A 55,274-nucleotide genomic window follows, 5' to 3' on the forward strand; every position below is an offset into this window, starting at 1 on the left:
CTGAGCAAAGGTCAGCGTCACGGCGGTTGCCAGCGGCAGCACCGCGACCGCCCAGATCCCGGCGGTCAGGGCCACAAAGGCGCCTGCGATGCGGATTGCATGAATGCCGGGGCGACGGGTGCGCAAGCTGTTCGGGAAATTGCGGATCACCTGAGGGGTGGCCGACATAAACACTACGATCTGCCGTATGAACAGGATTTGCAACACGTGGTATTCCGTGACCGCCACCTTGGCCATCGCCGCCGTGGTGGAAAAGAGCGCCACCGACACCATCGACCACAGGACACCCTGCAGGTTCTTTGACATGCGCTACTCTCTCCCCCTTCGCGTTGCCTTTTCCTAAGTATCCGTTAGTAACCGATCAATGAAAAGAACAACCGTTTGCCGCTTGCACAAGTGGTGCGGATTCGTCATGGCTTGCGCAGTACACGACCTTTTTGTGTGGGACCCCTGACAATGGAAAATCTGCGCGGCGCCGGATTGATGACGCTGGCCATGCTTGGCTTTGCGTTCGAAGACATGTTCATCAAGCTGATGGCAGACGCCATGGCGACCTGGCAGATCATCTTTGTGCTGGGGACAGGCGGGGCGTTTGTGTTTGCGGTTCTGACCTTGATGAAGCGCCAGCCGCTCTTTACCCGCGCCTACCTGAGCGCGCCGGTAATGCTGCGCAATCTGGGCGAACTGATCGGCACGCTGGGGTTTGTCACCGCCATCGCGCTGACGCCGATCTCGCAGGCGTCGGCGATCTTGCAGGCGACACCATTGGCCGTGACCCTGGGTGCGGCTCTGTTTCTGCATGAGCCTGTTGGCTGGCGGCGTTGGTCAGCGATCCTGGTGGGCTTTGCCGGGGTCATGCTGGTTATCCGTCCGGGGACCGAAGGGTTCGACATCCGTTCGCTTTTTGCGGTGCAGGGTGTTGTTGGGCTGGCGATCCGCGATCTGGCCACTCGCAAGGTTCCTAAAGAGACGTCGTCGTTCCAGCTGAGCTTTCTGGCGTTCCTGATGCTGATCCCGGCGGCTTTCATTCTGTCGCAGTTCAGTGATCAGGCATGGGTTGCACCTACACCCAAGATCTGGGGCCTGTTTGTGGGCGTCGTGGGGCTGGGTGTGGCCGCTTACTATGCCATCGTGGCTGCCATGCGGATCGGTGAAGTGTCCTTTGTGACCCCGTTTCGCTACTCGCGCATGATCTTTGCACTGGTCGTGGGTTTTGTGGTCTTCGACGAACGCCCCGACGCGCTGATGCTGGCAGGGGCGGCGGTGATCGTGGGTTCGGGCATCTATACGATCTGGCGTGAGCGCAAACATCGCCCTGCGGCTTAAGAGCCCCTTTTATCATGGGCTTTTGCCCGGTATGAGGCGCGCAAAGCATCTCTACTGGGACGATATCATGAGCACCATTATCGACATTCACGCGCGCGAAATTCTGGATAGCCGGGGCAATCCGACGGTTGAGGTGGACGTGATCCTGGAAGACGGCACCCTGGGCCGCGCAGCCGTGCCCTCGGGCGCGTCGACCGGCGCACATGAGGCAGTGGAAAAGCGCGATGGCGACAAGGATCGTTATCTGGGCAAGGGCGTGCTGGACGCGGTGGCGTCGGTGAATGGCGAAATCGCCGAGGCGCTGGTTGGCTTTGACGCGACCGAGCAGGTGGCAATTGACGCCACCATGATCGAACTGGACGGCACCCCAAACAAAGCCCGCCTGGGCGCCAACGCGATCCTGGGCGTGTCAATGGCCGTGGCCAAAGCCGCAGCCGAGTTTACCGGTCAGCCGCTGTTCCGTTACGTGGGCGGCACCTCGGCCCGCGTTCTGCCGGTGCCGATGATGAACATCATCAACGGCGGCGAGCATGCCGACAACCCGATCGACATCCAGGAATTCATGATCATGCCCGTTTCGGCCGCGAACATCCGCGAAGCCGTACGCATGGGCGCCGAAGTGTTCCACACCCTGAAAAAAGAGCTTTCCGCCGCGGGCCTGTCGACCGGCATCGGTGACGAGGGTGGCTTTGCCCCCAACATCGCCTCGACCCGCGATGCGTTGGATTTCATCAAAACTTCGGTTGAAAAAGCGGGCTACAAGCTGGGCGAAGACATTTACCTGGCACTCGATTGCGCGTCCTCCGAGTACTACAAGGATGGCAAGTACGAGCTGAAGGGCGAAGGCAAATCGCTGACCTCGGAAGAGAACGCGCAATATCTGGCGGACCTCTGCGCCGACTACCCGATCATTTCGATCGAGGACGGCATGGACGAGGATGACTGGGCAGGCTGGAAGCTGCTGACCGACAAGATCGGCGACAAGGTACAACTGGTGGGCGACGACCTGTTCGTAACCAACCCCACGCGTCTGGCGGATGGCATCGCGCAGGGCGTTGCCAACTCGATGCTGGTCAAGGTGAACCAGATCGGTTCGCTGACCGAAACGCTCAAGGCCGTCGAAATGGCCCACCGCGCGCGCTACACCAACGTGATGTCGCACCGCTCGGGCGAAACCGAGGATGCCACCATCGCCGACCTCGCCGTGGCCACCAACTGCGGCCAGATCAAAACCGGCTCGCTGGCGCGCTCGGACCGGTTGGCGAAATACAACCAGCTGATCCGCATCGAGGAACTGCTGGGTGAAACCGCAGAATACGCGGGTCGGTCGATTTTGAAATAAGCCCACCTTGGTGGTTTGAAGTCCATACGCCCCGGCCAATGGTTCGGGGCGTTTCTTTTGAGAAGAGCGGCAGGACAACAATTCCATGGTTAAGAAACAGTTGGCCGAACCAGCGCTGGGCAATAACTACCAGCCCGATCATGCTCAATTTCTTGTCGGGACCTTTGCCAGGATCACTGGGCGACCGCTACTTGCCGTCGAAGATGCACGGGTGCTTTATCACGCGCCGTTTCCGATCCTGTCGCACGATACGGACGAAGATCCGGTTCTTACCTATGGCAATCTGGCGGCGCAAAAGCTGTGGGAGATGGATTGGGATGCGCTCACGGCGTTACCCTCGCGCCTGACGGCGGAACCGGCAGAGCGGGGGCAGCGGGACGCGATGTTTGCCGAAATGCGCGCCAAGGGGTTCATTGAAAACTACGCTGGCATACGCGTTTCGGCGACCGGCAAACGGTTCGAGATCCGCAACGCCATCATCTGGCCGTTGCTGGCAGAGGACGGCACCAAGCTGGGCGAGGCGGCCACGTTCAAGGACTACACATTCCTCTGAGGTCAGACGCCGTCGACCAGCATCAGGTCCGTTTCAGCCGCCATTTCGCGCACCAATCGGGCGGCCGTGTATTCCTGTGATTCATAAAACTGGCGGGCCCCATCCATGTCGTCGAACTCGATCACGATGCTCAACCCGCGCAGATCGCCTTCGCGGTGATCGGGGGCAGGGTTACGGACCAGAACGCGGCCGCCGTATTGCTGGATGGCGGGGCCGGACATGGCTTTGAACTCTTCGAATTTCTCGGGATCGTGTACCCGGATGTGGGCGATCAGATAGGCTTTGGGCATGGCAATGACCTTTCGAATACAAGGTCGATCATAGCCCGGATTTCCAAGATTTTGAATACGCGCGGTGTTCGCGGGATTTTCAGCAGCCCGGCACGAGGTAATTCGCCGGGCTGCTGATATGCGGGGGACGGGTAACCCGTCAGCCGCGCATTTTCTTGACGATCATGCCGACGACAACCTGCACCACCAGGCCCGCGACACCGCCACCCACCAGATTGGCGGCCATGGCGCCCAGATCGACACCACCAGCGGCCGCCGCTCCGCCTGCGCCCATGAGGCCGCTGATCAGCTGGCCGCCGCCGACGCCACCTACGGCGCCTGCAAGCATGTTGCCCAACCCCCCCATGTCCGAGCCGGGCATCGCCTTGGCCCCGCCCACGCCGCCAAGGCCGCCGCCCACGATCTGTGCCAGAAGCTGTTCCATCTCTCCACTCCCTGTTCTTACTCGTTACCAAACGTGACGGGGACCTAGCCGGGACGCCGGCAGGGCGTCACGGGGAAAGCGCGGGAAAAATTGTCCGAATTGAACGCGTCAGAGCGTCTTGCTCATCAGCATGTAACGCTCGCGCGGTCGAAACCCGGTGCGGGTATAGAGCCGCTGCGCGGTCTCGTTCTCGCGTTCGACCTCCAGATGCAGCGCGGTCAGGCCAGCAGTGGCAAGCGCCTTGGGGAGTTGGATCAGGACTTCGGTCGCAATTCCGCGTCCGCGCACGGCGGGGCGGATGTAGATCTCGTCGACGAACCCGTCCATGCCGCCAAACTCGACCGACCAGCCAAAGGTGACGATGACATAACCCAAAGGCGCGCGGGCCGGGCCGATCAGATAGATACAGCCATGCGGTATGCCTTCGAGCAGGGGGATCAGCGCGGCGTAACGGGCCTCGTCGGTGCTCTCCAACCCTTCCTCTTTGTGAAATGCGGCCACCAAACCCAGCAGACGTTCGATGTCTTCAGGGCGGGCGAGGTGCAGGGCTGCGCTCATGAATAGTGCTCCAGGGCCTTGGTTTCCGCCTTGTCGATCCAGTCTGCCTTGCAGGCGCCATAGGCCTGGTGATCGCCGGGGTGCAAAGCTGCACATCGGGCTTTGACAGAGGTATAGGCCGCACGCAAGGGCGCATTGTCCCTGAGCACATCGCGCAAGGCCAGATGCCGGGTGATTTCGGCAGAGCCTTGCGCATAGCAATGAGCGTGAAACAGACGTTTGCCCGTGTCCGGGTCGATCAGGCGGACATAGCGCCGACCGGGCAGGCCAAACTCGCCAAGCCATTCATAGCCAATGCTCTCGATCCGGGTCTGAACAGCGTCGCAGGCGTCTGTCGTTTCGAAAACGGGCAGCAGGTCGATGATCGGTTTGGCAGGCAGGCCGGGAACCGAGGTCGAACCAATATGATGGATTGTCACCAGCCCCGGCAATTCCAGCGCCCGCCAACGATCAGCCTCGGCCTGGGCTTGAACCGGCCATTTGGGGTCAGGGGCGACAATCAAGCTCACAATCGGGCCAGACGTTCGGTCAGCAGGTTGAAAAAGCCATCAGCATCCAGATCGCCCATGAACATGGCATTGGGCGCGCGATCCGTGACGCGCCACCAATCGGCCACTGTCATGCCGAGGGTCAGCCCAGACCCGGTTTCAACCTCGACGTTGATATGTCGACCTGTGAACAGCTCTGGTTTGATAAGGTAGGCGGTGACACAGGGGTCATGCAGCGGGGCGCCTACGGAGCCATATTTTTCCTTGTCGAAGCGCTCGAAGAAATCGGTCATTTCGGCCACGGCGATGCCCGGTTCGGTGCCAAGAGCACGGAAGGCGTCGTTGCGGGGTTTGGTGACCAGCGCCTTGTGCGTTACATCAAGCGGCATGACCACAATCGGCGCGCCAGATTTGAACACGATATCAGCGGCTTCGGGGTCGACGTATATGTTGAATTCAGCTGCGGGGGTGATGTTTCCGACCTCGAAATAAGCCCCCCCCATCAGCACGATTTCCTGCACCTTTTCGACGATGTCGGGGGCTTTTTGAAAGGCCGTCGCGATGTTGGTGAGTGGCCCCAAGGGGCACAGCGTGACGGTGCCTGCATCATGGCCGCGCAATGTGTCGATTATGAAATCCACCGCGTGCCCCTCGGTCAGAGGCATCTGCGGGTCTGGCAGAGTGGGACCGTCCAGACCGGTTTTGCCATGAACATGTTCGGCAGTGACCAGTTTGCGGTTAAGCGGCGCGTCACAGCCTGCATAGACGGGCACGTCGGTTTTCCCGGCCAGTTCACAGACGATGCGCGCGTTTTTCTGGGTCAGTGGCAGGGGTACGTTGCCGGCCACGGCAGTGATGCCCAGAACGTCAATCTCTTCGGGGCTGGCCAGTGCCAGAAGGATGGCCACCGCGTCGTCCTGGCCGGGGTCGGTGTCGATGATGATTTTGCGGGCGGTCATGGGTGGCTCCGATGTTGGTCAGGGTGGGGGCTCTGCCCCCGTCGCTTTGCGACTCCCCGGGAGTATTTGAAAAAGGGTGAAGGGATCATCGAGCGTTGTTTTCGCGGGCCTTGGCCAGATCCCAAAGGGCGTCCATCTCTTCGAGTGTTGAGGTTTGCGGGGTTTTACCGCGATTGGTCAATTCGGCCTCGACCGTTTCGAACCGCCGGGTGAACTTGGCATTGGTGCGGCGCAGGGCGGTCTCCGGCTCAACCCCCAGATGGCGGCCGAGGTTGACCATGACAAACAAGAGATCGCCAAACTCATCTTCCATCGCGTCTGCGTCCAGGTTGTCGCGCGCCTCGACCAGTTCGGCGGCCTCTTCGGTGATCTTGGCCAGCACGTTACTGGCATCGGGCCAATCGAACCCAACGCGGGCGGCGCGTTTTTGCAGTTTCAGCGCGCGCAGCAGGGCGGGCAGATTGGGAGCCACGCCATCAAGTGCGCCTTTCTGTTCTTTGCCGGCACGTTCGGCTGCTTTGATCTGTTCCCAATCGGCGGTTTGCTGGTCGGCGGATTTGGCGTTGGATTCGTCGCCGAAGACATGAGGGTGGCGGCTGACCATCTTGTCGGACATGGTGCGCACCACGTCTTGAAAGGTGAAATGCCCTGCCTCTTGCGCCATCTGCGCGTGAAACACCGATTGGAACAGCAAATCGCCCAACTCACCCTTGAGCTCATCCCAGGCCTCTCGTTCGATGGCGTCGGCGACCTCATAGGCCTCTTCGATTGTATAGGGTGCGATGGTTGCAAAATTCTGCTCGACGTCCCACGGACAGCCCGTTTCCGGGTCGCGCAGACGGCGCATGATTTCCAACAGGCGCTCTATCCCTGCGTCAGAGTCGTGGATCAGAGGGGTTTCGGGCATTGCGGCGGCTTTCATTCCGGTGTCAGATGCATCCATTCCGCACCTTTCCACAGGAGTCCAGACCATATGCCCATCGTGAACCGCATCGCCGACTTTGCCGCTGACATGGCAACCTGGCGTCAGCATCTGCATACCATCCCCGAATTGGAGCTGGAATGCCACCAGACCGCGGGTTTTGTCGCCGAGCGTCTGCGGGAGTTCGGAGTGGACGAGTTACACGAAGGAATTGCCCAAACAGGGATCGTGGCGATCATCAATGGACGCGAGCCGGGGGCGACGATTGGGTTGCGCGCGGACATGGATGCCTTGCCGATCACAGAAGAAACGGGATTGGACTATGCCTCGACCCACCCGGGCAAGATGCACGCCTGTGGTCATGACGGGCACACCACGATGCTGCTGGGTGCGGCGCGGTACCTGGCTGAGACGCGAAATTTTGCGGGTCGCGTGGCGCTGATCTTTCAGCCGGGCGAAGAAGCAGGCGGTGGTGCCGACGTGATGGTGCAAGAGGGCATCATGGAACGGTTTTCGATCACTCAGGTCTATGCGCTGCACAACGCGCCCGGCACCGATGAGGGGACGTTCTTTACCACGCCTGGGCCGATCATGGCGGCCGTTGACACGTTTGACATTCACATCCAGGGCAAGGGCGGGCATGGGGCGATGCCGCATGAAACCCGCGATCCGGTGATGGCGGCCTGTGGCATTGCCCAGGCGATCCAGACCATCGTGAGCCGGAACCACTATGCGCTCGATGATCTGGTGGTGTCGGTGACGCAGATACACACCGGGACGGTCGACAACGTCATTCCCGATACCGCCTATATCAATGGCACCGTGCGGACATTCGATCCTGCGGTGCAGAAGATGGTCATGGAGCGGATGGAGCAGATCGTGGCCGGGCAGGCGGTGAGTTACGGTGTCGAGGCCGAGTTGGTCTATGACGTGGGTTACCCCGCGACGATCAACGATGCCTCCAAGGCGGGGTTTGCCGCAGGGGTTGCTCGTGAAGTCGTTGGTGAAGGCAAGGTTGTGGCCGATGCCGGCCGCGAGATGGGGGCCGAGGATTTTTCCTATATGCTGAATGCGCGTCCTGGGGCCTATCTGTTCCTGGGGCAGGGCGAGAGCGCCGGGCTGCATCATCCCAAATACAACTTCAACGACGAGGTAGCGCCCATCGGGGCGTCGTTTTTTGCTCGGATCGTGGAAACGGCACAGCCGGTTTCCCAGTAAGAGATGTGGGAAGACGCCCTTTTGAGCGTCGCCCACCCACCCACCCCGACACTCAAAAGGGCGTCAGATCATGGCTTTGGAAGATGCAAAAACCCAAGTGGACGAGGCGTTCACCAACCCGGACCTCAAGGGCCTGTCCTTTGAGAACACGTTTGGAGGGGCGACCTCTTTCCTGCGACGGCTGTATACCAAGGATCTGACCGGGGTGGACATTGCCGTCACCGGCGTGCCGTTTGATCAGGCCGTGACCAACCGCCCCGGCACCCGTTTGGGTCCGCGCGCGATCCGCGAGGCGAGTGCGCTGCAATCCCCCGACGCGCCTTATGGCTGGCCCTTTGATGCGCTCAGCGAGCTGGCCATCGTGGATTATGGCGACATGGCTTATGACTATGCCAATGTGCCTGCCTTTCCCGCTACGCTGACAGATCATATTCGGGAGATCCTGAAGGAAGACGTCGCCTCGGTCACCTTGGGCGGCGATCACTACATCAGCTTTCCGATACTGAAAGCCTATGCCGAGAAATACGGGCCGATGTCGCTGTTGCAATTTGATGCCCACACCGACACCTGGGCCGATGACGACATGGACCGCGTCGATCATGGCACCATGTTCTACAAGGCGGTGAAGTCGGGGATCGTGGACCCCGAACGCTCGGTCCAGGTGGGCATTCGCACCCACAATGAGGACACGCTTGGCGTCAACATCATCGACGCGCGCGAGGTCTATGAGAGCGGCCCGGCCGCCGTGGCACAAAAGATCAAGGGCATTCTGGGCAACAATCCGGTTTACCTGAGCTTTGACATCGACGGGCTGGACCCGGCCTTTGCCCCGGGCACTGGCACGCCGGTTTGGGGTGGGATCACGTCCATTCAGGCGGCGATCATTCTGCGCGATATTGCCGGGATCAATATCAAGGGTGGTGATGTGGTCGAAGTCTCGCCGCCCTATGACACATCCGGGGCGACGGCGATCGCCGGGGCTCATGTGGCGACCCAGATCATCTGTCTGCTGGGTTGGAACAAATTGACCAAATAGGCGCGCATAAACCGCTGGTACAGCACGCATAGGTTGCGCTACTGAAAAGGCAAAGCACAGGTGAAACGATGAGCAATTTCAACCAACCCATCAGCGGCAACGATCTGGCGCGGTTTTCCGGGCCGAACACTTTCATGCGCTTGCCGCAGGCAGACAGCCTGGACGGGTTGGATGTGGCGGTTCTGGGCATTCCGCAGGATGTGGGCACCTCGTGGCGGTCTGGCACCCGGTTCGGACCCAAACAGATACGCGCTGAGAGTGCGATGATCCGGCCCTATAACATGGCCACGGGTGCCGCGCCGTTCGACAGTTTGCAGATTGCGGACATCGGCGATCTGGCGATCAACACCTTTTCGCTGGCGGAAAGCCTGAAGATCATCAAGGACAGCTATGACGGTATCCTGACCCACGATCTGATCCCGGTGGCGATGGGGGGCGATCATTCGATTACCTTGCCGATCCTGCGCGCGATTGCGGGCAAACATGGCCCCGTGGCCCTGGTCCATGTGGACGCCCATGCCGATGTGAACGACGAGATGTTTGGCGAGCGCGAAACCCATGGCACCGTGTTCCGCCGCGCTTATGAAGAAGGGCTCATTCAGGCCGACAAGACCTATCAGATCGGTATCCGCGGCTCGGGCTATGCCGCCAGCGATTTCACCGAGGCGCAGGGGTGGGGGTTCCAGCATTTCCCGGCGCATGAGCTTTGGCATCGCTCTTTGGCACCCCTTGGGGCGGAAATTCGCCGCGACATCGGTGACCGCCCGGTTTATGTGACCTATGACATCGACAGTCTGGACCCGGCCTATGCCCCTGGTACGGGAACGCCCGAAATTGGTGGGCTGACAACGCCGCAGGCGTTGGAATTGATCCATGCTCTGAAAGGTCTCAACATCGTCGGCTGCGACCTTGTCGAGGTTTCGCCGCCTTATGACACATCGGGAAATACGGCACTGACGGCAGCCAATCTGTTGTACGAATTGCTCTGTATGCTGCCGGGGGTGACGTCACGATAGGCGTGTTTTGACGTCGATTGTGCCCTAGTGTCCTGGGAACCTGTTGATCTGGACCATAGATGAGACGCGCGATGACTGTTGTTTGGGTACTGCTGGCACTGATGATCCTTGGCATGGCGTTCATTCGTCTTGCCCCCAGCGATCCGGCTCGTTGGCATGTCGCGCCCAAGGGTGACGCCGACAAGGACCTGAAAGGCGGCGTCGTGCGTGTTGTTCAGGCAGGCCAGCTTGGATTGAAAAAGTTCAACGCGATTGTTCAGGCAGATGCGACAACCCGCGTTCTGGCAGGGTCGGTTGACGAGGGGATGGTCACCTATATCTCGCGCAGCAAAGTCATGGGCTTTCCCGACTACACCACTGCGCAACAGGATGGTGACACCCTGCGCATCTATGGTCGCCTGCGCTTTGGTCGCTCGGACATGGGGGTAAATCGCAAGCGGGTTGACGGCTGGTTGCAGCTGTTGCCAAGCACCGCGAACTAGGTCAGTTTTCAGCCGTAGACTCAAGAAGGTGGCACTGGTTGAAAACGCCTTATCAGCAGAAACTGGATAGGTCCCAACAGGAATTGCGTGTCAGAGGGGCTGAAAGACACGCTAGATTGCCCTGGCTGTTTCGGCTGTTTCAAAAGCTTGGGTTTGAACCCATTCCGCCTCTTTATCGTTCGTTTCTGCGGAATTTCGTGGGCACTGCTGCCTATTTCAGCCCGGTTTGGGGTGGTTTGATGTATTTCGCGGCCTGGCGCTACACTGGCCTGCATCCGCACATCATGATCGCAACCAGTCTTTTTGCTGGTGTTCTGTTTGGCCTTATGATGGCCGGGTATTTCTACATGAAACAGAGAAAGCTCAACCTGACGGCCTGGGATCGCCTTTGATCAACCGGCTTTGGCCCAGGGGGCGGGTGACATCTGTGGTGGCTTGGCCTGCGACGAAAGACAGCCCTCTTGCACTTCGCGCCACATCGGTACGTTTAGCGACATCTGGCATTGGGCCATGAACATGCGACCATCGACCTGCAGGCAGATGGTTTCCCCCAGTTCGATGCGCGTGCCGGATGTGTCGGTGCAATAGCAGTCCTGCACCTTGCCGCCTGGCCCGACAACATCGGCGGCGACAGGTGAGCTTAGGGCGAAGAACAACATCAAAATTCGGGTCATGGCCCAAGTCTAGCACAGGCTTGCCTCTTGACCAACGCGCTGTGATATCGGACACCCGCCAAATGGTTCCTGAAGATCGCCTAGAACAAATCACGCAACGGTTTCAATTTCTTGAGGCCGCGATGGCCGATGGCGCTGCAGGTGGTGATATCGCCGCGCTGGCCAAGGAGTATTCCGACCTTAAGCCCGTGGTTGAACAGATCGCCGCCTGGCGTCAGTTGAACGCCGATCTGGCCGAGGCCGAGGCGATGCTGGATGACCCTGACATGCGTGAACTGGCCGAGGAAGAGATCCCGGCGCTGAAAGAGCAACTGCCCGTCGCGGAACACGCCTTGCAGTTGACGCTCTTGCCCAAGGATGCCGCTGATGCACGCCCAGCCATGCTGGAAATCCGCCCTGGCACGGGTGGGGATGAGGCAGCCTTGTTCGCCGGGGATCTGCTGCGAATGTATCAGCGTCACGCCGAGGCGCGCGGATGGAAGTTCGAGATCATCGAAGAGCAGGCCACCGAATTGGGTGGCATCAAAGAAGTGGTGGCCCACATCAAGGGTGAGGGCGTCTTTGCCCGGATGAAATACGAATCCGGTGTGCACCGTGTGCAGCGGGTGCCCACAACCGAAAGCGGCGGGCGCATTCACACCTCAGCGGCAACGGTGGCGGTCCTGCCCGAGGCCGAAGATGTGGATATTCAGATCGACGCAAATGACATCCGGATCGACACCATGCGCAGCTCGGGCGCAGGGGGGCAGCACGTCAACACCACCGATTCGGCGGTGCGGATCACCCATATCCCGTCGGGTATCGTCGTCACCAGTTCCGAGAAGTCCCAACATCGCAACCGCGAGATTGCGATGCAGGTGCTGAAAACACGGCTCTATGATCAGGAGCGTCAGCGGATCGACAGCGAACGCTCGGCGGATCGCGCCAGCCAGGTTGGCTCGGGCGATCGCTCGGAACGCATCCGTACATACAACTTCCCGCAGGGTCGCATGACCGATCACCGGATCAACCTGACGCTCTACAAGCTGGATCAGGTGATGCAGGGGGATCTGGACGAGGTGATCGACGCGCTGACCGCCGACGATCAGGCCCGCATGCTGGCCGAGATGGGACAGTGACCGAAGCGCCGACAGCTGCCCAGGCCATGGTCGCCGCAACTGCCCGCCTTAGGGCGGCAGGGGTTCCGGACCCGGCCCGCGACGCGCGTGTCTTGTTGGCACACGCGGCCCGCATAGAGGCGAGCCGCGTGACCCTGATCGCGCCCGAGGAATTGGACCCGGACATCGGCGAACGCTATGACCAGCTGATTGCCTTGCGCGCCATCCGGGTGCCGGTTTCACATCTGTTGGGCGAGCGCGAATTTTATGGCCGCCGCTTCAAGGTTAGCGGTGATGTGCTTGATCCCAGACCGGAAACCGAAACTCTGATCGAAGCCGCTCTGTCGCAGCCCTTTGACCAGGTACTGGATTTGGGCGTGGGGTCGGGCTGTATCCTGGTGACCTTGCTGGCGGAAATGCCCAATGCCTGCGGGGTTGGGGCAGATCTGAGCGAGGCGGCCTGTTTGCAAGCCAGCGCCAATGCGGTGCTGCACCGGGTCGAGGCGCGGGCGCAGATCGTCCGCTCCAACTGGTTCGAAGCTATCACCGGCCACTATGACCTGATCGTGTCCAACCCGCCTTATATCGCGATGGACGAAATGCCGGGTCTGGCGGTTGAGGTGCGTGAGCATGAGCCGGAAATGGCATTGACGGATTATGGCGACGGGCTCGAAGCGTATCGCAGGATCTCGGCCCGGGTGTGCGATTTTCTGACGCCTGGGGGCCGTGTCCTGGTTGAAATCGGACCGACGCAAGGTCGAGCCGTGGCCGATATGTTCCGCCAGGTCGGCCTGATCGATGTCACAGTGATGCAGGATCTGGACGGTCGTGACAGGGTCGTTGGTGGACGATCAATCGCTTGAAGTCGGAACATGCGGCTGAAATGTGCCAATCGACGTGAAAAACCCGCAAAAAATGCCAGCAACCCCTTGTGTGAACCGGCAGGACATGTTTACTCAGAGGTGTCTTGGCGGTTGATGCTTTGCAGCTCACGCCGGACACCAAGCCCAAAAAAGTCGATCACCCGGCGGTAAATGAACGCAAGAGGCGTCAAACGGGACAATCGACAGGTAATGACAAGGCTGACGTAAAGTAAGATGAGATCTTCCAAATCCCGTTCGCGGTCCAAGAACAACCGCAACCGGCCCTCTGGTGGCAACGTCGTCAACCGTGTGTTTGACAGCTCTGGCCCTGAAGGCAAGGTGCGCGGCACGCCGCAGCAGATTATCGACAAATACAACCAGTTGGCGCGCGATGCGCAGCTGAGCAACGATCGGGTTGCGACCGAAAACTTCCAACAGCACGCAGAACATTACTTGCGTATGCTGAGCGAAGCGCAACGCGAGCAAGAGGCCCGTCGCGAAGAGCAGGAGCGCCAGAACCGTGAGCGTCAGGCCGAGCGGGACCGCGAGCGCGCCGAACGCCAGGAGCGTGAAACCGTCGCAGCGGAGGCACCCAAAGACCCGGCCGAAGCGCCGCAACCGGATGTCCTGGACATGGGCGACACGGGCAAGGACGACGACAACGGTCTGGTTGAAACGCCCGAAAGCAAATCCCAAGCCGAACCGGCGGAGGCCAAGCCAAAGAAACCACGCCGCCCCCGTGCGCCACGCAAACCCAAGGCAGAGGCCGCTCCCGAAGCGCCTGCAGATCCGGCCCCATCCGGGGATGCGCCCGAGGCCGCCGAGTAAGCGTCTGGCTTCCAGTGACAGTGAATGACCTGACGCTCCAAGGCCGGTGGCTTTGGAGCGTCAGTCGTTTGTTGGGCTGGGGTTTGGATTAGTGTTCGGAGCACTCCCGCCCATCGTCGATGTCCCTTGCGGGACAACTCCTCTGGTTGGGCCGGGCGCCGCGCTGCGCGCGGCGCGTCACCGCAGCACGCGGGCGAGGCGTGGGCGGAGTTAAGGGGGTGGATGGCGCGATACGGCCCGCATGAGCGTGTTCAAACGATCTCGTCGAGCATCTGCGACCATTCATCAAACGAGGCTCCCATGCGTCCCATGGCGTGCGAGCCAAGATAGAGCCGCTGCAGGGCAGTTGCCTTACGCTTGATCGGGGCGGGATCGCCCTCGGGCATCATCTCATACAGCACAGACATCAACGCCTGATGCAGACGTGTCGAGATATCTGCGCAGCGTGTCGCACAGGTCGTGTCGAACGGGGCCATTTCAACAAGCGCGTTGCAGAGGAAACACCCCACTTTGCGGGCCGGTTTGGCCGGGTGGTATTCGGTGCGCAGAAAAAACGCCAGCAACCGGTCGCGGGCCGTTCCGTTCCGCTTATCACCCATTTCAGAAAGGGCCCGCGCCATGCGAGTCTGATCATAGTGATCCAAGGCCCGCAAGTAGACCGAATGCTTGTCTTCGAATGCCTTGTAAAAAGACCCGCGTGTCAGGGACATCGCATCCAACAGGTCGGGCATGTTGGTTCCGGCAAAGCCCCGTTTCCAAAAGATGATCATCGCGCCTTCGATGGCTTCGGTTTCATCGAATTGTCTGGGTCGGCTCATAAGTGGTCTCGTTGTTCATAGGAGCGCCCGACCACTGGGATCGGGCGCTGATCGGGGCGAGCTTAGGTGCGTTCGGGAGCGCAGGCAATCACCCCATCATCTTAGCTTTCGGGCAATTGCTGCGGGTGGATGAAGCCCAGGTTGGGGCGTTGTGAATGGGCCACGAATTTGACAGACCCGTCCTGCAGGCCAGCGTGAACGTTGTCCCAATTGGCCTGGGATTGGGCCAACAAGGCGTCTTTGTCTTTCAGGAAACGCTCTTTCACATCCGCCGACCAGGTCACGTAAAGCTTGTCCTCGGCGATGAACCAGCCGTCTATGAAATCAACCTCTGCCGCATAGCCATGTGCAACAGCCCAAGCGCACCAGCCGTTGTTTTGCGGGGCATAGCTGTCGGGCGCCGCCAGAAAGGTGTTGCGGTTTTTCGTGCTGGCAAACAACCAGGTCCGTCCCTTGTGATCGGCGCGGAAGGCCTGATTGCCCTTGGCGGGTTTGCCTTCGACGAAATAGGCGACGGGGTCAAAACCGTCCATTGCCAAACCCCGACTGGTCGAGTTGACCACATGGTCGGTGTAGTCATCGGCGGCTTGCACAGTTGTCGAGCCAAATGCCATGGCCAGGGCGCAGACCGCGCCCAATATCAGATGTTTCATGTGTTCCTCCCTTAGTGAACCAATCAGTTCCTTAATTGGTGGACCAATTGGTTCACGAAAGGGCGATCACACTCAACTCACGTCTTCGTGTGTTGGTTCAAGTCGTTTCTTTATCTTTGTTTTGCAGGATGTAGTGGTGCAAAATTAAAGTGAATTCTTGTTCAGGAATTCTCAATTTCGCGGGCCAAAGCACAGAATGCCTCCAGCGAAATCTGTTCGGCACGCTCTGTGGGTTTGATGCCAGCGGCGACCAAATGGTCTTCGATCCCTGGCGTTACCCCCTTGAGCGCAGCCCGCAGCATCTTGCGGCGTTGATTGAAGGCGGCAGCGACGACACGGCTTAGGATGGCTGCGTCAGCAGGGAAACGGGGTTCGGGCAGTGCGGTCAGATGCACAACTGCGCTCGACACTTTGGGGGGCGGGGTAAAGGCACCCGGTGGCAGCGACAGCGCGATGCGGGCGTCAGCGCGCCATTGCGACAGGATCGCCAGCCGCCCGTAGGCCTTGGAGCCCGGCTGCGCCACGATCCGTTCGGCAACCTCACGCTGAAACATCAGCGTCAAGCTTTGCCAGAACGGTGGCCAGTTCGGCGGCGTCAGCCAGCGCACCAGCAACTCGGTGCCCACGTTGTAGGGCAGGTTGGCTGCGATCCGCACGGGTGGCGTCAGGTGTTCGAGCGGGTTGATCTCCAGCGCATCGCCGTTGATCACCTCAAGTCGGCCGGGATAGGCCTCGGCGATCTCTTGCAGGGCGGGCATGCAGCGCGTGTCTTTTTCCAACGCCAGAACCTTGCGCGCCCCCTCGGACAAAAGACCCCGTGTCAGACCGCCGGGGCCGGGGCCGATTTCCAGCACGTCACATCCCGTGAGATCACCCGCCTGGCGCGCGATTTTGGCGGTCAGGTTCAAATCCAGCAGAAAGTTCTGCCCCAAAGATTTGCGGGCAGACAGCTGATGGGTCGCGATGACCTCGCGCAGCGGGGGAAGAGTGTCGATGGCGCTCATGAGGATGATGTAGTGCCTTGGCCGGGGGAAAGGCCAGCGCTTTTGCGACTCTGGCGCAAATTTGGCGCGATCAGGCGCTGTCCGCCATGCGTTGCGCCATCTTCAGCGCCTCGATCAGCGAGGTTGGATTGGCAAGACCTTGGCCCGCGATGTCAAATGCGGTGCCGTGATCAGGCGAGGTGCGGATGAACGGCAGGCCCAGTGTCACATTCACCCCACGGTCGAAATCCAGCGTCTTGATCGGGATCAGGGCCTGATCGTGATACATGCAGATCGCGGCGTCATAACGGGCGCGGGCTGCGGCGTGAAACAGGGTGTCGGCCGGGTGAGGGCCCGTCAGGGTCACGGTATCATCCTGGGCCAGTTTCTCGATCAGGGCGGCGATCCAGTCGCCTTCCTCATGCCCCATGGCGCCGCCTTCACCTGCATGGGGGTTCAACCCGGCGATGGCGATCCGGGGATGGGTGATGCCGAATTGGCGGCGCAGTCCATGTGCTGTAATCGCAATGGTCCGGCTCAGCAGCTCGGGCGTCAGCGCCTGTGGGACATCGCTGAGCGCGATGTGAATGGTGGCGGGAACCACGCGCAGCTGTTCGCTGGCCAGCATCATGACCACGCGGTCAACCCCGGCCAAGGCGGCCAGAAACTCGGTATGGCCAGGGTAGGCAAACCCGGCGCCGTCAATCAGCGCCTTTTTGTGGATCGGGGCGGTGCAGAGGGCAGAGGCTTGGCCTGAGATCACAAGCTGCACGCCGGCCTCGATGGATGCAATGACGCCAGCGGCATTCTCTGGCGCCGGTGACCCCGCGGTTGCTGGGGCTGCAAAAGGGATCTCCAACACCGGAAGGGCGGTCGCAGCAACGTCGTGTGCGTCAGCAGGGTCGGAGAGGACCTGAAAAGTGGTGCCCAAGGGCAGGTGGCGTGGATCGCCGAGCCAAACAAAGGGGCAGTCCTGACGCAGCCGCGCCCAGGCTGCAACGGCGATCTCGGGACCTATGCCCGACGGATCGCCGCAGCTAAGCGCGATGGGTCGGGTCATTTCTCGGTAATCTGCGCGTCGGCCTTGAGCTGAGCCAACAGGCTTTCTGCGAAGGATTGCAGACGCTGTTGGGTCAATGCATTGGCAATCTCTTCGCGGCTGGCATCCTGAGCCAGATCAGCGGTGCGGTTGCACAGCATCAACAGCACTAGCGTCTGACCATTGTTGCGGGTCAGCGCTGTTGATGTTTCACCCGGGTCCAATTTTGCCAGTTCAAGCGCAATGTCCTGCGGAATTTCAGACGGCTTGGCGGTCACCCTGTCCAATACGGTTTCAGGCTGACCTTTGGCGACACCGTACAGGTCGTCACAGGTGTCGATGGAACGCGCAATCTGTCCCGCAGCGGACAGTGCTTCAGCCGAACGGCCGCCTGCCAGAAAATACGTGGCGTATTCGATGCTGCTGTAGCGCGGTGTACCGGTCGCAATCTCTTGGATGCCGCGCATTTGAAACAGTGCAACCGCATTGGGCAGAGCGATTGGGTCTGTGATCTCGCCAGGGTTCAGAGCCAGAATCAAGGGCTGCAAGGCTGGGGGCAGGCTGCTGATAGCCAGCCAGTTCATCCGTCCACCATTGTTGCGGGTGTCTGACGCAGAAAACTGGGCTGCCGCCTGTGAAAAGTCATCATACGTTTTCAGCGATGCGATCTGCTGGGCAACTTCATCCACCTGATCGACCGTTTGCGGGGTTACGGGAATGATCACCTCAGAAAGCAACACGCGAATACCGCCGCCGCTGCCGCGTCCAAGAGCACGGTCGATTTCGGCATCGGTCGGACGCGCGCGCGACAGGAAACGGGCCGAGATATAGTCGCGCCAGCCCAATTGCACCTCAATGAAGTCTCTGACGGTTTCTTCGGATATGCCTGCCTGGCCCAGGGCCTGAATGAACTCTTCGGGCGACATGTTGCCTTGAGAGGCAAATTGATCGATGCCCTGTTGAATACCTTCGGGCGGCACCTCAAACCCTGCTTCTTTCATGGCCTGTTGGCGCAAACGATCCTCAATCAGCCCCTTTCGGGCCACTTCGGTCGGGTTTCCAGGAAAGCGCAGGACTTCCAGAAACAATTCGCGCTGTTGCAGCTCGAAGCGGGTAATGACCTCTTGGTTGATCTGAATCGCAGGCGCAAACAGATTTTGCGATGAAGCAGGTTCCGACGCCAGTCCGAGCAGGCCCACCGTTGCCATCAGGCAAATCGGTTTCGACCAGTGTCGAAGAACTCTTCTCAGTGGGTTCATTCGGGGGGTCAGGAATTTCTGCATGATCGCCTGTATTCTTTATTTCCGCTCGCAACCGCGAACCCGTTCAACGCAATGCTAAAGCCGAAATCAGTCGACGGTTCAACACTTGTCGATGAGGTATAGCGCCTGTTGAGCGTGAGGTTAACCGTTACGCATTCATTTTGATAGACCAGCCCGACACCCGCACGCGTGGCACGGCTGTCTTCGATATCATACCGCAGGTTGGCCGAAGCGGTCCAATTCGGATTGACCTTATAGTTGCCGTCAAACCAGAACTCGGACACGGCCAATGTGCGGTTCTCGGCTGGATCGCGACCCAACCAAAGGTACGATCCGGCAATGGACGTGCGCTGGCTCGACCAATCACCGCGCAGCTCGGCCTTGGAAAAGTTGAGCGAGTTGTTGAGAAGCCCGCGTGCGGTCAATGCCAGGCCTTGGTCCAACTTGAACTGCCCCGCCAACAAGATGTCGGACGACGTGCCGCTCAATCCCGAGGTCTTCGAGAAATTGGGATCAGCGGATTCGCGGAATACCTGACCTACGGTGGCCGAGGCCTGCCACCCCGCCGGGGCGTAGCGCGCCCAGTTCAGGCCAACCACAGCTGATGCGCCATTTTCGCGCCTGTCAGGCGCGGGAAAACGGGACAGTTCCAACAGGTTGCCCTGGTCAAATTCGACAAAGCCGCTTTCATCATTGGGCACCGTTGGGCCGGACACTTTGGACCAGCTGACTTGCGCAATCGGCTCCAGAAAATGCGTCGACCCGTCGCCCATGGCACGTGTCATCGGATAGCGCAGGGTCAGAGCTGCCCGTGGTGTGGTGATGGTTGCACGGGACGGAAAGCTGGAGTCGTTGTAGGTATTGAAGCCATCGGCCGAGGCGCCCATGCGCCAATCTGCACGCAGACCTTGCGCAAACGTCCAGCTGCGCATCCATTCCACATCGGCCGTTGCCCGGCCGACATCACGGCCCACCATGTCGGCATTTGATGTCCGCTGATGCGCGTGACCATCAAAGCTCAGCCGAACTTCACCCCCGATCAGCGAAGGAAAGTACCTTTTTTGATAATTTATATCAACGATCTCCGAGGGAATCTCGTCCTCGGGTTCGCTGTCACGCAGGGTTTCGTAATGGATGTACCCCAACCGCAGCGCACTATCGCGCTTGATCTGGCTGAGCGAAATCTCACTGCGCAAACGGTCAAGATCTGGCAGCCCATAGTCTGCCAGATAGGCGTTGTCTGACGCGGTTTTGACGTCGAACTCCAGTTTGAAGTCGTCCTTGAGGTCAAACTGACCAAAGGCAAAAACATAGCCGCGGTCCTCGCTCGGAACCAGATCGTCACGGGTAAAGGCGCCTTCGATCTCGATCCGGCCGCGTTTGAATGCCTGGCGATACCGCAGATCCAGGGTGTTGGTCTTGGACGAGATATAGGGCGACAACGTCAGGTCGGCATGATCGCCCAGCTTGAAGAAATAGGGCACCTTGACTCCGGTCCCCAACTGCGACGTCGTGCGAACCGATGGGATCAAAAACCCAGTGGCTCGTTTCAGGTTCGGATCGGGCAAGCGAATGCCAGGGAAATAGAATATCGGCACATCCAGAACCCGGAACTGCGCCTCTTCAAAGTACAGCTGCTGTTCCAATTGGTCGTGCGTGACCTTCTTGGCCCGGATTTGCCACAGGGGCGGCTTGCCATTTTCGCATACATGGCAGGATGTTACAGCGGTTTTGTAAAGCTGTGTGTAGCGACCCCCAACGCGGGTCATCTGCAATGCAGCAAGCTGCAACTGCTGATCAAACACCAGCCGTGCGCCGGACAACAAGCCGTTTTGCAACCCTTCATCCAGCTCGCCGGAGTTGGCCAGCACGGTCGCCTGACCGCCTTGATCGATGCGAATGGGCCCTTCGACAGTCAATTTGCCGCTTTCGCGGTCAAAGGTGATCTTGCGGGCACGCAAGCGCATGTCTCCCTGGAACGCCTCGACGTTGCCTTCGGCGATCAACTGGCGATCGGGGGTGATGAACACCGAATCTGCCACCAGGATTGCGGGTTTAACTTCTTCCTGGGTCTGGTCTGTTGGCGCGGTTTGGGCTTTGGCAATACCTGGCGCGATCAGTGCAACGCTTGTCATTAGTGCTGGCAGAAGACGGCGCATCATCCGTCCTCCGCATGCAAGAGCAGGCCAAGCGTCAGCATGATCGCGGCAATCGGTGGGGCCCATGCGGCCAGGGCCACCGGGATCTGACCGTTTTCACCCAGAATCTGAGCAAAATTGCGAATGAAGTAGAGCGAAAACCCCAGCAGAACCGCGGCCAGCACGGCCACGCCGGTGCCGCCAAAACGTGCATGCCGCATGGTGAACGCAGCCCCGACCAGCACCATCGCGACCAGAAATAGCGGCCGTGCCAGCTCGACCTGGAGCCAGACCTCATGCTGCTTGGTGGAAAACCCGGCCTGTTCCAATTGCGTTATCATGTCAGGCAGATCGTAGATCGAGATGCTTTCCCGACGACCCAGGCTGTCACGGATGCGGTCTTGGGTGAGGGTCGTGGGCAGTTTGATCGTTTCATAGTCTTCAGCATTGGTTTCGGGGTTCACGCCCCCGGTCAGTGGCCAGATCTTCACCTTGTTCAGCAGCCATACATCGTCCTGCAACTGGGCGCTCTCGGCTATGATCTGCTGGGTTGGGCCGCCATCTTTGGCATAGCTCAGGATGGTGACCCCAAACAATGTGACGCCATCGCCGCCAAAACCGGTGGCGTGAATGACCGATTGCCCATCAGCGCTGCCCTGGCGCAGCCACAAACCTTCACCGCTCAGGGACAGGACCGAAGGGCCACCCGTGCGATAGGTGTCGGCCAACCGCTGATAGCGTTCCGCCGTGGCGGCCACGATCGGGTTCAAGGTGGTGACGGCAAGCCCTCCAATCACCAGGGCCACCGCAACAGGGGCCACCAGCGCGCGAATGCCCGACCGCCCAATGGCACGGGTCACCACCAGCTCGGAACTGCGGGCCAGCCCTACAAACAGCACGATGGTCGACAGAATCATCAGCAGGGGCAGGATCTCACTGATCGCGGCAGGGGCGTTCAGCAACGTCAGGCTGACGAGCTGGCCAAAGCTGACATCCACACCTTCGAACCGGCGCAGCTGCTCGATCAGGTCAATGAGCAGGATCAACGTCAGGAATACCGCCCCAATGACCAGGAAGCTTTGCACGAAACGGCGGGCGAAATAGCGATCCAGGATCATGTTGCCGCCTCTGTGTTGGGGGAGCGCCTGAACAGAAGCGACAAGGGGCGAGAGGCGAATTGCATGAACAGGCAGGCGATCCCGAGGCCCACCAACGTGGGCAGATAGATCAGCGGCCAGAGGTCTGCATTCTTCAGCACCGGGTCAGACATGACCCCGCGCAGCACCTCGAGGAACACCAACATGACAAAGGCCAACAAGGCCTGTCGCCAGACGCCGAACCGTGAAAACCCGCCCAGCATCAATGATGAATAGCCGATCAACGTCACGGCAACGCAAATCAAAGCGCGGGCAAAGCGCAGGTGCAACTCCTCGGACAGCTGACCGGGGGTATAGCCCTCTTCCTCGGTGATTTGGCCAGGGGCCCGGATCAGTTCGAGCGTGGGGATGGCGCGGATGTTGCGTTTGCGGGTGGTGTCCTGCTTGATCAAAGAGCTGATGTCATAGGAAAAATCGGCAAAGACCGTGGTCGACAGCTGATTGCTTTTCATGTCCATCCGCTGCGCCAGGCCATCCACCATGATCAGATTGCTCTGCTCGCCATTGCGCACCAGAAAGGCCCGAGCGCCAGTATAGATGACGGTTTGTTCCGGGTCGCGCCGGTCCGACAGAAAGACATCATTCAGGGTTCCATCTGCGTCGATCTGGCGAATGTAGAAGGTCACGCCGGGGGCAGGGTGCAAAAAGCTCCCTTCGCTCAGCAGGCGCGCGGTGACGTTGCGCGCCACCTCGGCCTCGCGCACGGCCAATTGGTTGATCGACGCGGGCAACAGAACATGGGTCAGGATGCTCATCATCGTGGCCGAGATCAGACCAAAGACAAGCGCCGGACGCGCCAGTCGCCAGGGACTCGATCCGGTGGCCTGCATTACCGTCAGTTCGCTGTCATTGTTCAGCCGGTTGGTGACATAGACCGAGGCCGCAAAAGCCGCCATCGGCAGCACCATGCGGATCAGGTTGGGTAGGGTGAGCGCGGTGAATTCCAGAAACACAAACGCCGATTGTCCGTCGCCAATCAACTTGTCGAACAGGACAACGGCCCGGTTGATCCAGAACACGGCAACAAGAATCAGTGCAAAGAAGCCGAAGAACAGCAGAAATTGCGACAGGACGTATCTGTCGTATCGTGACACTGCGATCCCCCCGGAGCCTGCCAAGTTGTTTTCACGAGACTGTAAGGGATTCGGTGGCCGGGGAAAACTGCTATCTGGTCAAGATGCAGTGGGCAGGCTACCTGTTGCCTAACCACATGTTGAGAGGAGCCCCAAATGAGCAGCCTGACCGATATCCGTTTTCAGCCCGTCGACTTGGACACCATTGCCACGGCAGAGGGGCGCGTGGCCATCATTCTCCCGCCCGAGGGCAAATTGGACCCGGCTGCGCGCCGTGCCAACCGCCTGACCAAGGGTGCGGTGGCGCGCCTGGTTGAAAGCGAACAGTTCGAGAAGGCAAAGCCGGGGCAGGTGATCTCGTTGGCCTGGCCTGCTGGCATGGCAGCCGAGGCGCTGGACGTACTGGTGCTGCCGCGCCGCGCGGATGCCACTCAGGCACGCAAGGCAGGCGCGGCTTTGGCTAAAACGGTCGGAACAGCATCATTGACATTGATGGCTGGTAGCCAAGTTCGCGCGCAGGAAGTCGCCATGGGCCTGACCCTGCGGGCCTACAGCTTTGACGCGCATAAATCGGCCGATGCCGATCCGGTGGGAACAGTGACGATCGCCCATACCAAACACGACGAGGTTGAGACCGCATACGCTCCGCTGCGCGCTGTAGCTGAGGGCGTGCACATGACCCGCGATCTGGTCAACGAGCCTGCAAACGTGCTGACCACCAGTGAATTTGCCGACCGTCTGAAAGAGATGGAGGCGATTGGGCTGGAGGTCGAGGTGCTGGAGGAGGACAAGCTGGCCGAACTGGGCATGCGCACGCTGCTGAGCGTTGGGCAGGGCTCGGACAGCCCGTCCAAAGTGGTCGTCATGCACTGGAAAGGCGGCGAAAAGGACGCCGCGCCGCTGGCTCTGGTTGGCAAGGGCGTGGTGTTTGACACCGGTGGCATCTCGCTGAAACCAGCGGGCGGAATGGAAGATATGACCATGGACATGGGCGGTGCGGGCGTTGTTGCAGGCGCTATGCGCGCGCTGGCTCTGCGCAAGGCTAAGGCCAATGTGGTGGGCCTGGTCGGGCTCGTGGAGAACATGCCCTCGGGCAACGCCACCCGTCCGGGCGATGTGGTCAAATCGATGAAGGGCGACACGGTCGAGATCATCAATACCGACGCCGAGGGGCGTTTGGTTCTGTGCGACGTAATGTGGTATGCGCAGGACCGGTTCAAGCCAGCGGGCATGATTGACCTGGCCACCCTGACGGGGGCCATCATCATCGGCTTGGGCCATGAAAATGCTGGCGTTTTCTCGAATGACGACGCGCTCTGCAACGCTTTCCTCAAGGCCGCAGGCAACGAGAACGAAGGCGCCTGGCGGATGCCTTTGGGGCAAGCCTATGACGATCAACTCAAGTCGCGCATTGCCGATATGAAAAACGTGGGCGGACGGCCCGCAGGATCAATCACCGCGGCACAGTTCCTGCAACGGTTCGTCAAGGATGACATGCCCTGGATTCACCTGGACATCGCCGGCGTTGCCTCGGTCAAATCCGACACCGACTATGCACCGAAAGGTGCAACCGGCTGGGGTGTGATGGCGCTCAGCCGTCTGGTGCAGGACCATTTCGAGTAAAGCGCATGGGAGCCGCCTATTTCTATCATCTGACGCGCAACCCGCTTGAGGTGACCTTGCCCGTTTTATTGGGTAAGGCACGTCAGGCGGGGTGGAAGATTGCCGTACGGGGCGGTGATCCCGGGCTGCTGGAATGGCTGGACGAAAAACTTTGGCTGGGCCCCGATGACGGGTTCCTGCCACACGGGCTGGCGGGCGGCGCGCATGACGCGCTGCAGCCGATCCTGCTGACGACGGTTGCAGATGCGCCCAATGAAGCATCGTGTGTGATGGCGGTCGATGGCGCGCAGGTCGCGGCAGAAGAGGTGGAGGCACTTGACCGAGTGTGCATCCTGTTCGACGGCACAGACCCTGAAGCGGTGCAGCACGCGCGCGGCCAGTGGAAGGCGCTGACCGGTGCGGGCTGCAAGGCGCAATACTGGTCCGAAGAGTCGGGCAGGTGGGAGAAAAAGGCCGAAGCCTAGGGTTTTTGGGGAACCGGGGGTGCTCCCGCCCTCGCTACATGCCCTGGCGGGCTCTTGCTCCGTTGGGCCGGGCGCCTCGCTTGTCGCTCGGCGCGGCATCGCAGAACGCGACTGTCGGTCAGGGCGCGAGGGGGTGTTTCAGCGCGCGAGCGTCAGGGATTGCGGGCTGATCTGGAGTGTCGAGAAACGCTGCAGGTATTCCATTCCCAGCAGGGATTGATCCATCTCGCCTTCGTTGACCCAGGCCGTCAGGTTGCGATCTTCGAAGGGGCCCAGCACAACATTGTCCAATTTGATGGGCGCTGTGCGAACTTCTCCGTTCGCCGTAAGTGCCCGTCCGAAGTAGTTGAGATCATTCATAACTATGCCAATCTTTTCGGAGTCTTCCTGGCTTAGAACGATCTGACTTGCGCCGGTGTCGACAAGGAAATCCACGGGTTTGCCGTTCACCAACAGTTGCAGGTAATAGTGCCCGTCGCGGGCGCGGGGGACGATGATGCTGTTGTCGGTTGTTGTCATGCGACCATAGGGTGCGGTGGTGGTACGTATGTCCTCCCACAGGCCAACCACTGCGATCACGCCCATGAAGATGAACACCCAGATCAGCGCCTGTTGCAGTGTTTTGCCCAACGATCCGCGGTTGTAGGTCACGAACCACATCAGAACCGCCGCACCCAGCAGGCCCAGATACCCCAGTCTTGCGATGTTGTCTGCGTCGAAATCCATGATCGTCCCTCAGATACAAGTGGATATGGGGCCTTATCCTGCGAAGCCAAAGTCCTTGAGGCCACTCAGGATAAACTGTACGGACAGCGCCGCCAGCAGCATGCCCAACAAACGGGTCACAACGTTCAGCCCTGTCTTGCCCAACAACCGCGCCAAAGGCCCGGACAGCAAATAGAGCGCCAGAACCACCGCCATCACCACCAGCATCACGGCGATCACCATGGCGAGACCCTGAATGCCCGGGTGTTGTCCGGCCAACAAGATCATGGTGGCGATCGAGCCGGGGCCTGCGATCAGTGGGATGCCCAGGGGAAAGACCGAAGGGTCGGCGTGGTCTTCCTCTTCGGCGCGGTCTTCGCGGCGTTTGGTACGGCGTTCGAACAGCATGTCCATCGCCGTTAGGAACAGCAGTACGCCGCCTGCGACGCGGAAGGCGGGCATCGAGATGCCGACAAAGCCCAGCACCGCCTCGCCAAAGGCCGCAAACATTGCCAGGATGCCAGCCGCCGTCAGGCATGCACGGATCGCGATGCCCCGGCGGGTGCGGGCGTCCATGTCTTGCGTCAGCGCCATGAAGATCGGTGCCTGCCCGGGCGGGTCGATAACCACAAAGAGCGTGGTGAAGGCGGTGATCAGAAAGGCCATGTCGATCATTGCGCGGCCTCTTTCTGTAGTTGGCGCAGGATGCCCATCGCCAGATCGGCCTTGTCGGCGGGCAGATAGACGTGGTCGTGATGATACCCCGCGACCACGTTGGCGGGAATGCCGCTTGCGGCCAATCCAGCCGAGACGGCAGCGGTCAGCCCGACCCCTTCGAGAGAGGAGTGCACTTGCAAGGTGATGCAACGCATGGGCAATGCATCGTGAGGCGCTGCATCGATAGGAATGATCAGCGAAAGGCCCTCATCTTCGACACAGCTCGCGCGTGTGCCTTCAGGCCAAGCGTCGCCGACCGGCCAGGGAACAAAGGCAAATGTCCCGTCGACCAACAGAGGCTCCATTCCTGCGATCATGGCGCTCGTGTCCTTGACGGGTGTCGTCATTGTGCTGTCTCCGCTGCGTCCAGTTTCTCCTGCGCGGCCACCCAGAGCGTCTCGGCCCGATCCATTGCATCCACCACCTCGGCGAACTTGCGGTTCCAAGTTTCAAGATCGTTGATCTTGTCGTCGTCATAGAGGGTGGGATCTGCCAGTTTGGCCGACAGCTTGTCGTGCATGTCGGTCAGCTTCTCCACCCGCTCTTCGCACTTGCGCACCTCGGCGCGCAGAGCAAGGATCGCATCGCGCGATGGTCGCTTTGGTTTGGACTTTTCGATTTTGGGTTTGGGTTTGTCGCGGGCCAGCAGAAGCGAGCGATAAGCTTCGAGATCGTCGTCAAACGGTTTGACCGTTCCATTCGACACCAGCCACAATCGGTCTGCCACCAGGCTCAGCAGGTGCATGTCGTGTGTCACCAGGATCACGGCGCCCGAATATTGCGTCAGCGCCTCGACCAGCGCCTCGCGGCTTTCGATGTCGAGGTGGTTGGTGGGCTCATCCAGGATCAGCATGTGTGGCGCGTCGATTGTGGCAATCAACAGGCTAAGCCGCGCTTTTTGCCCACCTGACAGACGCCCCACCACGGTGTCGGCCTGATCCGCATTCAGGCCAAACCCGGCCAAGCGTGCGCGCCATTTCGCGGGGGTTTCAGCGGGTCGCAGGCGACGCAGGTGGTCGAGCGGGGATTCGTCAACATAGAGCTCATCAACTTGATGCTGGGCAAAGAAGCCGATGCGCAGCTTGGACGATTTCGTCATCTTGCCCGCCATCAGGGGCAAACGATCCGACAGCAACTTCGAAAGCGTCGACTTGCCCTGGCCGTTCTTGCCCAGCAGGGCGATCCGGTCGTCTTGGTCAATGCGCAGGTTCAGCTTGCGCAGCACCTCGACCTCGCCATAGCCTGTCACGCCGCCTTCAAGGTTGATGATGGGGGGCGACAGCTCCTCGGGATTGGGGAAAGTGAACGACCGCAGCGCGGCCTCTTGCGGGCTGGTGATCGGCTGCATCCGCGCCAGTGCCTTGAGCCGTGATTGCGCCTGTTTTGCTTTGTCGGCCTTATACCGGAAACGGTCCACATATGACTGCAGATGCGCGCGCCGGGCGTCCTGCTTCTTGGCCATCGCTTCGGCTTGGGCCAACTTCTCAGCGCGTTGACGGGCGAATTGGTCGTAGGGGCCCTGGTAGAGCGTCAGCTTGCGATCCTCGAGGTGCAGGATCGCCCCTACCGCGCGGTTCAAAAGCCCGCGGTCGTGGCTGATGATGATCACCGTGTGGGGGTATTTCGCCAGATAGCTTTCCAGCCACAGCGCGCCCTCAAGGTCGAGGTAGTTGGTCGGCTCGTCCAAGAGCAGCAGGTCAGGCTGTGAGAACAGCACCGCCGCCAGAGCCACCCGCATCCGCCATCCACCCGAGAAAGCGGCGCAGGGGCGTTTTTGATCCTCGTCGTCAAATCCAAGCCCTTTGAGGATGGAGGAGGCTCGCGCCTCGGCCGACCAGGCGTCGATATCGGCCAGGCGGGTCTGAATTTCGGCAATCCGGGCGGGGTCCTGGGCGGTCTCGGCCTCGACCATCAACGCTGTGCGTTCGGTGTCGGCGGCCAGAACCGTATCTACCAGCGACACGTCCGAGGCAGGCGCTTCCTGAGCAACGCCCCCAATGCGGGCGCGTTTGGGCAGGGCGATATCGCCCGATTCCAGTGCCAATTCGCCCCGGATCAGACGAAACAGCGTCGTCTTGCCGGTGCCATTGCGCCCCACAAGTCCCACCTTGTGCCCATCGGGAATAGTGGCGCTTGCGCCGTCGAACAAGGGGCGGCCCTCGACCGCGTAGACGATATCCTGAATCCGTAACATATGCCGCTCATAACAGAGGGTTGAACTTGCCGCTAGCGCGTAAGTCGCCGGGCAGGGTGGTCAGTGCAGTCTCAGGGTGATAGCGGTCGTGAGACCCCAATCGGAAAGCCTGTGACATGCGACCTGCGCAAACTCCTCCGCATATTGTGACGTTGGTCTTTGCATCGGCGTTGGCGGTGGTGTCGTTGAATATGTTCCTGCCGTCGCTGACACAGATGGCGGTGGATTTTGAGGCTGATTATGCCGTCATCAACCTGTCCATTGCGGGCTATCTGATCGTCTCTGGCATGTTGCAACTGATCATGGGTCCGTTGTCGGACCTCTACGGGCGGCGGCCGCTGATGCTGATTTCCATGGCGATCTTTGCCTTGGCCTCGGTCGGGTGTGTGCTGGCGGAAAACGTCTGGGTGTTCCTGGGATGGCGCATGCTGCAAGGTGCGGTGATTGCCGGGCAGGTGATCTCACGCGCGGTGATCCGAGATATGCACCCACCCAATGAGGCCGCGAGCAAGCTGGGCTATGTCACCATGACCATGGCGCTGGCGCCGATGCTGGGGCCCATGCTGGGCGGGGCGCTGGACATGGCGTTTGGCTGGCGGTCGGGGTTTGTTCTTTATGCGGTGATGGGCTTTGGGATGTTGGCGCTCTTGTGGGGTGATCTGGGCGAGACCAATACCGAGCCGTCAGACACCTTGGGCGCGCAATTTCGGCAATACCCGCATCTTTTCGCCTCGCGCCGGTTCTGGGGCTATGCGCTCTGTGCCGCGTTTTCCATTGGCGGGTTCTACGCCTTCATCACCGGTGCGCCCCTAGTGGCTGCGACCTGGTTTGACCTGAGCCCGGCGATGCTGGGCCTTGGGATCGGCATCATCACCGGTGGGTTCATGGCCGGCAACTTTGTGACCGGGCGGTTGGCTGCGCGCACGCAACTGACCACGATGATCCTGATCGGGCGGATCGTGGCCACAGTGGGCCCGTTGATCGGGTTGCTGTTGTTCGCAACTGGGGCCGGGTCGGTCTGGGTGTTCTTCGGATCGGCGATCTTCGTGGGCTTCGGGAACGGCTTGACCGTGGCCAATGCCACCGTTGGCTTGATGTCGGTGCGGCCCAAACTGGCGGGCAGCGCCTCGGGTCTTTCGGGCGCGATGACGGTGGCCTTGGGGGCAGCGCTGACCATGGCTACGGGCGGTTTGGTGACCGAGGCCAACGCGCCTTACCTGGTGTTGTCTATGATGATGGTGGCCAGTGGTTTGGGGCTGGTTTCGGTGCTCTACGTCCGCTGGGTCGACCGGGTCGAGCCACTTCCGGACGCGGTCTGAGTCCACAAAGCCCGGATATCCCCATCAAGGCACTTTTCTTGCGTGCCAGACCGTGTTAGGCGGCGCGCAGATTATTCGGCGCATTGGCGCCAGAGCAAGGAGAGGCCAACATGGCACTGGAACGCACGTTTTCGATCATCAAACCCGATGCAACCCGCCGCAACCTGACCGGCGCAATCAACGCCAAGTTCGAAGAAGCTGGCCTGCGCATCGTTGCACAAAAGCGCATCCACCTGACCAAAGCGCAAGCGGGTGAGTTCTATGCCGTGCACAAAGAGCGCCCCTTTTACGACGAACTGTGCGAGTTCATGGCGTCGGCTCCGATCGTTGCTCAGGTTCTCGAAGGTGAAGGCGCCATCGCCAAGAACCGCGAAGTCATGGGTGCAACCAACCCCGCAGACGCAGCGGCCGGCACCATCCGCGCCGAATTTGCTGAATCGGTTGGCGAAAACTCGGTCCACGGTTCGGATGCTCCCGAAACCGCAGCAGTTGAGATCGCGTACTTCTTCTCGGGTCTCGAGCTGGTCGGCTAACTAACGCCGCTTCTCGATCACACCGATCGCATCAAGGGCCGCTTCGAATTCGGAGCGGCCCTTGTCGTAGGATGCGGCCACAATCGCGTCGAATCGGATGCGCAGGGCCTTTTTCTCTTCGCCCTTGCAGTCGTTCCAAGGGCGGCCCTGTAGCGCCATCACCAGCACATAGTAACCTATGAAGTGTGGCCTGCTGCCGGTTTGCAGCAGTCGACCATAAACCTCATCCGCGCCCAGATCTCGCAGCTCCTGCGCCGAATGGATGCCTGCACGCGCGCAGCTCTCCTCGTAAGCGGGACCAAGGTTGCGGATCGAAGAAACCGGGTCTGACATGGCGCGTCCTGCTGACTTGGGCGATGGTGGAACAGACCACAGAGCACAGCTGGTTTGGAAATGCCACCCAATCCAGGGAGGCACGTGTCGAAGTGTCTTGATCCGGTTGCAGGCGCCTCGCAAAGATGACGGGGAGCTCCCGCGCCCGCGCGGTCCTGACTGCGTCAGCACCACGAACGGCCTTGGGCCCGGCGCCGCGCACTGCGCGGCGCGGTCTCTCCCCACGGCTTCCGGTCTACCCATCGGTGTCGTCGCAAGAGCCACTGGTTCGAGTTTTCGAGATGGTCGCGACATACGCCAACCGCCGAGCGCAGCGAGGCCCGGCCCAACGGGAGGAGGGCATCTTTGATGCACGAACGACGGGCGGGAGCGTCCCCGGCGCCATTCGCGTTACCGTCAAAAGAGGCTGCGACTTTCCTGACCTTGTGGTCGGTTAATTTCTTGTCCTATGCATGAGATCAGGAGAGAGGGAGGATTGATGACCAACGCAATGTCACCCGAGGCCGTGATCTCGCTGGATTTGACCAACCCGCCGCCCGGGTTTCTGGATGATCCGTTTCCCTTCTACGATGCGCTGCTGGGCCATGCACCGGTGTTGCCGCAACCAGATGGGTCCATATTGCTCAGCCGTCACACAGATCTGGACCGGATCTATCGCGACACCAAGCTTTATTCTTCGGACAAAAAGGTCGCCTTTGGTCCCAAGTTTGGCGTTGGCTCACCGCTTTTTGAGCATCACACAACCTCGCTGGTGTTTTCCGACCCGCCACTCCACACCCGTGTCCGCAAAATCATGACCTCTGCCTTGACCCCCCGTGCGATTGCAAAAATGGAACCGGGCTTGATTGCCACGGTTGATCACCTGTTGGACGGATTGGCGCGCACGGATCAGGTGGACCTGATCGAGGATTTTGCCTCGACCATCCCGATCCAGATCATAGGCAACCTGCTCGACGTGCCAATGGACGAGCGGGGGCCACTGCGGGATTGGTCGCTTGCGATCCTTGGAGCGTTGGAGCCGTCGCTGACCGACGAACAACTGGCGACAGGGCACAAGGCTGTTGAAGAGTTCAAAGCCTATCTCGAAGATCTGGTCGCCCGCAGACGGGCGTCTCCAGGTGACATCGAGACGGACGTGTTGACCCGCCTGATCACTGGAGAGGGCGCAGATGGGCAGCTGTCGGAGATCGAGCTTTTGCAGAATTGCATCTTCATTCTGAACGCGGGCCACGAAACGACCACAAACCTGATCGGCAATGGCCTGGCGCTGCTCGACGATCATCCGGATCAACGCCAACGCTTGCTTGACGACCCTGCGTTGCTGAACACAGCAGTTGAAGAGATTCTGCGCGTCCGCTCACCCAACCAATTGGGAAACCGCGAAACCACCGACGATGTCGAGCTGGATGGCCGCACCATTCCTGCTGGCACCAATTTGCACCTGTGCATCGGGGCAGCCAACCGCGATCCGGCCGTCTTTGACGACCCGACCCGGTTCGACATCGCGCGCAAACCGAACCGGCACCTTGCCTTTGCAGGCGGGCCGCATGTTTGCGTCGGACTTACCCTTGCGCGGATGGAAGGGCGCATTGCCATCGGTCGGCTTTTGCAGCGGTTTCCAAACTACCGCCTGCTTCCCGGACGCATTTCGGGTGGGCGTATCCGGTTTCGTGGTTTTGCAGCCTTGCCCGCCAAAATGAGCTGACGGGCAAGCCGACTTCAGTCGTCGCCTTTGTAATACCCGATGACGTCGTTTTCCGTCGTGGCACCCAACCCGTTCAGCAGTCGGTTGGAATAGTTGAAATAGGCACAGACCTGATTGACTTCGAGGACTTCCTCATCGCTTGCGCCCCCGATCTTGAGCGCCTCGAAGTCGGATTTGACCATCTTGCCCACATCTATGGTCAGCTTGCCTGCATAACGCAGCAAGGCAAGCTCCTTGCCCTCGAACTCATCCTCTGGTCTGTGTGCTTTCAACGCCAGAAAGATGCGGTCGCTGCGCGGCTGATCCCGCAGCAGGTTGCGCACATTCATGAAATGGTGCGTCAGCGAATACGTGCAATCGTTCAGGATCGAGGTGTAGCTGGCGATCACCTCGAGGAACCAGAACGGCAGCGTGTTGTCGTCGGAATGCAGGACCGAACGATAAAGCGTGACATGGCCGTTCATCGTCTCGGGCCGCAGGGAATGCACGCGCATAACCGTGTCCACGGTGCCGTGGGGGGTGCGCGCCTTGTCCAACAGCTCTTTGAGCCGTCCGTCGGCCTCGGCATCTTCGATCATGCGAATCCATGCACTCATCTCGGTCTCCGTCAAATGGATGGTTTGGGTCAGCTTATCGCAGGTGTACCCATCAGGGTCAGTAGAAAATTCTACTGAGAGTAAAAAATTTTCTGGCACGGAATTTACATCTCACGTAGATGTGAGGTCAGCCAACGGGGCGTGGTCCCCGCTTGCCAATCGGGATTTTGGACATGAACACGGATCTGCAAAAGGGTGCGGATAATCTGCTGCTGACCTGCGCGGGGCTGCTGCCGGGGGATCGGTTGCTGGTGCTGCACGAAGGGGTGGAAGAGACCTACTACCACGTTGATATTCTTGATGTTGTCTTGGAGCGCGCCCAGGCTTTGGGGATCGAGGTCGCCACGCAAGAGGTGCCGTTCAGTCCCGATGGCGCCACCCCTGGCGAGGATCTTGTCACGCAGATGAAGGGGGCAACGCGGTCCCTGTTTTTGGCGCGCTTTGGTGACCAGATTCGGTTTAATTCCGATATGGCCGGTATCCGCCCAATCATGAGCTACGCGTTGGATGCGGGCATGCTGGCGTCAGGGTTCGGGCAGGGGCATTACCATGGGTTTGTTGCCATCAAGGATGCGGTCAACCGCATGGTGGCGCGGGCCGAGGATATTCATGTGACTTGCCCCTTGGGGACCAATTTTCGCGGGGATGGGGCCAAGTTCCCGACCCAGATCGCGGATGTGGCCGTGACACGGTTTCCGATGTCGGTGTTTGCGCCGGTGCCTGCGGGTAATTTTTGCGGGCAGGTGGTGCAGCATGGGTTCTTGGTCGGGACGGGATCACGGTTCTACGAGCCCTATGCCTGCGCGTTGGCGGGCCCTGTGACATTTACCGTGCATCAGGGCCGCATCACGGCGCTGGATGGGGACGATGGGGATGTCTCGGTAGCGCGGCAGCATTATGATTGGGTGTCGGCGCGTTATGGAATTGATCCCTGGTGCATCCATTCCTGGCACGCCGGCATCCACCCCGGATGCAGCTACGACCGTCCCGTGGCCGAAGATTTCGCCCGTTGGAGCGGGGCTGCCTTTGGCAACCCGCGCCTGTTGCACGCTCATACCTGCGGCAGCTACGCGCCGGGCGAGATTTCGCTGAACGTGCTGGACCCCACGATTCGTCTGGATGGGGTTGCGGTCTGGAACAATGGCCGATTTGACGCGCATCTTGTGCCGGGCGTGGCAGAGATCCTTGATGAACACCCCGACATCGCGGCGATCTTCGCGCAACCGGCGCGCGGCGTGGGTCAATGCCCGGAAGAAACCTTGTCCGGCACCTGGGCCTGAAACGGTTTCCAAATCATCCCGGGATGCTCCCGCGCCCGCGTGGTCCTGACTGCGTCAGCACCACGAACGGCCTTGGGCCCGGCGCCGCGCACTGCGCGGCGCCGGGCCCACCCATTGGCTTTTGTTCCGTATTGAGCAAACATCAATGGTTTGCTGGCTTGGTGCCGACACAGGCCAACCGCCGCGCGAAGCGCGGCCCGGCCCAACGGGAGGAGGTGTTTCGTCAGAAACATCGACGACGGGCGGGAGTGCCCCCGTCTATCAGCCCCTTATGTTTATGCAGAAAATGTATCAAAGGCTTTGAGCGCTTTGGCCGAGTAGGCCAGTGACGGCCCGCCGCCCATGTATGTTGCCATCGCCAGTGCCTCGCACATCTCATCCCGGGTCAGGCCAAGGCGCACCAGGGACCGCACGTGAAACCCGATGCAACTGTCACAGCGGGTGGCAATCGCAATGCCGAGCGCCATGATTTCCTTGGTTTTCTCATCCAGCGCGCCACTTTTCTTGGCCGCTGCGCCCATCGCCCCGAACCCTTTCATCGTGTCGGGGATTTCCTTGGCATAAGTGCCGATATCGCTCTCGATCTCGGCCATGAATGCGTTCCAATCCATCTGTCAGCTCTCCTAATTCAACGTTCGTCCGACCCCATGCGACGTTCCAGCCAACGCACGCCTGCGCTGATGATCAGCACCAGCACCAGGTATTCCAGGATCAGAAGGGTATAGATTTCCAGCGGGCGGTATTCTGTCACCACCAGTTCATTGGCGCGGCGGGTCAGTTCCTGCATCCCGATGACAGAGGCAAAGGCGCTCATCTTCACGATGTAGATGAACTGGTTCGCCAAAGGAGGCAGGATGCGGCGGATCGCCTGCGGCAGGATCACGTAACGCATTGATTGCCCGTAGTTGAGGCCGATGGTCTGTGCCGCCTCACTCTGACCCTTGGGGATTGATTGGATGCCCGCGCGATAGATTTCGGCCGTAAATGCACTGTCCGAGATCGCCAATGTGATGATCGCACCCCAGAAGGGATCAATGGGGATGTTCAAACCCATCGATTGGAACACGATGGGAAGGCCGTAAAACACCCAAAACAACATCGGCAGAAGCGGGATCGAGCGGACAAATTCCACATAGACCCGATTGATCATGCGAACCGGCCAGCGGTTCGACAGGGCAGGCAACGCAACCAATAGTCCAAGCACAATCGAGATCACGGCCGCAATGACCGATATCAGGATGGTGTCGCCCATGCCCGAGATCAGGAATTTGATGTTGATCCATCCAGTGTTGGTGCGTGGATCGATCACATACCAGCCCCAGGTCGACGAGCTGCCACAGCCCGACAGGATCAGAAAGGGCAGGGAAAACGCTAGTATCTTCTTCATGGTACGCCCCGTTCTTAATGTTGCAGGATCTGGCTGAGAAACTTTTGGCACCGCTCGGATCGGGGCGCGCCAAAAAATTCTTCTGGCGGGCCGTGTTCGACAATCTCGCCCGCGTCCATGAAGATCATGTTGTCCGCCACCTTGCGGGCAAAGCCCATCTCATGGGTCACCACCACCATAGTCATGCCCTCGTTGGCCAAATCGACCATCACGTCGAGCACCTCGGAGATCATTTCGGGATCAAGCGCCGAGGTGGGTTCATCAAAGAGCAGAACCTTGGGTTCCATGCACAGGGATCGGGCAATCGCCACCCGCTGCTGCTGCCCACCGGACAGCTGGCCGGGGCGCTTTTCGGCCTGATCGGGGATGTGAACCCGCTCAAGATAGTGGCGCGCACGCTCTTCTGCCTCTTTTTTGGTCAAGCCGCGGGCCTTGACCGGACCAAGGGTCAGATTGTCCAAAACAGTGAGGTGCGGGAAGAGGTTGAATTGCTGAAACACCATGCCGACTTCGGACCGGATCCGGTTGACGGATGCTGCGTCATTCGTAAGCTCAACGCCGTCGACCAAAATTTGACCTTTCTGGTGTTCTTCCAATCGGTTAATGCATCTTACGACGGTGGATTTTCCCGACCCTGAGGGGCCGCAAATCACAACCTTTTGACCTGTTTCGACGGTCAGGTTGATGTCCTTGAGCACATGGAACGTGCCATACCACTTGTTGACTCCAACAAGCTCGATTGCGGTCTCAGTCACGGCGCTCTCCCTGGGTCTAATTTTCCTGGGGGGAAAATTTTTTCTTGAGACTATGAGTTATCTTTGCCTTAAATCAAGCAGCAATCCGGCTATCATGCCCAGAACAAAAGCCACCAACGGGAGAAATTCATGAAACACCTTCTCAAGGCCGCTGCTGTTGCTGCTGTCAGCCTCGCGCTGGCCGGCGCGGCGCAGGCGCAATCAGCTTTGAACGAAATTCTGGACGGCGGGGTGCTCAAGGTGGGCACAACCGGTGACTGGAATCCGATGACCCTGCGCGATCCGGCGACCAACAGCTACAAGGGGTTCGACATCGACGTCATGAACCAATTGGCTGCTGACCTTGGGGTCGAAGTGGAATTCGTCCCTACCGACTGGAAAACGTTGGTCAACGGCGTGGTTGCGGGCAAGTATCATATGACAGGCTCGGCCTCGATCTCGCCGCCCAGGATGAAGGTTGCAGGTTTCTCGGAAAGCTATATCTCGGTTGAGCTGTATCCGTACACGCTCAAGGACAAGGCCGGAAATTTTGACGGCTATGATTCGATCAACCAGCCGGGTGTCAAAGTGGCCACAACGCTTGGCACCACCTTTGAAAAACGCGTGCGCGAATGGTTCCCGAATGCCGACATCAAAGTGGTCGAAGCCCCCGCGCGCGGCTTCCAAGAGGTTCTGGCCGGTCGTGCGGACGTCTTTATCACGTCGAACATCGAAGGTTCGACGCTGGAGCAAAAGTTCCCTGTGGTGCGTGTTCCCGGAACTGGTCCGCGTTCGCCATCGCCTATTGCCATGTTGCTGCCGCAGGCCGATCAGGTCTGGATCAACTACGTGAACAACTGGGTCAAGGTGAAACAGGCACAGGGGTTCTTTGAAACAACAAAGGCCAAATGGGGTCTGTAATTTTAACTGCCACTCATGGTTTGAAGGGGGGCGCTGTCATGGCGGCCCCTTTTTTACGTTTGCCCGTTTTCCGCCCTTGAGATTACGGTGATGAACCGCACTTTGTCGGTCAGCAGCTTCTCGGGGCAGTGGGCTGAATTGCTGTCGAATGACAGGCTGTCACCGGGGCACATGTGGTATTTGGCATCCCCACAGCGAAAGATCATCTCGCCCTCGACCATGTGGATGAATTCAACCCCGCGATGGATATAGACCGGCCGCGAGGACAGCGGGTTCTCCAGCGTGACGTCAAAGCTTTCGAAACTGACGTGATCGGCATTGGCGCGACCGATCATCTTGTAAACATGGCCAAAATCGCTGCCCAAACGTTGCACAGTCATACCTTCGCCCGCTTTGACAAAGGACATGTCGGACCAGCGCACGGTACCAGCAAAGAAGTTTATCAGTGGCACGTCGATGCCCGTCGCCAGCGCCTCGAGCGTTGCAAGAGAGGCCGAGACCTGACCACGCTCGATCTTGGAGATCATCGCGGTCGACACATTCGCCTGTCGCGACAGTTCGGCCAAGGTCAGGCCCGCCAGCATGCGATGGTGCTTTACGGCGGCGCCAACGGTTTGGTCCAGGGTTGGTGCCGAATGGGGGCCGGGTGCTGAGTCTTCCATGACCGAACCGTAGTATGCATAGATGCAAACCGAAAGAGCGCAAAAAAGGGGCAGGGCGATGCAACTGTCAGAAATGACATGGCCAGAGGTCGGCAAGTGGATAGAACACGGCGCCTGTGTGATGCTGCCTGTGGGGTCGACCGAACAGCACGGCCCCATGGGGCGGATCGGCACTGACACCATCTGCGCCGAGGCTGTGGCGCAACAGGCGGCCGATTTGTGTGATGCCATCGTGGCGCCTGCGCTGGCCTATACCCCTGCACCCTTCAACACCAGTTTCCCCGGAACGGTGTCGGTGTCTGAGGAGGTCTTCGCTGCCCATGCAGGCGAGGTGATCCGGGGGCTTCTGACGCAGGGGTTCAAGGGCGTCTTTGTCGTCAACGGCCACGGCGCCAACATCGCGCCGCTCAAACGGGTCGGTGAACCCTTGGATCCCGGCGCGTTGACGTTGCTGAGCTGGTGGGAACCTGCCGAGGTCAACGCGTTGCGACAGTCACTTTATGGCGCGTGGGAGGGGATGCACGCCACCCCGTCCGAGGTCGCCATTACCCAGACGCTGATGGGCGAGCTGCCCGCGGGCGACGCCGAAAACCCGCCCGAAGCCCTGAGCACCGAATACATCAACGCTCACAAAGGCGACAAACACGGCCCCCCCGACGAACACCGTGCCATGTTCCCGGATGGCCGGGTGGGATCGCATTCCGCTTTGGCCACTCCAGAAGATGGCGCGCGCTTGTTGGAACTGGCAGCTCAGGGCATCTCGGATGCTTTTGTCAGCTATGCCGAAAGTCGGCTGGGGTTGACGCAAGATCGGTGAGCTGGAGCTGCGAACAAAAAAGTGCGCGCAGGAAACGTCTGCGTTGAGCCCAATTTGTGCAATTCAGCGCGACGCGTGAATGTCCGGTACTGGGCATCTACTCCATGGTCAGTTGATAAGTCCCAGCTCTTGGTCGGTGGCTTTCGCCGCATACTTTTCCCTTGGGGGCATCGGTCTTGATTGCCAAGGCGGTTCGAAGGTGAAACTTGAAACGCTACGGCCGTCAGGCAAGGCACCGTTTCCAGCCCCGAGTGCGTAGTCGTAGTAAAGCTTGACGATCTCTTCTTCGGTCACCTGCGCTGTTTTTGGATGCGCTATGCACGCATCACGCCACGCCCGTACCCGGTCATAGTCTTTGCCCATGGGAAGTTTGAAGTCTTCATAGTAGTCAAGGAACCAAAAACGCTTGAACATAGGGGTGAAAACAGCCTCTGCCAAACCGAAGTCCTCGAACAAGAATGGGCCAGTCGGATTGTGATGCAACAGGAAATCATCAAGGTCTCGATAAAGCGCCAGGAGTTTATTCAAATGCTCATCTCGGCACGCCTGATCCTGATTCATGACGAAGAGATAGCCTGCCATTGTGAAAGGTCCTTCGCGGGCAATCAGCATCGATTCAATGGCGTGCTCAACAGGGTCACTGCGGCGCAATGGTGCCCCCGGTAGAGCCTCGTCGAGATAGCGCAGGATCACGAGGCTTTCTTTCAATATAAGGCCGTCGCTGGTTTCCAGCACGGGCAAGGCTGTCGTCCCCCGTGTCTTGGCTAGCAATTCGGGATCGCGCGGCCTGGTGATATCCACCACACGAAATTCTACGGCATCCTTCAGTCCCCGCAACGCCAGCAGGATTTCCAGTCGCTGCGAGAAGGGACAGACGGGGATATGATAGACGATGGGCTTTTCTGTCATGATATCAATCCAAAGGGGGGCCAGTGAAAGTCATGTTGTGGCGCTTGGCGCTCTCTTCGATCGCGGGCATGTCCTCTGGGATACGGCATTGACCGGCAGCCATGTCGGCAAAGAAGCCTTCGAAGCCGCCGGGCGTCAGGATCACCAGGTGGCGGCAAGGATCGTCATCAGTCACCTTGAATGTGTGTTCTGTGCCGCGCGGGATGAAGACGCTTTCGCCCGCGCTTGCAGTGAACTCCTGGCCTTCCAGCCAGATCCTGCAGGTGCCGGTCAGGATCACAAAGGTCTCGTCTTCGTTTTGATGCACGTGACGCGGGGGGCCGCTACCCGCAGGGGACCAACTGTCCACGATGGACATAGCGCCGCCCGTCTGATCTGGGGCGAGGATGGTTTTGTATTTTACGCCGAGCCATTCGATGGCTCCGTCGATTTGGGCCAGGTCCTTCATCGTTTCTCTCCTTTAGCATCGGATTGAAACGAAAGCGCTTCCGTTGACAGGAGCCTATCCTAAGGTCAACCTATCAGGCAAACCGCAATATCTTATATGGGATATCGGCCAAGTGAATTTCGCTACACTGGACCTCAATCTTCTGCGCGTGTTGGACGCCCTCTTTAGCGAAGGCTCAACCGTCAAAGCGGCCCGCAGGCTGGCGATGTCGCAATCGGCGGTCTCCGGTGCATTGTCGCGTCTTCGTCATGCCTTGGACGATCCCCTTTTTGTCCGGCAGGGAAACCGTTTGGTCGCTACCGATTATGCATCCGGGATTGAATCCGGTTTGCGCGAAGAATTCGAACGTCTTGAGGCCTTGTTAGCTCCACCCGCTACCTTTGATCCAAGAACCGCTGAAGGCACTTTCCGGATCGCCGCCAGCGATTTTTTTGCGGAACTCCTGATGCCACCTCTGGGTGATCGTCTGCAAAAGTCGGCGCCCAAACTGCGAGCGCAGCTGGTTGATCTGGTTCCGAATGACTATGTGGCCAGTCTTGAACGACGCAATGCTGACATTGCGCTGATCCCGGATTTGAAACTGCCGGACTGGGTCAATCGAGAGCCACTCTTCCATTCGCCGTTCCACGTCATAGCACGTAAGGGACATCCAAAGCTTGGGGGGCTTCAGGAAGGGATGCAGATGCACATGGATACCTTCTGTGCACTCCACCACGTCTTGTTCTCCCCCGAAGGCAATTTGGCTGCGATGGGCGATGCTGCGCTTCGTCGCGTCGGAAGACAGCGACAGGTTGCGATGACGGTGCCTGTCTTTAGTGGCGTTTGCCGCGCGGTTAGCGAAAGCGACCTCATCGCGCTTGTACCCGCGCAGCTTGCAAAGAAAGTGGCCAAGACATTCGGTTTGCGTGTGTTTGAGCCCCCGATGAGTATCGAACCGGCACTTATCATCGGCATCTGGCACAAGCGTTCCGACAGCGCCCCGATGCCGACTTGGATGCGTCGCCAAGTGTTCGAATTGATGAAGGGTCTGGACTTAGACAGCTAGTCAAACTGTTCTTCGCAGCGCTCGTTGGTCAAATACAAGTTTATGTTTCGAATAACAGAATCGAATTTGCTTCAACCAACCAATGCAGACATTCGCGTAGCCGGATCGAACGACAACACTGTTCCGCCGTGTAGAAATAGGCCCAGAACTCCAAAGTATTGTACAACCCGCAACAGCCACGAGCGGGATCATCTCGCGAGGGTGATCGCCGCCTCAAGTCCCGGTTTGCGGTTGCGTGCTTCGAACCGTCCGCCATGCATCCGCGCAATGGCCGCGACCAATGCCAGCCCCAGTCCCGAGCTTTGGTCGGTGCGGGCCGGGTCGAGCGTGACAAAGGGTTGGGCCAGCCGGTCAAGTTTTTCGTCGGGTACACCGGGCCCCTGATCGAGAACACTCAAGGTCAAACCCTCATCCACGTTGGCCAAGGCAACCGTAAGGGTGCTGCCTGCCGGGGCATAACGCAGGGCGTTTTCTAACAGGTTCGATAGCGCCTGCGCCAAAAGCGGTTTATGCCCCGGGCCTCGTCCCGCGGTGCCTTCGATAACGATTTGCACGTCCTGATCTGCGGCGACGGGTTCATAGAACTCGGTCACGTCACGCACCAAGGCGTCGACATCCACATCTTCGAACTCATCGCGCCCCAAACCTGCTTCGGCCCGCGAAATTTCGGTCAGTTGCGAGAACACGCGCAGCAGGTGGTCAACCTCGGCCAATGCGCGGGCGGCATCCGCCTCGCGGTCTGACGCTGCGCTGGCCGGATCAGTCAAGCTTTCGACCCGTTGCCGCAACCGGCTGAGCGGGCTGCGCAGGTCGTGGGCGATGGAATTTGTGGTCATGCGCAGGTTGCCGATCAGCTCTTCGATTTTGTCGAGCATGTCGTTGAGCGTCTGCGCCATCTGGTCGAATTCATCACCGCTGCCGCGCACCGGGATGCGCCGGGACAGATCGCCTGAAACGATATCGTCGGCGGTTTGTGCAATGTCTGACAGGCGCGAAAACACCAACCGCGTGAGCAACCATCCGGTAAGCAGGCTGAGCGCCAGGGCAGCCAACAGCGCCAGCCCGACCGAGCGCAGCAGCACCCGGTCTAATTGTTGCCGGGCCGAAGCATCGCGCCCGACCAGCAAACGTTCGTAAAGGGGCAGGCGGATCGAGGCGGCCGAGATCGAGACATCCTCGCCTGACGACATCTTGGTCAGGTCCAGATCGACCCAGCCCGAACCGGGCTCGATCCCTTCGGGCCACCGCGCCAGATTGCCTGCCAGCACGTTGCCCTGCGCATCTGTCAGCAGATAGAGCGCGTCGCGATCAGCAGCGTCCTTTACCCGACGGTCGATGGCAGCCATCAGGCCGATGGTGCCCAGACGTTCGTATTCATCACGCAGGCCCGCCAGCTCGGCAGTCACCACGCTGCGGGTCTCGTTCTCGATGGTGCGGTTGGCGGTGACGTAGACCAAGCCAAGCACAAGCGCGGTCAGGGCTGTGCTCAAGACCATGCTGGCCAACACCAGCCGGGTGCGGGCGTTGCGCCATAAGATCAGGGGCTTAGCCATCGGACATCATGTAACCTGCGCCGCGCACGGTTTCGATGAGCGGGGCATCAGCCCCTTCATCCACCGCGCGGCGGAGTTTCGAGATATGAACGTCGACGATGTTCGTGTTGGGGTCGAAATGGTATTCCCATACGCCCTCAAGCAGCATGGTCCGGGAAATGACACGGTTCTTGCGACGCAGGAAAAATTCGAGGATCTGAAACTCGCGCGGGGTCAGTGTAAGTTCGCGTCCAGCCCGAGTGACGCGGCGCTTGAGCAGGTCCATTTCAAGATCACGGCAAGTGAGTAGCGCGCTTTCTTCGGTGTCCTGAGGGCGGCGCAATAGGGCTTCGATCCGCGCGTGCAGTTCTTGGAAGGAAAACGGTTTGACCAGATAATCGTCGGCGCCAGCGCGCAGACCTTTGACCCTTTCGTCCACCGCGCTCATCGCCGTCAACATCAGAACCGGGGTCTTCAGCCCGGCCGCCCGGATGGATTTGATCAGCGCCAGCCCATCCAGCCCCGGCAGCATACGGTCCAGAACGATTGCGTCAAAACCGCCGTCCGTGGCGTGATACAACCCCTCACGACCGTCCGGAGCGGTCTCGACCGTGAACCCTTCCTCGGTAAACCCTTTGGCCAGGAATTCGCGGGTGTCGGTGTCGTCTTCAACGATGAGGAGGCGGCGGCTCATGCGCGGATTATCCTTGTTCTGTCGGTATATACGCGGGCTTTTTTCGGGCGGCGTCAAGAGGGCTAACCGGGCGCGGATGGGCGCGCCCGGTCGGTTCAGCAACCAGGGGACAGGTCACGGTCACTGAACGATGGGGCGCGCGGTGAACTTCCCGTACATCACGCGCGCCCGTCTGTGGTGAGGTTGGATCAGGCGATCTCGACCGCGACAAACAACTGATTGCCACCCCGATTGATCAGCACCAGTGCCGGGTCGGTCTTTTCGCTCTTCAGGGCCGCTTTCAGCTCTTTGGGCGTTAGGGTGTCCTGGCTGCCCAGTTTCACGATCACATCGCCCACGCGAAGACCAGCTTTAGCCGCAGCACCCTCTTGGTTCAGCGAAGTGACGACCACGCCCGAGACATCCTTGCTGATGCCGATTTCGGCCCGTGCGGTGTCGGTCAGCGGTGCAACGGTGACACCCAGTTGCTTGCCCGACGTCTCGTCAACCTGCGGCTCGATCTGGGCCGAAGCCATCTGATGCGTGCCGATGGTCACGGTCACCTGTTCCGGTTCGCCATTGCGGAGCACCTCGATGGTGCTGTCGGTGCCGGTTTTGGTCGCGCCGACCAGGCGGGGCAGATCGGCACTGGATTTCACCGGTTTGCCGTCAAAGCTCAGGATCACGTCACCCGATTTCAGCGCGCCGTCTGCGGGGCTGTCGGTTACCACGTCCGAGACCAGCGCGCCGGTTGCGCCATCCAGGCCCATGGCTGCCGCGATGTCGGGGCTGACATTCTGGATCGACACGCCCAGCCAGCCGCGATCCACCTGACCGTCGTCGATCAGATCGGCCACGATGGTTTCGGCAATATTGGAAGTCACCGCAAAGCCCAAACCGACCGAGCCGCCGGTGGGTGAATAAATGGCCGAGTTCACGCCGATCACTTCGCCGTCCATGTTGAACAGCGGCCCGCCAGAGTTGCCCTTGTTGATTGCCGCATCCGTCTGGATGAACTCGGCATAGGGCCCTTCAGAGATGTTGCGTCCCTTGGCCGAAACGATGCCGGTGGTGACGGTTGAGCTGAGGCCGAACGGGTTGCCCACGGCCACCACATCTTCGCCCACGCGGATCACATCGCTGTCGCCCAGTTCGACTGCGGGCAGGGGGCCGCCCGCGTCGATCTGCAGCACGGCCAGGTCGGTCAGCGGGTCGGCGCCCACAACTGTGGCTTCGAACTCGCGATCATCGGCCAGGCGCACTGTGACGGTGTCGGCCCCGTCGATCACGTGGTGGTTGGTGACGATCAGGCCATCCTCTTCCAGGATGAAACCAGACCCCAAACCTTGGCTCGGACCACGGGGGCCGGGTTTCATGCCTTCGGGCATGCCGAACTGGCGAAAGAACTCGCCGAACGGATGGTTTTCCATACCACGGCCTTTCATGCTGGCCGGCTCGGTCATGGCCTCCTGAGTGGCAAGGATTGTCACGACCGAGGGGCCGACCTCTTCGACCAGATCGGCCAGCGCTTCGTCGGCTGCTGCAGGCAGCGCGGTCGTGGCCAGCAACAAGGCCGAGAGGGCAGAGGCGCCCGCCCATCCGGGCAGGCCAGCGGTGAGGCGGGTGGTGTTGCGAATGCTCATTAGGTTCTCCTGTCATTGACCCGAGGGTTTCCCCGGGGTTGAGACAAGGAATATTCCTGCCACCTGTGGATTGCCTGTTCGCAGGATTAAGGTTTCTTAATGTTGCGATTATTTTGGCGGATGGGGTGTTTCGGCATCGCCAAGGTCCCAAAACACCCCTGTCATCACCTGTCCGGCCTGCTGGCAGGTCGAGGCGAGGACGTGTTCGTTAGGAGCGTGCTGATTGCAACCGCGATAGGAATGCGGCATCCAGATTGTGGGCAGGCCAAGCACCTCGGCGAAACATTCATTTGGCAGCGAACCGCCCAGGTTCGGAAGCACATGCGGCGGCGCGCCGGTCGTGGCCTCGATCGAGCGGATGGCAAATTGCGCCCAGGGGTGGCTGGGGTCCAGGCGTGTGGCCGGAAATGCGCCGCCGTCCATAGGCACGACCTCGACTTGTTGGAACCCATGGGCGTCAAGGTGTTTTCGCAGACTTGGAAGGATGTTGTCGGCGCCCGTTCCCACCACATAGCGCAGTTGGCAGGTAGCTGACGCATGGCCTGAAATGGCGTTGACAGGGGCGTCGGGCTTGCCCGATTGCATGGCCAGAACGGCAAAGGAGTTCCAGCCAAATACGCGCTCGGCGGGGGTCAGGTCTGCCTCACCCCAATCGGGATCAATCGCGGGGTCCGACCCATCGAACGAGGGCAAGGACGCCAGAGTTTCCCGGATTGCAGGCGTCAGGCTGGTTGGGCGCCAATCGGGGATGCGGATCTGTCCGCGCGCGTCCGTGATGGTCGACAAAGCCTGCGCCAGGATCATCGCCGGATCTGCCAGCAGGCCACCCCAATTGCCTGAATGATGCGCACCGTCGCGCAGATCGACACGCAGCTCGAAACTCAGTCCTCCGCGTGCGCCCATGAAAACGGTGGGCACATCTGGCTGCAGGCGCGGCCCGTCGGATGCGATCAGCACGTCTGCCTGAAGCATCTCTCTGTTGGCCGCGCAAAAGGCGTGCAATCCTGGCGAACCGATCTCTTCGCCCATCTCAATGAGCAGCTTTACGTTGAACCCCAAGTTTCCACGCGCCTCGATCACGCAAGCCAGGGCATGCAAGTTGATCAGATGCTGCCCCTTGTTGTCGGCGCTGCCGCGGCCATAGACCCGGTCGCCCACGGGGGTCAGCGCGAAAGGCTCCAGACCCTCTTGCCAGTCCTGACGCTGGCCATGAGTGACGTCGCCATGACCATAGGACAACACGGTGGGCAGGGCGTGGTTTTCGATCCGTTCGGCCACCAGAAAGGCGCAGCCCGCCGGATCTGGATTGTCGTGCAGCGACCACGTGAACCCCAGGCCTTGCAACAGAGGCGGCAGAGCCTCGGTCAGATAGGGCATCAGCGCGTCCACATTGTCCGGCTTCTGGCTTTCGGTCTCCATCGACACCAGCTGCTCCAGATCGGCCCAGAACCGGCCATCGGTGAATAGGGTGTCACAAATGGACAGGGCGGCGGTGCGGGACATGGGAACCTCGATGATGTGACCGATGGGGCCAGATCAGCGGCCGGACCACCAATTGTCAATCTGCTGAACGGTCAAGCGGTCTGACAGGCCCAGGGCGACCAGGGCAGGGGTCGTTGCGGTCGACGCACGGACGTCGACGTGTTTGCCCACGACATGCACCTCATGCATACCATCAGGGCCAGCTACAAACCCCTTCACGCGGTAGAGCCCCTCTGGTCGGGCAGCCAAGCGATCGCGTAGCTCTGAGCGGGCAAAATCACCGGGCGTCTCTGTATTCCACTGCACATAGAGCGGATGTGGTTCTGTCGGGCGCCCCTTGGGCAGGGGCACGACATCGGTCAGAAGCGGCGCAATTGGGGCATTCCCCTGCAAGGCATCGGGATTGCGCAGACCATGGTCGGCCAACGCTTGGGTCAAGTTGGCAGACGGTGCTTCTGATTTGGTCATCAGCACCACATCCGCCGCCTTGATCTGTTGTGCGACCTGTTGCGCGATCAGTTGATCGCGCAACAGATCGGCCCCGTTCAGCCCATCAAGCAGCGTGATGATCCCGGCATAGGACAAGTCCGGCTCGGCAATGGCCGCATTGGAAATGGCGGCGGGATCGGCGATGCCGCTGGCCTCGACAATCAGGTGATCGGGGCGCGGGGTCCGGTCCAGCGCGTCGCCCAGCGCCATATAAAGATCCGCCCCCATGGTGCAGCAGACACAGCCGTTGGACAGCGAGATCGTGTCGTCCTGACGGGATTCGATCAGGGCAGCGTCAATGTTGATGGCCCCAAAGTCATTGACCAGGATCATCAGGCGCAGCCCGTGATCCTCGGCCAGCAGGCGGTTGATAAGCGTCGTCTTACCAGCGCCTAAATAGCCGCTGATCACAGTCAGGGGCAGGCGCATCAGTTCATCTGCACCTTGCCGCCAAAGACGATGCCATTGACCGGCACATCCTTGAGCGCCATGGGATCGACAGCTGTGGGATCACTCCCAAGGATGGCAAAATCGGCGCGCTTGCCGGTCTCGATACTGCCGATCTCGGCATCGAGTTTCAGGGTATACGCCGCTCCGAGGGTGATTGCGTAAAGCGCCTCATCTACCGTGATCCGCTGTTCTTCGCCCAGGGTGCGCCCGCTCATGGTTTGCCGGTTCACCGCGCACCATGCGGTAAAGAGCGGCCCCAAAGGTGTCACCGGTGCGTCCGAGTGCAGAGCCACGTTGACCCCTTCGTCCAAAGCCGAGCGGGCGGCATTCATGCGCGTGGCGCGATCCTCGCCAATGGTCAAGGCGGCGTGCTGGTCGCCAAAGTACCAGAGGTGGTTGGAAAAGATGTTGGTGCAGACGTTCATCTCGGCACAGCGACGAAATTGATCGGGGCCCATCATTTGACAGTGTTGCAGCACGTGCCGGGCCGAGGGCCAGGGATGCTTGCGCGAGGCCTCTTCCAAGGCATCTAGCGAGACAGACGAGGCCTCATCGCCATTCACGTGAATATGCATCTGTACGCCATTGGCCTGCATCGCCTCACACAGGGCATAGATCTGCTCGGGTGGGGTGTTCCACAGCCCGTTTGGATGCCCACCCACGTAACCGGGCCATTTGACCCGCGCGGTCCAGCCCTGGATCGAGCCGTCGGTCATCAGTTTGACCGCACCCATGCGCAGCTTGTCGGTGGATTGTTTGCCAAGGGCATTGGCCTTGTCTGCAATTTCTTGCGGCGTGGCTCCAACGGCGGCCAGAACGGGCACCAGACGCAGGCCAAAGTCATCCTGCCCTGTGACCGCTGTCAGAACCTCTAGATCCTCTTCCTCCATATGCGAAAACAGGTCGGTGATCGTGGTCACTCCGGCCAGACGGCACACATCGGCATAGGTCTTTACCGCTTCGGGCGTCTGCGACAGGCCGCGGAAATCCAGCCCCGTTCTGCGCATCACCGGGAACATGGCCGCCATTTCCTGCAACTCGCCCGTCGGTTCGCCACCTGCGTCCTTGAGGACCCCTTCGACGTTGGTTTCACGGGAATAACCTACCATCTCGAGGCAGGCCGAATTCACGCACATAAGGTGAAAGTTGGAGAACATCACCATCACGGGACGATCCGCGGCGATGCTGTCCAGATGGGTTCGGTTCAACCGCTCGGATTGCAGAAAAATCGGATCGAACCCCCAAGCCACGACAGGCTCGCCAGCGGGGAGCGTGGTCGCATAGTCACGCAGCCGGGACACCACGGCATCGATATCGGTCATACCCTTGTGCAGCTTGCCGGTCGGGTCGATCCGGTCGTGGTATCCGGCATAGGCGAACTGCCACATGGAACCCGCCATCATATGCGCGTGACCCTCGACAAATCCGGGCATCAGCACATGATCGGCCAGGCTGTTGTCGTGGTTCACAGTGCCCCAGGCATCGGCGCAATCAGCTCCACCGACCGCCAGAATTTTCCCGTCCTGAACCGCCACATGCGTCGCATGTGGTTTGCTGGGATCCATCGTGATGATTTTTTGTGCAGCAAAAACAGTGATTTCCGACATAGTGTCCCTCCCGATTGGATTTAGGCGTAGCGGGGGATTGATCCGCTGTAAAATAGAATTACTGTCAACCATTGAGGGAGAAAATGAGGGAAGCGGATGAATTTCACGCTGAAGCAGCTGCGCTACTTCGATGCGGCGCTGCGCAACGGGTCTATTGCCCGAGCCGCAGTCGAGATGAATATTTCACAGTCGTCCATCACTGCAGCGATCGATATGATCGAGCAATGTGTGGGGGCCGAGCTGTTTCGCCGGGTGCCCGCCAAAGGGATAGTCGCCACACAAGTGGGCAAACGGGTGGGGGACCGGGTGTCGGCCTTTCTGGACACCGCGCGAGTGTTCGAATCCGATCTGATGTCCTTGACCGGTGATCCTACTGGCACGTTGCGACTGGGATGTTATGCGCCCACAGCGCCCTACGTGCTGCCGCCAATTTTGTCTCGGCTTGCCCAGCGCTATCCCGGGATCCGTATCGAATTGGCTGAAGGCGATATGACGACCATGGCCGACTTACTGCATTCTGGCGGGGTCGATCTGGCGCTGACCTATCAAAAGGATCCGGTGAAGGGGTTGCCGTTTGACCAACTGTTCGAGGCACACCCGTGGGCTTTGCTGCCCAACAGTTCACCTTTGGCCAGCAAGCCATCGGTGAGCTTGCATGATCTGGCTGAACTGCCGATGATTTTGCTCGATCTGCCGTTGACCGAAGAGTACTTTTGTTCGCTGTTCGAGGAACTCGGACTGGAGCCAAACGTTGTGCATTCCACCAAATCCAGTTCGGTTCTGCGCGGCTTGGTCGCCAGCGAGTTCGGATATTCGATCCTGAATATCTGCGGACCAAACGACCGCGATGGACGGAATGGCTATCGGGCTTTGCCGATCTCGGATTCGTTCTTTTCGCCGGCGCTTGGGCTTGCCTACGTTGAGGGTTTGAAGGGATCTGCAATCGTAAGTGCAGTGCGCAATATCACTCGGGAATTAAAGGCTGAATGTGCTTTTGATCACCTGATTATGCAGCCCGAATTTCGGAAAACAGCATAAAATGCGGTTTTCCTCTACAGAAAGAACTGTTTTCTGTGACTACGGCCTTGGCTAGCCTCTGACATGTAAGGTTCACAAAGGGCCTGCAAGGGAGGAGAAAACCATGAAGCATATGACACGCCTTTTAGGCGCTGTGTCCCTTGCCGTCACCAGTCTGGCGGCTCCAGTATTTGCGGATGGCGGAACGCTTGTGATCGCCTCGACACAGGTGCCGCGTCACCTGAACGGTGCGGTGCAATCGGGGATCGCGACGGCCGTCCCGTCCACTCAGATCTTTGCGTCGCCCCTGCGGTACGACGAAAACTGGGAACCGCAGCCGTATCTGGCCGAAAGCTGGGAAGTCAGCGAAGATGGACTGTCGGTGACGCTGAACCTTGTCCAGAACGCCACCTTCCACGATGGCAAACCGGTCACATCCGAGGATGTCGCATTCTCGATCATGACGACCAAGGAAAACCACCCCTTCAAGTCGATGTTTGCCCCGGTTGATACGATCGAGACACCGGATGCGCACACGGCGGTCATCAAGCTGAGCCAGCCGCACCCTGCGCTGTTGCTCGCTCTGTCGCCTGCGTTGGCGCCAGTTTTGCCCAAGCACGTGTTTGGTGACGGCCAAGATGCGAAATCGCATCCTGCAAACTCGGCGCCCGTCGGGTCCGGCCCCTTTATGTTGGAAGAGTTCACACCGGGCGAAGCCGTGGTGATGAAGAAGAACCCGAATTTCTTCATTGATGGCCGCCCCAAGCTGGACGAAATCATCATCCGCATCATCAAGGACCCGTCGGCCCTGTTGATCGCGATGGAGAACGGTGAGGCGGACATGTATCCGTTCATGGCCGGCAGTCAGGAAATCAAACGCCTTGAAAAGGCCGAGCATCTGGGTGTCACCACGGATGGCTACGCTGCTGTTGGTCCAATCAACTGGCTGGCTTTCAACACCGCGTCCGAAAAGCTGAGCGATGTGCGTGTGCGCCAGGCGATTGCCTATGCTGTAGATCGCGAGTTCATCACCAAGGCGCTACATCGCGGTGTGTCTGCCCCGCAGCGTGGCCCGATCATCGAAAGCTCGCCTTTCTTTGACGAGAGTATCCCGTCTTATGACGTCGATCTGGACAAGGCCAAGGCCTTGATGGCCGAGGCAGGTTTTGCTGATGGCATGGATCTGACCATCGACTATATTCCCGGTCCCAAGGAACAGCAGCAATCCCTTGCGGAATACATGAAGTCGCAACTGAAAAAGATCGGCATCAACGTGACCGTGCGTGCGGCCCCGGATTTCCCAACTTGGGCGGGCCGTGTCGGTGGGCATGACTTTGAACTGTCCATGGACGTGGTGTTCAACTGGGGTGACCCGGTGATCGGTGTACACCGCACCTATCTGTCGTCCAACATCCGTCAGGGCGTGATCTGGTCGAACACCCAGCAGTACGCCAACGAAAAGGTCGACGAGATCCTGAACGCCGCAGCGGTCGAGGCCGATCCGGCCAAACGCAAGGCGCTGTATGCCGAGTTCCAGCAGATGGTGGCGGCTGATCTGCCGATCTACTGGATCAATGCGCTGCCGTATCACACGGCCTACGACAAGAAGCTTCAGAACGTGCCGACAGGCATCTGGGGAACCATGCATCCGATGGATCAGGTCAGCTGGTCCGAGTGATCCTCTAACCCATCAATCCAGGGCAGCTGAGCTGCTGCCCTGGTTGTTGAGAGGCAAATTATGAACACGTCATACATATTGCGGCGCCTGTTTTACGGCCTGCTGCTGATGCTGGGTGTGGTGGTGCTGAACTTCCTCCTCATTCGGCTGGCCCCCGGCGACCCTGCGGTTGTGATCGCGGGCGAAATGGGCGGCGCGACCGAAGAGATGCTGGAAAGCATCCGCGAGGAATACGGGCTCAACAAGCCGGTCCTGACCCAGCTGGGGATCTACATTGCCAATGTGGCGCAGTTTGATCTGGGCGAGAGCTTTTTCTTCAACCAACCGGTCACGACACTGATCGGGCACCGGATCGGGCCGACCATCCTGTTGGTGATCACCGCGCAGCTGTTGTCGATTGTCCTGGGTGTTTTCCTGGGCGTGATTGCGGCGCGCAAACCCAACGGACCGATGAGCGCCTTTGTCTCGGTCTTTGCCACCATCGGCTATGCGGTGCCGGTGTTCTGGACCGGGATCATGCTGATCATCCTCTTTGCCAGCGTCGTGCCGATCTTTCCTGTCGAGGGGATGCAATCGGTCAAGCTGCGCGATGCGGGGTTCTTTGTGAAGGCCTTGGACGTGTTGCATCACCTGATCCTGCCAGCCTTTACCTTGGCGATCATCTATCTGGCCCAATACGCGCGCCTCTCGCGGGCTTCGATGCTCGAAGTTCTGGGCTCTGACTATATCCGCACCGCACGGGCCAAGGGCGCGTCCGAGGGGTCGGTTCTGTTCAAACACGCCCTGCGCAACGCGGCGCTGCCGATCCTGACGGTTGCGGGGCTGCAGTTCGGCAACCTGATTTCCGGCGCGCTGCTGGTCGAGACGGTGTTCAACTGGCCCGGCATGGGGAGGCTGGCCTTCGACAGCATTCTGCGACGTGACTATCCGACCATCATGGGGGTTCTGTTCTTTGCCTCCTTCATGGTCGTGGTCGCCAATATTCTGACGGATCTGAGCTATCGCCTTGCTGATCCAAGATTGAGGGGGCGGTGATGTCTGATCAATCCGTAACCGAGTTCAAGGCCGAAAGCCCCGCGCTTGAAGCGTGGCGGATGTTCCGGCGCAACATTCCTGCGGTCATCGGGGTCATCATGCTGATGGTAATCGTCGGCGCGACGCTCTACGGCACATTCCTGTACGGAGGTGACCCGTTCGAGATCGTCTGGGCCCCGCATGAGCCGCCCGGCGTCACACCCGAGTTTCCCCTGGGCACCGACTATCTGGGCCGCAATATCGTGGCGGGCATGCTGACCGGGGGTGGCCCAACGCTGGCTGTGGGGTTGGCTGCGGCTGCGCTGACCATGGTGATCGGCATCTCTCTGGGTGCTTTGGCAGGGTATTACGGCGGCTGGGTCGACAACCTGTTGATGCGCATCACCGAGTTCTTTCAGGTGCTGCCCGCGCTTTTGTTTGCCATGGTGCTGGTGACGCTGTTGTCACCGTCGCTCTGGACCATTGCGCTGGCCATCGGCGTTGTCAGCTGGCCCCAGACCGCGCGTCTGACACGGGCCGAGTTCCTGAAAATCAAGGAGCTGGAGTATGTCACCGCTGCCCGCGCCATTGGTGCGCGCAACAAGCGGATCATCTGGAAAGTGATCCTACCAAACGCAGCGCCGCCGCTGATCGTATCGGCGACGCTGACCATTGGGGTCGCCATCCTGTTCGAGGCGGGCCTGTCCTTCCTGGGCCTGGGCGATCCCAATGTGATGAGCTGGGGCCTGATGATCGGGGCCAACCGCGAATACATTCTGGACGCCTGGTGGCCAGTGACCTTCCCAGGGCTTGCGATCTTCTTCACCGTTTTCGCGGTCAGTCTGATCGGCGATGGTCTGAACGATGCCTTTAATCCGAAGTTGAGGGAAAGATGAGCGCGCTACTTGAAATCGAAGACCTGCGCGTGACCTTTCGGACGCGCTATGGCGAGGTGACGGCACTGGATTCCGTGTCGATGCATGTGAACGAGGGTGAGACGCTTGGCGTTGTCGGCGAATCCGGCTGCGGCAAATCGATCACGGCGCTGTCGGTGATGGGGCTGATCCCATCACCGCCGGGCAAGATCGCGGGTGGTTCGATCCGCCTGAACGGAGAGGAACTGACCACTGCAAGCCCGGCGCGCCTGCGGGCGATGCGGGGACCGGATGCGGCGATGATCTTTCAAGAGCCGATGACCTCGCTCAATCCGGTGTTCACCGTTGGCGACCAGATCGCCGAGGCGATCATGCTGCATCAAAAAGTCGACAAGGCGCAGGCATTGAAAGACGCAGTTGCCTTGCTGGACCGGGTTGGAATCCCCAGCCCCGAAACACGGGCTAAGGATTATCCGCACCAATTGTCGGGCGGGATGCGTCAGCGGGTGATGATTGCCATGGCGGTCAGCTGCCGTCCCAAGGTTCTGATCGCGGATGAGCCGACCACGGCTCTGGACGTGACGGTGCAGGCGCAGATCTTTGACCTGCTGAACGAGATCCAACGCGACTTTGGCGTGGCCATCATCCTGATCACCCACGACATGGGCGCCATCAGCGAGATGGCCGACCGGGTTGCGGTGATGTACGCGGGCCGGGTGATCGAGGACGCTAGCGCAGATGATGTGCTGGACTACCCGCAGCACCCTTATGCCCGTGGCCTTATCGACTGTATCCCCGCGTTGGGGCGGGATGATCACCGCCTGGCTGAAATCCCCGGCGTGGTGCCGCCGCTGCATCTGTTGGGGCAGGGGTGTGCCTTTGCTGACCGCTGCGCGTTCAAACAGGACCGCTGCACCCGTGAAAAACCCCTGCTGGGCAGTCACGGGCACCACCCGGTCGCCTGCCACGGGATCGAGGAGGCGCGGCTATGAGTGTTTTGATGGATGTGCGCGACCTGACCGTGCGCTTTGCTCTGCCGAAACCTTCGTTCTTTGCCGAACGCCCGCATCTTGAAGCCGTTCGTCAGGTGTCGTTCCAGCTTGAGGCGGGAAAGGCTCTTGGCATCGTGGGCGAAAGCGGTTCGGGCAAGACCACAACAGCGATGGCCGCAATCCGGCTGACCAAGGCGGCAGGCGGGCAGGTGCTGTTCGAGGGTGATGATC

The 55,274-nt window shown here is 59.9% G+C and carries 60 protein-coding genes (2 of these 60 running past the window's edge); 26 read left to right on the top strand and 34 right to left on the bottom strand.

Annotated elements, in window-relative coordinates:
• Positions 1-306 carry the start of a DMT family transporter gene (locus tag TRM7615_RS15710; RefSeq protein ID WP_108789225.1) on the bottom strand. 558 nt of this gene lie to the left of the window's left edge, so 306 of the gene's 864 nt are visible here — the first part of the coding sequence; its start codon is at positions 304-306; its stop codon lies beyond the left edge, outside the window.
• A gap of 150 nt (positions 307-456) precedes the next feature.
• Here TRM7615_RS15710 and TRM7615_RS15715 point away from each other — a divergent pair, with 150 nt between their 5' ends.
• From TRM7615_RS15715 to TRM7615_RS15725, 3 genes are all read left to right on the top strand, one after another.
• Complete coding sequence (locus tag TRM7615_RS15715; RefSeq protein ID WP_108789227.1) at positions 457-1,326, top strand: DMT family transporter; 870 nt, start codon at positions 457-459, stop codon at positions 1,324-1,326.
• A gap of 67 nt (positions 1,327-1,393) precedes the next feature.
• Positions 1,394-2,668 carry a phosphopyruvate hydratase gene (eno, locus tag TRM7615_RS15720; protein WP_108789229.1) on the top strand — a complete coding sequence of 425 codons (1,275 nt, stop codon included), beginning with the start codon at positions 1,394-1,396 and terminating at the stop codon, positions 2,666-2,668.
• Between the two features lie 85 nt (positions 2,669-2,753).
• The gene (locus TRM7615_RS15725; RefSeq protein ID WP_108789231.1) at positions 2,754-3,221 is read left to right on the top strand and encodes an MEKHLA domain-containing protein; all 468 of its coding nucleotides are present in this window, start codon (positions 2,754-2,756) and stop codon (positions 3,219-3,221) included.
• A 2-nt stretch (positions 3,222-3,223) separates the two neighbouring features.
• Here TRM7615_RS15725 and TRM7615_RS15730 read toward each other — a convergent pair whose 3' ends face one another.
• From TRM7615_RS15730 to mazG, 6 genes are all read right to left on the bottom strand, one after another.
• A complete protein-coding gene (locus TRM7615_RS15730; protein ID WP_108789233.1) occupies positions 3,224-3,511 on the bottom strand; it encodes a DUF1330 domain-containing protein in 288 nt (95 codons plus the stop codon).
• A 139-nt stretch (positions 3,512-3,650) separates the two neighbouring features.
• A complete protein-coding gene (locus TRM7615_RS15735) occupies positions 3,651-3,935 on the bottom strand; it encodes a hypothetical protein (RefSeq protein ID WP_108789235.1) in 285 nt (94 codons plus the stop codon).
• 108 nt (positions 3,936-4,043) lie between these two features.
• Positions 4,044-4,493: a GNAT family N-acetyltransferase gene (locus TRM7615_RS15740; protein ID WP_108789237.1), complete on the bottom strand. Its 450-nt coding sequence runs from the start codon at positions 4,491-4,493 to the stop codon at positions 4,044-4,046.
• Positions 4,490-5,002: a GrpB family protein gene (locus TRM7615_RS15745; RefSeq protein WP_108789239.1), complete on the bottom strand. Its 513-nt coding sequence runs from the start codon at positions 5,000-5,002 to the stop codon at positions 4,490-4,492. Before TRM7615_RS15745 ends, TRM7615_RS15740 begins: the two co-directional genes overlap by 4 nt.
• A complete protein-coding gene (locus tag TRM7615_RS15750; RefSeq protein ID WP_108789241.1) occupies positions 4,999-5,940 on the bottom strand; it encodes a nucleoside hydrolase in 942 nt (313 codons plus the stop codon). Before TRM7615_RS15750 ends, TRM7615_RS15745 begins: the two co-directional genes overlap by 4 nt.
• Positions 5,941-6,025: 85 nt before the next feature.
• A complete protein-coding gene (gene mazG / locus TRM7615_RS15755) occupies positions 6,026-6,847 on the bottom strand; it encodes a nucleoside triphosphate pyrophosphohydrolase (RefSeq protein ID WP_108789599.1) in 822 nt (273 codons plus the stop codon).
• Between the two features lie 66 nt (positions 6,848-6,913).
• On the opposite strand from mazG, the gene TRM7615_RS15760 reads away from it, so the two are divergent.
• From TRM7615_RS15760 to TRM7615_RS15780, 5 genes are all read left to right on the top strand, one after another.
• Complete coding sequence (locus TRM7615_RS15760) at positions 6,914-8,080, top strand: M20 aminoacylase family protein (protein ID WP_108789243.1); 1,167 nt, start codon at positions 6,914-6,916, stop codon at positions 8,078-8,080.
• 70 nt (positions 8,081-8,150) lie between these two features.
• Positions 8,151-9,116, top strand: coding sequence for an agmatinase (gene speB / locus TRM7615_RS15765; protein ID WP_108789245.1), 966 nt, complete (start codon positions 8,151-8,153; stop codon positions 9,114-9,116).
• Positions 9,117-9,184: 68 nt separating this feature from the next.
• Complete coding sequence (gene speB / locus TRM7615_RS15770) at positions 9,185-10,132, top strand: agmatinase (protein WP_108789247.1); 948 nt, start codon at positions 9,185-9,187, stop codon at positions 10,130-10,132.
• A gap of 71 nt (positions 10,133-10,203) precedes the next feature.
• Positions 10,204-10,614 carry a DUF1499 domain-containing protein gene (locus TRM7615_RS15775; RefSeq protein ID WP_235824113.1) on the top strand — a complete coding sequence of 137 codons (411 nt, stop codon included), beginning with the start codon at positions 10,204-10,206 and terminating at the stop codon, positions 10,612-10,614.
• A 38-nt stretch (positions 10,615-10,652) separates the two neighbouring features.
• The gene (locus TRM7615_RS15780; protein WP_222850540.1) at positions 10,653-11,006 is read left to right on the top strand and encodes a DUF6404 family protein; all 354 of its coding nucleotides are present in this window, start codon (positions 10,653-10,655) and stop codon (positions 11,004-11,006) included.
• Here the strand turns inward: TRM7615_RS15780 and TRM7615_RS15785 are convergent, their stop codons facing one another.
• A complete protein-coding gene (locus TRM7615_RS15785) occupies positions 11,007-11,288 on the bottom strand; it encodes a hypothetical protein (protein WP_108789253.1) in 282 nt (93 codons plus the stop codon).
• Positions 11,289-11,350: 62 nt separating this feature from the next.
• Between TRM7615_RS15785 and prfA the strand changes: the two genes are divergently transcribed.
• From prfA to TRM7615_RS15800, 3 genes are all read left to right on the top strand, one after another.
• Positions 11,351-12,406, top strand: coding sequence for a peptide chain release factor 1 (gene prfA / locus TRM7615_RS15790; RefSeq protein WP_108789255.1), 1,056 nt, complete (start codon positions 11,351-11,353; stop codon positions 12,404-12,406).
• A 26-nt stretch (positions 12,407-12,432) separates the two neighbouring features.
• Positions 12,433-13,248 carry a peptide chain release factor N(5)-glutamine methyltransferase gene (prmC, locus tag TRM7615_RS15795; RefSeq protein ID WP_108789602.1) on the top strand — a complete coding sequence of 272 codons (816 nt, stop codon included), beginning with the start codon at positions 12,433-12,435 and terminating at the stop codon, positions 13,246-13,248.
• A 234-nt stretch (positions 13,249-13,482) separates the two neighbouring features.
• Positions 13,483-14,076: a DUF4167 domain-containing protein gene (locus TRM7615_RS15800; RefSeq protein WP_108789257.1), complete on the top strand. Its 594-nt coding sequence runs from the start codon at positions 13,483-13,485 to the stop codon at positions 14,074-14,076.
• 251 nt (positions 14,077-14,327) lie between these two features.
• Here the strand turns inward: TRM7615_RS15800 and TRM7615_RS15805 are convergent, their stop codons facing one another.
• The 8 genes from TRM7615_RS15805 to lptF form a co-directional block, all read right to left on the bottom strand.
• Positions 14,328-14,894 (bottom strand): TetR/AcrR family transcriptional regulator, encoded by a 567-nt coding sequence (locus TRM7615_RS15805; RefSeq protein WP_108789259.1) that lies wholly within the window; start codon positions 14,892-14,894, stop codon positions 14,328-14,330.
• A gap of 101 nt (positions 14,895-14,995) precedes the next feature.
• Positions 14,996-15,547 carry a YHS domain-containing (seleno)protein gene (locus tag TRM7615_RS15810; protein WP_108789261.1) on the bottom strand — a complete coding sequence of 184 codons (552 nt, stop codon included), beginning with the start codon at positions 15,545-15,547 and terminating at the stop codon, positions 14,996-14,998.
• 161 nt (positions 15,548-15,708) lie between these two features.
• Entirely contained in the window at positions 15,709-16,551 is an 843-nt protein-coding gene (rsmA, locus tag TRM7615_RS15815) for a 16S rRNA (adenine(1518)-N(6)/adenine(1519)-N(6))-dimethyltransferase RsmA (RefSeq protein WP_108789263.1), read from the bottom strand.
• Between the two features lie 70 nt (positions 16,552-16,621).
• Complete coding sequence (pdxA, locus tag TRM7615_RS15820) at positions 16,622-17,590, bottom strand: 4-hydroxythreonine-4-phosphate dehydrogenase PdxA (RefSeq protein WP_108789265.1); 969 nt, start codon at positions 17,588-17,590, stop codon at positions 16,622-16,624.
• A complete protein-coding gene (locus TRM7615_RS15825) occupies positions 17,587-18,777 on the bottom strand; it encodes a peptidylprolyl isomerase (protein ID WP_108789267.1) in 1,191 nt (396 codons plus the stop codon). The genes pdxA and TRM7615_RS15825 overlap by 4 nt, the downstream gene beginning before the upstream one ends.
• 59 nt (positions 18,778-18,836) lie before the next feature.
• The gene (locus tag TRM7615_RS15830; protein ID WP_108789269.1) at positions 18,837-20,990 is read right to left on the bottom strand and encodes an LPS-assembly protein LptD; all 2,154 of its coding nucleotides are present in this window, start codon (positions 20,988-20,990) and stop codon (positions 18,837-18,839) included.
• On the bottom strand, positions 20,990-22,087 hold the full coding sequence (gene lptG / locus TRM7615_RS15835; protein ID WP_108789271.1) for an LPS export ABC transporter permease LptG: 1,098 nt from the start codon (positions 22,085-22,087) through the stop codon (positions 20,990-20,992). Before lptG ends, TRM7615_RS15830 begins: the two co-directional genes overlap by 1 nt.
• On the bottom strand, positions 22,084-23,220 hold the full coding sequence (gene lptF, locus TRM7615_RS15840; protein ID WP_108789604.1) for an LPS export ABC transporter permease LptF: 1,137 nt from the start codon (positions 23,218-23,220) through the stop codon (positions 22,084-22,086). Before lptF ends, lptG begins: the two co-directional genes overlap by 4 nt.
• 135 nt (positions 23,221-23,355) lie before the next feature.
• On the opposite strand from lptF, the gene TRM7615_RS15845 reads away from it, so the two are divergent.
• Both TRM7615_RS15845 and TRM7615_RS15850 read left to right on the top strand, forming a co-directional pair.
• Positions 23,356-24,822, top strand: coding sequence for a leucyl aminopeptidase (locus TRM7615_RS15845; RefSeq protein ID WP_108789273.1), 1,467 nt, complete (start codon positions 23,356-23,358; stop codon positions 24,820-24,822).
• Positions 24,823-24,827: 5 nt separating this feature from the next.
• Positions 24,828-25,286 carry a DNA polymerase III subunit chi gene (locus tag TRM7615_RS15850; protein WP_108789275.1) on the top strand — a complete coding sequence of 153 codons (459 nt, stop codon included), beginning with the start codon at positions 24,828-24,830 and terminating at the stop codon, positions 25,284-25,286.
• Between the two features lie 138 nt (positions 25,287-25,424).
• Here TRM7615_RS15850 and TRM7615_RS15855 read toward each other — a convergent pair whose 3' ends face one another.
• The 4 genes from TRM7615_RS15855 to TRM7615_RS15870 are packed head-to-tail and all read right to left on the bottom strand — an operon-like array spanning position 25,425 to position 28,902.
• Entirely contained in the window at positions 25,425-26,012 is a 588-nt protein-coding gene (locus TRM7615_RS15855) for a retropepsin-like aspartic protease family protein (RefSeq protein WP_108789277.1), read from the bottom strand.
• 33 nt (positions 26,013-26,045) lie between these two features.
• Positions 26,046-26,666, bottom strand: coding sequence for a MarC family protein (locus TRM7615_RS15860; RefSeq protein WP_108789279.1), 621 nt, complete (start codon positions 26,664-26,666; stop codon positions 26,046-26,048).
• On the bottom strand, positions 26,663-27,055 hold the full coding sequence (locus TRM7615_RS15865; protein ID WP_108789281.1) for an ACT domain-containing protein: 393 nt from the start codon (positions 27,053-27,055) through the stop codon (positions 26,663-26,665). The genes TRM7615_RS15860 and TRM7615_RS15865 overlap by 4 nt, the downstream gene beginning before the upstream one ends.
• On the bottom strand, positions 27,052-28,902 hold the full coding sequence (locus TRM7615_RS15870; RefSeq protein ID WP_108789283.1) for an ABC-F family ATP-binding cassette domain-containing protein: 1,851 nt from the start codon (positions 28,900-28,902) through the stop codon (positions 27,052-27,054). The genes TRM7615_RS15865 and TRM7615_RS15870 overlap by 4 nt, the downstream gene beginning before the upstream one ends.
• A gap of 116 nt (positions 28,903-29,018) precedes the next feature.
• Here TRM7615_RS15870 and TRM7615_RS15875 point away from each other — a divergent pair, with 116 nt between their 5' ends.
• A complete protein-coding gene (locus tag TRM7615_RS15875) occupies positions 29,019-30,221 on the top strand; it encodes a multidrug effflux MFS transporter (protein ID WP_108789285.1) in 1,203 nt (400 codons plus the stop codon).
• 110 nt (positions 30,222-30,331) lie between these two features.
• Positions 30,332-30,754 carry a nucleoside-diphosphate kinase gene (ndk, locus tag TRM7615_RS15880; RefSeq protein WP_085795347.1) on the top strand — a complete coding sequence of 141 codons (423 nt, stop codon included), beginning with the start codon at positions 30,332-30,334 and terminating at the stop codon, positions 30,752-30,754.
• Here ndk and TRM7615_RS15885 read toward each other — a convergent pair whose 3' ends face one another.
• Positions 30,755-31,087, bottom strand: a complete 333-nt coding sequence (locus tag TRM7615_RS15885; RefSeq protein ID WP_108789287.1) for a TfoX/Sxy family protein — start codon at positions 31,085-31,087, stop codon at positions 30,755-30,757.
• 478 nt (positions 31,088-31,565) lie between these two features.
• Here TRM7615_RS15885 and TRM7615_RS15890 point away from each other — a divergent pair, with 478 nt between their 5' ends.
• A complete protein-coding gene (locus tag TRM7615_RS15890) occupies positions 31,566-32,792 on the top strand; it encodes a cytochrome P450 (RefSeq protein ID WP_108789289.1) in 1,227 nt (408 codons plus the stop codon).
• A gap of 14 nt (positions 32,793-32,806) precedes the next feature.
• Here the strand turns inward: TRM7615_RS15890 and TRM7615_RS15895 are convergent, their stop codons facing one another.
• Positions 32,807-33,388 (bottom strand): carboxymuconolactone decarboxylase family protein, encoded by a 582-nt coding sequence (locus tag TRM7615_RS15895; protein WP_108789291.1) that lies wholly within the window; start codon positions 33,386-33,388, stop codon positions 32,807-32,809.
• A gap of 173 nt (positions 33,389-33,561) precedes the next feature.
• Here TRM7615_RS15895 and TRM7615_RS15900 point away from each other — a divergent pair, with 173 nt between their 5' ends.
• Positions 33,562-34,668 carry a hypothetical protein gene (locus TRM7615_RS15900; RefSeq protein WP_108789293.1) on the top strand — a complete coding sequence of 369 codons (1,107 nt, stop codon included), beginning with the start codon at positions 33,562-33,564 and terminating at the stop codon, positions 34,666-34,668.
• A 275-nt stretch (positions 34,669-34,943) separates the two neighbouring features.
• On the opposite strand, the gene TRM7615_RS15905 is transcribed toward TRM7615_RS15900, so the two are convergent.
• Genes TRM7615_RS15905 through TRM7615_RS15915 form a run of 3 tightly spaced genes read right to left on the bottom strand, consistent with a single transcriptional unit; the run spans position 34,944 to position 36,810 of the window.
• A complete protein-coding gene (locus TRM7615_RS15905; protein WP_108789295.1) occupies positions 34,944-35,279 on the bottom strand; it encodes a carboxymuconolactone decarboxylase family protein in 336 nt (111 codons plus the stop codon).
• Between the two features lie 17 nt (positions 35,280-35,296).
• Entirely contained in the window at positions 35,297-36,055 is a 759-nt protein-coding gene (locus TRM7615_RS15910; RefSeq protein ID WP_108789297.1) for an amino acid ABC transporter permease, read from the bottom strand.
• Between the two features lie 14 nt (positions 36,056-36,069).
• Entirely contained in the window at positions 36,070-36,810 is a 741-nt protein-coding gene (locus TRM7615_RS15915) for an amino acid ABC transporter ATP-binding protein (RefSeq protein WP_108789299.1), read from the bottom strand.
• A gap of 129 nt (positions 36,811-36,939) precedes the next feature.
• Between TRM7615_RS15915 and TRM7615_RS15920 the strand changes: the two genes are divergently transcribed.
• Positions 36,940-37,710 (top strand): transporter substrate-binding domain-containing protein, encoded by a 771-nt coding sequence (locus TRM7615_RS15920; protein WP_108789301.1) that lies wholly within the window; start codon positions 36,940-36,942, stop codon positions 37,708-37,710.
• 53 nt (positions 37,711-37,763) lie between these two features.
• Here TRM7615_RS15920 and TRM7615_RS25350 read toward each other — a convergent pair whose 3' ends face one another.
• Positions 37,764-38,372, bottom strand: a complete 609-nt coding sequence (locus TRM7615_RS25350) for a helix-turn-helix domain-containing protein (RefSeq protein WP_165821451.1) — start codon at positions 38,370-38,372, stop codon at positions 37,764-37,766.
• Positions 38,373-38,430: 58 nt separating this feature from the next.
• On the opposite strand from TRM7615_RS25350, the gene TRM7615_RS15930 reads away from it, so the two are divergent.
• Positions 38,431-39,189 carry a creatininase family protein gene (locus tag TRM7615_RS15930; protein WP_108789303.1) on the top strand — a complete coding sequence of 253 codons (759 nt, stop codon included), beginning with the start codon at positions 38,431-38,433 and terminating at the stop codon, positions 39,187-39,189.
• Between the two features lie 108 nt (positions 39,190-39,297).
• Here the strand turns inward: TRM7615_RS15930 and TRM7615_RS15935 are convergent, their stop codons facing one another.
• A complete protein-coding gene (locus TRM7615_RS15935; RefSeq protein WP_108789305.1) occupies positions 39,298-40,098 on the bottom strand; it encodes a glutathione S-transferase family protein in 801 nt (266 codons plus the stop codon).
• A 4-nt stretch (positions 40,099-40,102) separates the two neighbouring features.
• The gene (locus tag TRM7615_RS15940) at positions 40,103-40,546 is read right to left on the bottom strand and encodes a cupin domain-containing protein (RefSeq protein WP_108789307.1); all 444 of its coding nucleotides are present in this window, start codon (positions 40,544-40,546) and stop codon (positions 40,103-40,105) included.
• 43 nt (positions 40,547-40,589) lie between these two features.
• Here TRM7615_RS15940 and TRM7615_RS15945 point away from each other — a divergent pair, with 43 nt between their 5' ends.
• Complete coding sequence (locus TRM7615_RS15945) at positions 40,590-41,591, top strand: LysR family transcriptional regulator (protein ID WP_235824114.1); 1,002 nt, start codon at positions 40,590-40,592, stop codon at positions 41,589-41,591.
• Between the two features lie 188 nt (positions 41,592-41,779).
• Here the strand turns inward: TRM7615_RS15945 and TRM7615_RS15950 are convergent, their stop codons facing one another.
• The 6 genes from TRM7615_RS15950 to TRM7615_RS15975 form a co-directional block, all read right to left on the bottom strand.
• On the bottom strand, positions 41,780-43,144 hold the full coding sequence (locus tag TRM7615_RS15950; RefSeq protein WP_108789311.1) for a sensor histidine kinase: 1,365 nt from the start codon (positions 43,142-43,144) through the stop codon (positions 41,780-41,782).
• Positions 43,137-43,817: a response regulator transcription factor gene (locus TRM7615_RS15955; protein WP_108789313.1), complete on the bottom strand. Its 681-nt coding sequence runs from the start codon at positions 43,815-43,817 to the stop codon at positions 43,137-43,139. Before TRM7615_RS15955 ends, TRM7615_RS15950 begins: the two co-directional genes overlap by 8 nt.
• Positions 43,818-44,005: 188 nt before the next feature.
• On the bottom strand, positions 44,006-45,439 hold the full coding sequence (locus TRM7615_RS15960) for a Do family serine endopeptidase (RefSeq protein WP_108789315.1): 1,434 nt from the start codon (positions 45,437-45,439) through the stop codon (positions 44,006-44,008).
• A gap of 108 nt (positions 45,440-45,547) precedes the next feature.
• Positions 45,548-46,942, bottom strand: coding sequence for a M20 family metallopeptidase (locus TRM7615_RS15965; protein WP_108789317.1), 1,395 nt, complete (start codon positions 46,940-46,942; stop codon positions 45,548-45,550).
• Between the two features lie 33 nt (positions 46,943-46,975).
• Positions 46,976-47,839 (bottom strand): CobW family GTP-binding protein, encoded by an 864-nt coding sequence (locus TRM7615_RS15970; protein ID WP_306417729.1) that lies wholly within the window; start codon positions 47,837-47,839, stop codon positions 46,976-46,978.
• Positions 47,839-49,467 (bottom strand): amidohydrolase, encoded by a 1,629-nt coding sequence (locus TRM7615_RS15975; RefSeq protein ID WP_108789321.1) that lies wholly within the window; start codon positions 49,465-49,467, stop codon positions 47,839-47,841. The genes TRM7615_RS15970 and TRM7615_RS15975 overlap by 1 nt, the downstream gene beginning before the upstream one ends.
• Positions 49,468-49,563: 96 nt before the next feature.
• Between TRM7615_RS15975 and TRM7615_RS15980 the strand changes: the two genes are divergently transcribed.
• The 6 genes from TRM7615_RS15980 to TRM7615_RS16005 form a co-directional block, all read left to right on the top strand.
• On the top strand, positions 49,564-50,505 hold the full coding sequence (locus TRM7615_RS15980) for a LysR substrate-binding domain-containing protein (protein ID WP_108789323.1): 942 nt from the start codon (positions 49,564-49,566) through the stop codon (positions 50,503-50,505).
• Positions 50,506-50,608: 103 nt separating this feature from the next.
• Positions 50,609-52,162: an ABC transporter substrate-binding protein gene (locus tag TRM7615_RS15985; RefSeq protein ID WP_108789325.1), complete on the top strand. Its 1,554-nt coding sequence runs from the start codon at positions 50,609-50,611 to the stop codon at positions 52,160-52,162.
• 60 nt (positions 52,163-52,222) lie between these two features.
• Entirely contained in the window at positions 52,223-53,197 is a 975-nt protein-coding gene (locus tag TRM7615_RS15990) for an ABC transporter permease (protein ID WP_108789327.1), read from the top strand.
• Positions 53,197-54,072, top strand: a complete 876-nt coding sequence (locus tag TRM7615_RS15995) for an ABC transporter permease (protein ID WP_108789329.1) — start codon at positions 53,197-53,199, stop codon at positions 54,070-54,072. The genes TRM7615_RS15990 and TRM7615_RS15995 overlap by 1 nt, the downstream gene beginning before the upstream one ends.
• Entirely contained in the window at positions 54,069-55,043 is a 975-nt protein-coding gene (locus TRM7615_RS16000) for an ABC transporter ATP-binding protein (RefSeq protein WP_108789331.1), read from the top strand. The genes TRM7615_RS15995 and TRM7615_RS16000 overlap by 4 nt, the downstream gene beginning before the upstream one ends.
• A protein-coding gene (locus tag TRM7615_RS16005; RefSeq protein WP_108789333.1) for an ABC transporter ATP-binding protein crosses the window boundary here: on the top strand, positions 55,040-55,274 show its 5' end (the start). 752 nt of this gene lie beyond the right edge of the window; only the first 235 of its 987 coding nucleotides appear in the window; it begins with the start codon at positions 55,040-55,042; its stop codon lies beyond the right edge, outside the window. Before TRM7615_RS16000 ends, TRM7615_RS16005 begins: the two co-directional genes overlap by 4 nt.

Origin of the sequence: Falsiruegeria mediterranea M17, assembly GCF_900302455.1 — a bacterium.
Lineage (GTDB): Bacteria > Pseudomonadota > Alphaproteobacteria > Rhodobacterales > Rhodobacteraceae > Falsiruegeria > Falsiruegeria mediterranea.

Bases quoted from the DNA above. Each gene is read 5' to 3' on its own strand.
- TRM7615_RS15735 (WP_108789235.1), bottom strand. From the start codon at position 3,935: ATGGAACAGCTTCTGGCACAGATCGTGGGCGGCGGCCTTGGCGGCGTG.
- TRM7615_RS15750 (WP_108789241.1), bottom strand. From the start codon at position 5,940: ATGACCGCCCGCAAAATCATCATCGACACCGACCCCGGCCAGGACGAC.
- TRM7615_RS15730 (WP_108789233.1), bottom strand. From the start codon at position 3,511: ATGCCCAAAGCCTATCTGATCGCCCACATCCGGGTACACGATCCCGAG.
- TRM7615_RS15985 (WP_108789325.1), top strand. From the start codon at position 50,609: ATGAAGCATATGACACGCCTTTTAGGCGCTGTGTCCCTTGCCGTCACC.
- TRM7615_RS15895 (WP_108789291.1), bottom strand. From the start codon at position 33,388: ATGAGTGCATGGATTCGCATGATCGAAGATGCCGAGGCCGACGGACGG.
- TRM7615_RS15955 (WP_108789313.1), bottom strand. From the start codon at position 43,817: ATGAGCCGCCGCCTCCTCATCGTTGAAGACGACACCGACACCCGCGAA.
- TRM7615_RS15715 (WP_108789227.1), top strand. From the start codon at position 457: ATGGAAAATCTGCGCGGCGCCGGATTGATGACGCTGGCCATGCTTGGC.
- TRM7615_RS15855 (WP_108789277.1), bottom strand. From the start codon at position 26,012: ATGGATTTCGACGCAGACAACATCGCAAGACTGGGGTATCTGGGCCTG.
- ndk (WP_085795347.1), top strand. From the start codon at position 30,332: ATGGCACTGGAACGCACGTTTTCGATCATCAAACCCGATGCAACCCGC.
- TRM7615_RS15740 (WP_108789237.1), bottom strand. From the start codon at position 4,493: ATGAGCGCAGCCCTGCACCTCGCCCGCCCTGAAGACATCGAACGTCTG.
- TRM7615_RS15970 (WP_306417729.1), bottom strand. From the start codon at position 47,839: ATGCGCCTGCCCCTGACTGTGATCAGCGGCTATTTAGGCGCTGGTAAG.
- lptG (WP_108789271.1), bottom strand. From the start codon at position 22,087: ATGATCCTGGATCGCTATTTCGCCCGCCGTTTCGTGCAAAGCTTCCTG.
- TRM7615_RS15940 (WP_108789307.1), bottom strand. From the start codon at position 40,546: ATGAAGGACCTGGCCCAAATCGACGGAGCCATCGAATGGCTCGGCGTA.
- TRM7615_RS15860 (WP_108789279.1), bottom strand. From the start codon at position 26,666: ATGATCGACATGGCCTTTCTGATCACCGCCTTCACCACGCTCTTTGTG.
- TRM7615_RS15830 (WP_108789269.1), bottom strand. From the start codon at position 20,990: ATGCGCCGTCTTCTGCCAGCACTAATGACAAGCGTTGCACTGATCGCG.
- speB (WP_108789247.1), top strand. From the start codon at position 9,185: ATGAGCAATTTCAACCAACCCATCAGCGGCAACGATCTGGCGCGGTTT.
- TRM7615_RS15865 (WP_108789281.1), bottom strand. From the start codon at position 27,055: ATGACGACACCCGTCAAGGACACGAGCGCCATGATCGCAGGAATGGAG.
- TRM7615_RS15900 (WP_108789293.1), top strand. From the start codon at position 33,562: ATGAACACGGATCTGCAAAAGGGTGCGGATAATCTGCTGCTGACCTGC.
- TRM7615_RS15910 (WP_108789297.1), bottom strand. From the start codon at position 36,055: ATGAAGAAGATACTAGCGTTTTCCCTGCCCTTTCTGATCCTGTCGGGC.
- TRM7615_RS15800 (WP_108789257.1), top strand. From the start codon at position 13,483: ATGAGATCTTCCAAATCCCGTTCGCGGTCCAAGAACAACCGCAACCGG.
- TRM7615_RS15950 (WP_108789311.1), bottom strand. From the start codon at position 43,144: ATGGCTAAGCCCCTGATCTTATGGCGCAACGCCCGCACCCGGCTGGTG.
- TRM7615_RS15995 (WP_108789329.1), top strand. From the start codon at position 53,197: ATGTCTGATCAATCCGTAACCGAGTTCAAGGCCGAAAGCCCCGCGCTT.
- prmC (WP_108789602.1), top strand. From the start codon at position 12,433: ATGGTCGCCGCAACTGCCCGCCTTAGGGCGGCAGGGGTTCCGGACCCG.
- TRM7615_RS15870 (WP_108789283.1), bottom strand. From the start codon at position 28,902: ATGTTACGGATTCAGGATATCGTCTACGCGGTCGAGGGCCGCCCCTTG.
- TRM7615_RS15775 (WP_235824113.1), top strand. From the start codon at position 10,204: ATGACTGTTGTTTGGGTACTGCTGGCACTGATGATCCTTGGCATGGCG.
- TRM7615_RS15890 (WP_108789289.1), top strand. From the start codon at position 31,566: ATGACCAACGCAATGTCACCCGAGGCCGTGATCTCGCTGGATTTGACC.
- TRM7615_RS15760 (WP_108789243.1), top strand. From the start codon at position 6,914: ATGCCCATCGTGAACCGCATCGCCGACTTTGCCGCTGACATGGCAACC.
- TRM7615_RS15920 (WP_108789301.1), top strand. From the start codon at position 36,940: ATGAAACACCTTCTCAAGGCCGCTGCTGTTGCTGCTGTCAGCCTCGCG.
- TRM7615_RS15845 (WP_108789273.1), top strand. From the start codon at position 23,356: ATGAGCAGCCTGACCGATATCCGTTTTCAGCCCGTCGACTTGGACACC.
- TRM7615_RS15850 (WP_108789275.1), top strand. From the start codon at position 24,828: ATGGGAGCCGCCTATTTCTATCATCTGACGCGCAACCCGCTTGAGGTG.
- TRM7615_RS15965 (WP_108789317.1), bottom strand. From the start codon at position 46,942: ATGTCCCGCACCGCCGCCCTGTCCATTTGTGACACCCTATTCACCGAT.
- TRM7615_RS15810 (WP_108789261.1), bottom strand. From the start codon at position 15,547: ATGAAACATCTGATATTGGGCGCGGTCTGCGCCCTGGCCATGGCATTT.
- eno (WP_108789229.1), top strand. From the start codon at position 1,394: ATGAGCACCATTATCGACATTCACGCGCGCGAAATTCTGGATAGCCGG.
- TRM7615_RS15885 (WP_108789287.1), bottom strand. From the start codon at position 31,087: ATGTCAGACCCGGTTTCTTCGATCCGCAACCTTGGTCCCGCTTACGAG.
- TRM7615_RS15905 (WP_108789295.1), bottom strand. From the start codon at position 35,279: ATGGATTGGAACGCATTCATGGCCGAGATCGAGAGCGATATCGGCACT.
- pdxA (WP_108789265.1), bottom strand. From the start codon at position 17,590: ATGACCCGACCCATCGCGCTTAGCTGCGGCGATCCGTCGGGCATAGGT.
- TRM7615_RS15785 (WP_108789253.1), bottom strand. From the start codon at position 11,288: ATGACCCGAATTTTGATGTTGTTCTTCGCCCTAAGCTCACCTGTCGCC.
- mazG (WP_108789599.1), bottom strand. From the start codon at position 6,847: ATGCCCGAAACCCCTCTGATCCACGACTCTGACGCAGGGATAGAGCGC.
- rsmA (WP_108789263.1), bottom strand. From the start codon at position 16,551: ATGAGCGCCATCGACACTCTTCCCCCGCTGCGCGAGGTCATCGCGACC.
- TRM7615_RS15990 (WP_108789327.1), top strand. From the start codon at position 52,223: ATGAACACGTCATACATATTGCGGCGCCTGTTTTACGGCCTGCTGCTG.
- TRM7615_RS15975 (WP_108789321.1), bottom strand. From the start codon at position 49,467: ATGTCGGAAATCACTGTTTTTGCTGCACAAAAAATCATCACGATGGAT.
- speB (WP_108789245.1), top strand. From the start codon at position 8,151: ATGGCTTTGGAAGATGCAAAAACCCAAGTGGACGAGGCGTTCACCAAC.
- prfA (WP_108789255.1), top strand. From the start codon at position 11,351: ATGGTTCCTGAAGATCGCCTAGAACAAATCACGCAACGGTTTCAATTT.
- TRM7615_RS15980 (WP_108789323.1), top strand. From the start codon at position 49,564: ATGAATTTCACGCTGAAGCAGCTGCGCTACTTCGATGCGGCGCTGCGC.
- TRM7615_RS25350 (WP_165821451.1), bottom strand. From the start codon at position 38,372: ATGGAAGACTCAGCACCCGGCCCCCATTCGGCACCAACCCTGGACCAA.
- TRM7615_RS16000 (WP_108789331.1), top strand. From the start codon at position 54,069: ATGAGCGCGCTACTTGAAATCGAAGACCTGCGCGTGACCTTTCGGACG.
- TRM7615_RS15875 (WP_108789285.1), top strand. From the start codon at position 29,019: ATGCGACCTGCGCAAACTCCTCCGCATATTGTGACGTTGGTCTTTGCA.
- TRM7615_RS15935 (WP_108789305.1), bottom strand. From the start codon at position 40,098: ATGACAGAAAAGCCCATCGTCTATCATATCCCCGTCTGTCCCTTCTCG.
- TRM7615_RS15825 (WP_108789267.1), bottom strand. From the start codon at position 18,777: ATGGCAACGGTGGGCCTGCTCGGACTGGCGTCGGAACCTGCTTCATCG.
- TRM7615_RS15805 (WP_108789259.1), bottom strand. From the start codon at position 14,894: ATGAGCCGACCCAGACAATTCGATGAAACCGAAGCCATCGAAGGCGCG.
- TRM7615_RS15725 (WP_108789231.1), top strand. From the start codon at position 2,754: ATGGTTAAGAAACAGTTGGCCGAACCAGCGCTGGGCAATAACTACCAG.
- TRM7615_RS15960 (WP_108789315.1), bottom strand. From the start codon at position 45,439: ATGAGCATTCGCAACACCACCCGCCTCACCGCTGGCCTGCCCGGATGG.
- TRM7615_RS15930 (WP_108789303.1), top strand. From the start codon at position 38,431: ATGCAACTGTCAGAAATGACATGGCCAGAGGTCGGCAAGTGGATAGAA.